Genomic DNA, 54,970 nt, shown 5'->3' with positions numbered 1-54,970 from the left:
CGAGTGCGGGACCGCTTCGTGCCCGCTCTTGGTCAAGATCGTGACCACGCGAGAGCCGATGAGCCCGGTCCCGCCGATGACGGCGATCTTCATTTCCTCGACCAGCCTTTCGCCCGGAGTTCTTCTTCGTCCACGAGGTCGACCATCGGCCTGCCCGGTTCGCAGAGCATGGTGACGGTGAACCGCACCGGGATGTCGTCGCGGTTGTTGCCGTCCTGGTAGTGGATGACCTCACCGCCCGGCTCCCAGAACGCCTCACCGGCGCGGACGACGCGCGGCGGCTCGCCCTCGAGCTCGAACACCATCTCGCCCTCCAGCACGTAGCCGAAGGCCGGACCGGGATGGCGGTGCGGCGGGGTGCCGGGGTCGCCCGGCGGGTACTCGATGACGATCGTCATCGCCTGCGCCCCCTCCGGGATGAAGGGCGGTTTCGCCTCCTGTAGCACGGTCAATGACATCGAAAGACCTCCTCGATCAACGGGTTCACCCGCTAGGACCGGACAGCCGCGCGATTTGTGACTCACGGGGCTGTCACACACCCCGGGGCTGCCTGGTCTTCACTGGCGCCGGGATCGCGACGATGTCCGGCGGACAGGAGGTATTGCCGTGACGAGCGTGGTGGCAGCCACCGCGGAGGCGGAAGCCGGACACCCGGCTCGACCGAACCGATACGGGTGCATGTTCCCCGGCCTCGCCCCACTGGTCACCGATTCGCGGCTGCTGGCGCGTGCGGGCGGGCACGGTGGGATCTGCGACGCGGCGCCAGTACCCGGGCCGGGCGGTGATGACGCGGCCGAGTCCGCCGGGTGGCCGTTCTTCGGTCAGTTGATCGCGCACGACATCACCGCCGACCGCTCCTCCCTCACCAGCGGCCTGCACCGGGGAGCGCTCCGCAACGCCCGCGCGCCGAAGCTCGACCTGGAGATGCTCTACTCCGACGGCCCCGTCGGTTCGCCGTTCCTTTACGAAATCGGGGATCCGGCGAAGTTCCTGCTCGGCCGCCCCGCTGGTTGCGACGTGCCGCGCAACCAGCAGGGCGTAGCCCTGATCGGCGACCCCCGCAACGACTCGCACCTGTTCGCGCTGAGCCTGCACGTCGCGATGCTGCGGGCACACAACCACATAGTGGATCTGCTGCGGGACGACGGTGCGACCGACGTGTTCGACCAGGCGCGGCATCTCCTCGCCTGGCACTACCAGTGGATCGTGGTCCACGACTTCTTGCCCAGGCTCGTCGGGCTACCCCTGGTGGAGGAGGTGCTCGCGACGGGCGGCCGGTGGTTCGCGCCACCGCCGGGACAGGCCGGCATCCCGGTGGAGTTCTCCCACGCGGCCTTCCGCTACGGCCACAGCCAGATCCGCCACACTTACCGGCTCTTCCGCGGCGGTCCCGAACTACCGCTCTTCCCCGACCTCGTCGGGTTCCGGCCGGTGCCCGCCGGCCGGCGCCTCGATCTCGCGCTCATCTTCGACCTGCCCGGCCACCCACCGGCGCAACGAGCGAAACGCATCGACGGCCGGCTTCCCGCGAGTCTCATCGAACTTCCCGAGCAGATCACCGGCACCGTCGACGCCCACCGTTCGCTCGCGGTCCACGACCTCCTCCGCGGCGAGAGCACCGGACTGCCCAGCGGCGAATCCGTCGCCCGCCACCTCGGCGTGACGCCGTTGACCGCGGACGAACATTCCTGGCCGCACGGCACTCCACTGTGGATCTACATCCTCAACGAAGCCCAGCGCCACGGCGGTGGCGACCGCCTCGGCCCGGTCGGCGGCCGCATCGTCGCGGAAGTCCTGATCGGACTGCTGCGCGCCGACCCGGCGAGCTACCTGAGCAGCGAACCGGACTGGCGGCCGACCCTGCCCGCCGCGGCACCGGCCTTCGGCCTGGCCGACCTGCTCACCCTTGGCCGCCACCACGACGGCTGAAGGCCCTGCGCGGTACGGAACCGCCCGGGCGCACCTCCTCCGCGCCGCCAAACCTGATGCATCAAAAGGCAAGGCCGGGTAGTTAAGGATTCCTCTGCCGCGCAAGCGGTCGACGGAACGGCCGTGAATGTCGCATTGAGGGACTCTATGTCCCTCAATGGGCCATTCACGGCCTTGGGCGAGCACCTGAAACCGGGCCAATCGGGCCAATCGGGCAGCTTGACAGCTCGCTGCCGCAGCATCATTTTCATGCTCGCGAAGATCGCGATGTCGGCGCCGATCGCCGGCGTGCCGGCGATCTCCTGCGACATGCTCCCGCTGGGCCGACCGCACGGTGCGCCTGGAGGACCTGACCGTGCCGGCGTGATGCCGGTGGTGTCAGCGCTTCCGGTTGCGGTAGGCGCGCTGTTGGCAACTTCGCGAGCAGTAGGCGCGCCGACGGCCGGAAGCGGGTTGCTCGATCGGCCCGCCGCACATCGCGCAGGTTTCGTCACGCTTTCCCTCACGCTGCGCGATGCGCAACTCGACGCCGTCGAGCAGGAGCGCCAGACTGAAACCGAACGGGTCCGGCTGCTCGAAACCGCCCGCCTCCCACAGCGCGGTGAGGGTCGGGTAGCGGCTCATCCGCGACCAGAGCCCGTCGCGCGCGCCCCAGAACTCCTCGTCGCTCACCCCGCTGTCCCGCTCGGCGCGCGCCGCCTCGACCAGCGCCAGAGCCTCGGCGTCGAGGAAGCGGCCGAGCAGGCCCGCCGCCGACACGACCTCCGCCGGCGGCAGGGGAGTGCTCGCCAGGATGCTCAGCAGGTGCTCGTAGTACGCCAGCGCGTTCGGCCCCGGGAGATGCCGCGTGCTGTGCTCCTCGGCCAGCCATGGGTGTCGTTTGCGCAGCTCCCAGCCGTGCCGGACGGCCGTCTCCAGGCGCTCGCGCCACGGAGCGCCGGGGTCGTCGGGTGCGGGCGTGTCCAGGACGGCGTCGCGCATGAGATCGACCAGGTGCTCCCGGCTGGGCACGTGCCGGTACAGCGACATCGTGGTGAAGCCCAGGTGCTCGGCGACCTTGCGCATGGACAAGCCCGCCAGGCCCTCCGCGTCGGCGACCTCCACCGCGGCGGCCACCACCCGGTCCGGGCTCAACCCCGGCCGCGCGTCCTCGTCGCGCCACAGCAGTTCGACCCGCTCGTTGTCCTGCGTCACCAGATACCTCCTGTTTATAGTATAAATAAGTTTATGGCATACACAACTGAAGTTCACGTAGCCCTCGACGGCGACGACGACGCCCCCGGCACTCCGGAACGGCCCTTCGTCACGATCGACCGGGCGCGGAGGGCGGCCCGCGAGGCGGCGGGCGACGTGGTCGTTCACGTGCGGGCAGGCACCTACCCCGGGCCGTGGGAGTTCATCGAGGAGGACTCCGCGCGGGAAGGTAGCCGGATCACCTACCAGGCGAACGGGTTCGGCACACCCGCGCAGGACGTGGTGGTGATCGGCGGTGGACGGGTGATCACCGGCTGGCGGGTGGGCGGTGACGGCGTCTGGGTCGTGGACGTCGGCACGCTCGACACCCGCCACCTCACCGTCGACGGTCGGCGCGTCGACCGGGCCGCCATCGACGGGATCCCGGGCGAAGTGAGTGAAAACGACGCGGGTTACGTCACGGATGCTCGCCTCGACTGGCGAGCGGGCGTCGAGTTCGTCCACCGGGGCGTCTACCCGTGGACCGAGGCCCGGCTCGCGGTCGAGTCGGTCGCGGACGGCACGATCACCATGAAGCAGCCCGCCTTCTCCTGGGCCCGGCAGCTCTACAACTCCTCCTGGGACGGCCAGACCTCCTCCGGCCCCGGCCTGCCGACCCGCGTGGAGAACGACCCGTCCTTCCTCACCGAACCGGGGACGTTCGCCCTGGACCGCTCCCGCCCCGGCGAGCACGTCCTGCACTACCTCCCGCGTACCGGCGAGGACCCCGCCACCACCCGGGTCGTCGCTCCGGAACGGGACACCCTGCTGGTGGCGACGGGGGCCGGTGGTATCTCCTTCCGCGGCCTGATCTTCGCCGACACCACCTGGCTGCGCCCGGCCGGCGACCGGGGCTTCCTGCACTACCACGGCAACGGCTTCCACGACGGCGGCCGGATCGACACCGTGGTCGTCGTGGAGGGCCAGTCCTGGCTGACCGTCACCGGCGAGCCGGAGACCATCCCGGCGTGCGCGTCCCTGGTCGACACCACCGGCATCCGGTTCGAGGGCTGCCGCTTCACCCGCCTGGGCTCGACCGCGCTCGGCGTCACCGGTGGCGCGGACACCGTGGTGCGCGGGTGCCGGTTCGACACCCTCGCCGCCGGCGCCATCACCCTGACCGGCACCCACCGGGCGGTGGTCGAGGACAACGAGGTCCACCGCGTCGGGCTCGACCACTCGGGCTCGCCCGGCATCGCCCTCCTCGCCACGGTGGACTGCACGGTCGCGCACAACCGCGTGGACGACGTCCCGCACTGCGGCATCGTGGGCGGCCCGGCGAAGGGCACGCGCATCCTGCGCAACCACGTCACCGGCGCGATGGGTGTGCTGGCCGACGGCGGCGGCATCTACGTGTCCGGACCGCAGGGCGAATCGCACGAGGACGGGGCGGTGGTGCGCGGCAACGTCGTCACCGACACCCGCACCCCGTACAACTTCGCCCTCTACACCGACTACGGCGCGGCGTGGGTGACGGTGGCGGACAACGTGGTGCGGCGCGCCGACAACACCGCCGTGCTACAGGTCCACCCGCCGCTGGACAACGTGGTCTACCGCGGCAACGTGTGGGACGCCGACCCGATCGGCAGCGAAGCCGTCCCGGATTCGGTCACCTACGAGGACAACGCGACCCTGACCGACGCGGCCGGCTTGGACGCCGCCGAGGCACGCGCGCAAGCCGGACCTCGCCGCCGCTGACCGCACCCGGCCCGCGGCCCCTCCACGGGTCGTGGGTCCCGGGAAGTCACGGGTCTCAGTCGGCCTGGTCCATACGCGCCGCGCACGTGGAGGTCAGGTGCACGTGGTCTCGGGGACGGCTTCGGCCTCATCTTCACGGGCGGGCCGGTCATCGGGCTCGCCTGTGGCGGCATCATCCTGGCGTTGCAGGCAGGGTCGGCGCGGGCCTTCCGCCCGAACGCCTCGGCAGCGGCCGGCTGCGGCAGCGGGTCATGACGACCCTCGAAGACCTGACTGCCTTGCGGAGCAAGACGACCGGCCGGCTGGAGGTGCGCGTCTCCTCCCGGATATCGTCCGCGGGCTTCAACTGCCTCGATGCGTCCGGGCCGCGCGGGATGGTCTGCGTCCAGCACTACGAGTACCACCCGCTCGGCGAAGCCGCGCCGGTGTTCGTCCTCGAACCGAAGGACACTCCCTGGTACCAGCACTTCGCGGCCGAGGCGGAACGCCTGTGGGAGGCCGGCACGCCCTGGCCGCTGTCACACGCCCAGCAGCTCGCCCGCGCCCGCCGCCCCGTCTTCGCCGAGAGCTTCGGCCCAGAACTCGAGCAAGCCATCGAAGGCGCCACCGACCTGTTCATCACGGGCATGGCCCGCAATGCCTTCGTCAACAACCACTACTCCAAGCTCGAAAAGCTCCTGAAGGCCGGCACGACGATCAGATTCCTGCTCATCGACCCCGAATCGACCGCGATCGACGCCGCCGCATCGCGCTACCCCGTTCACCGGTCACCCGCCAGCGTCCGGGAACGAGTGCGATACACCCTGAGGCTCTTGGCGGAGCTCAAGAGCGCGACGGGCGGCGACTTGACCGTCCGGCTGGTCTCGCATCCGCTCACGGTCGGCATCATCGCCACGGACAGCCGCCCCGGCCACACCGGCCCCTTGTCCGCCGTCTTCGCCGAGTACTACACCTATCAGGCACCCGGGGAACCGAAGTTCGTCCTCCAGCCCGGAACCTCACCGGGCTACCAGATCTTCGTCGACGAGGCCGAAGCACTGTGGAACGACGCCGTATCACCTCTCGGCAAGAGCGAGAACTGAACTTCACGGCCCGCCGGGCCCACTCCGTCCCAACGAGATCGTAAGGGCGCAGACACCGGGCCGGACGGTGCGCGCGGGGAATGTCCGCCGTCAGGCCGCGACAGCGCATCAGGGCGCAATCGTCGGGGACAGGGGTTCGAGGTTCATGCCGATTCCTTCCCGCTGAGGTCGACGGCGGCGCGGACAGCGGGGGCGATCTCGCTGCCCAGCCGGTGCACGGACTCGCGCACCCGGCCGGCCGGCAGGCCACCCCAGTCGGCGAGGAGCTGCACGCGGTCATAGCCGACGATCTCGTGCAGGCGCACGAGCTTGTCCGCCACGTGCTCGGACGTGCCGATCATCAGCGGCCGGTCCGGGCCGGTGCCGTCGGTGAAGTCCTGCTGCGACACGGTGAATCCGCCCCCGCCGGGTCGTTTGGGGCGCAGGAAGTCGTGGTAGTGGCGGTAGGTCGAGGCCGCCTCTTCCGGAGAGGCCGCGCCGAAGTAGTGCGCGGCGACGCCGAGCCGGAGCCGGTCGCCATGACCGGCCTGCCGCCCCGCGGCGCGGTAGAGGTCGGCGAGTTGCCGCAGGTGGCCCGGACTTCCGCCCAGGTAGCCGAGGATCAAGGGCAGCCCGAGCGCGCCGGCTCTGGCCACGCTCGACGGCGAGCCGCCCGCGCCGATCCAGATCGGAAGAGACTCGCTTCGGGGCACCACGGCTGCCCGGTCCAGCGGTGGCCGGTGGCGGCCGTGCCAGGACAGCACGGGTTCGTCGCGCAGCCGCAGCAGCAGTTCCAGCTTCTCGGCGAACACCTCGTCGTACCGGGCGATGTCCACCCCGAACAGCGCGAAGGGTTCCGGGTAGGCGCTGCGCCCGGCGGTGATCTCCGCGCGTCCGGCGCTGAGCAGGTCCAGCGTGGCGAAGTCCTGATACACCCGGACCGGGTCGTGCACGCTGAGGACCGTCACGCCGCTGGTCAGCCGGATCCGGGAGGTTCGCGCGGCGACGGCGGAGAGCACGGGCACGGGCGACGACACGGCGAAGTCCACGCTGTGGTGCTCGCCGACGCCGAAGATGTCGAGACCTTCCTCGTCAGCCTGCACCCCCAGTTCCACGATCTGCGCCAAGCGGGCGGCTTCCGTCACTTCCCGGCCGTCCACCGTCCGTGGCTGCCGGTCGGTCAGGGTCGCCACGCCGATCTCGACGCTCATCGGCGGCCGACCCGGGTGACGGTTTCGCGCAGCGGGACGGTGTGCCCGCCCATCGTGACGGTCCCCAGGAACACCAGCCAGTCGCCGTCCCAGTAGGCCGAGCGCTGGCGGCCCTCGGCGTGCCACGTGCCGACGAAGAAGGCGAGCTCGCTCATCTGTGCGGGTGTCCGCATGACATCTCCAAGCGTCTCGATCTGGAAGGGGTCTTCCGGTTCACCTACGGTAGGCTATCCGGAAGACCCCTTCCAGATCGAGAGGAGTGAGCCATGACACCCGGCCCCCGGCGGCCCCGCGCGGACGCGGCGCGCAACCGCCAACGCCTGCTGGACGCCGCGGTCGAGGTGTTCGGCGAGTCCGGTATCGACGTACCGATGAGCGAGGTGGCCCGGCGCGCCGGCGTCGGCATCGCGACCCTGGCGCGCAACTTCCCGGCGCGCGAGGACCTGATAGCGGCCACCTTCAGCGCGTCGATGACCGCGTACGCGGACACCGCGGCCGCCGCCGCGGCCGACCCGGAGCCGTGGCGGGCGTTCTGCGGCTTCATCGAATACGTCTGCCGCATCCCGCGGCGCGACCGCGGGTTCGGTCAGGTGCTGACGACGATGTTCCCCGGCGTCGAAGCCCTCGAATCGGAACGTCAGCGCGGGCTGCGCGAGTTCATCCGCCTGGTGCGCCGGGCCAAGGAGGCCGGCGGCCTGCGCCCGGACTTCTCCCCCCACGACCTGCCGTTGATCATGCTCGCGACGGGCGGGGTGACCCGCGCCGGCGCCCCAGCACTGGCCGTGGCGGCCGACCGGCTCATCGGCTACCTCCTGCAGGCGTGCGCCGCCGGCAACACCGGCCCCCTGCCCGGCCTGCCGCCGCCGCGGGAGCTCTACCGGGCACTGGAAATCAGCCGACCGGGCTGAGCACGGCCCCAACTCGGCCAGGATGGCGTCCCCGGCAGTGTCCAGCTTGAACAAGCCGACTGCGACGCCGGTGTCGATGCGCAGCTGGGCGTGCTGGGCATCTCCTTGCCGCGATCCCAGGTCAAGGATCGGCGCAGCTGTTCATGGTGATAGCCAAGACGATCGCGTCCCGGACGGCGTCGGCGCCGCGTCAGGTCTCCCTCCCAGTACCCGGGAACCGCACGGTCCGCGGTGTCCTGCTGGTTCGCCGGTCTACGACGACCAGCCGGACAGCTACCACCAAGCAGGTCGTGGTCAGCACGAGCAGGAGCACCAGGGCCGGGTTGACCCATGCCGGGACCAGGTCATAGGTGGCATTGCACTTGTTGCGCAGAGGGAAAACACGCGAAGGCTCTCGCCAATGGACGGAGCGGTAGGCCCCATCGTAAGTGACGCCGGCCGCGCGGCAGGACTCTTCCGGGTCCATCGACGGACCCGCGAAGGCGCCGATGAACCACGTGACGGCGGCGGCGGCGACGCAGAACCCGGCTGTTCCGACGAACCAGCCGGGGGTTCTCCATCGGCCGGTGAACAGCGGCCTGACCCACAGCCGCAGCACGAACAGGACAGGCACGGCGATCAGGACAGAGCACGCGATGACGCCCACTTCGATGAAATCCCCTTTCGTGCAGGAGTTGAGGCAGACTCGTCGAGCGACCACGTCGCCTGAACGCAGTCTGCTGTCCGCCGGCGCATGCGGTCAAAGACAGAAATTGGATCTGCGTTTGGTGCGACACCACCAGTAAGCCGACCGCCAGAGCGGTGCCCGCCAGGAAGCGCGACAGGACGGCGATTCCCGCGTCGGCGACTACGGCAGCGTGAAGCAGTATGCCAGGGCTGAGCCGTAGGTGTCGGCGGAGTGGTCGGCGTCGGCCGAGGGTCGCACAGTGGATACCGCCAGCCCAACCACCGTCACCCGTGACGCCAGTACCGCAGAGCGTGGGTTTCCCACTCTCGACATGGTCCCGTAGCGGACCCGCCAGAGTTGCCAGACGTCCGCACCAACAGCTTCGACACGTGCGGGGTCTCGGAAAGCGGGTAGACGGCGGAGTTGTTCTCCTCCGCCCGCCGGTACTCGCCGTCGACCCACTCGATGGTGCCGTCGGGGTGGATCGCGGTGATCATCGCGACGTCCGCCGAGGTCGGCAGCAGCCACCACGCCCCCGCGCCCACGACCACCGCCGCCCAGATCCAACGCTTCATTCCCTGCTCCTCGATCGGTGATCACCATCTTGACGCCGTGACCGGCACCGGGGTTGCGTGCGGATCGTGGACAACGTGGGAGCAGGCGGCTTCGGCGGCCTGCAGCAGCGTTATGTGGGTTTGGCAGTTGGGGCTCTCTGAGTCAGCGCTTTCGGGTGCAGCAAGTCTTCGCTGGGATGTCTGGTGCGGCGTGCGCTTCGCTGGGATTTGCCGAGATCGGCTTCCGTTCGAGGATCTGTCCGATCTTGGCGGCCGCGAGGTGTGGCTCGTCGGAGTGTTTCCCGGCCGCAGCGATGTCGAGTGGCAGACTGCAGGGTTTCGTCGGGCCGCGGACCAGCACGAGCGCTGGGATGATCAGCAGGGCTACAAGTACCATGACGATTCCTCGTCTGTGGCGAGTTACTTGCGGTTCTGTCTCGCGGTCGCGGTCGGCGGCGCTGGCGTCGAGGTAGGACCGCTCTTGGGCGTTGGGGTTTCCCCGTTCTCGGGCCCAGTCTCGGATGATGGTGAGCTGGGTGCCGCGGAGGAGCAGGCTGGGATCGCGACCGTGTCGGCGCCATGTCGCCACCGCGTTGGTGAGTTCGCGGTGGATACGTTGCCCTTCGCGGTCATCGCCCAGCCATGCGGTCAGGCGTGGCCATACTCCGATCAGTGCGTTGTGCGCGAGTTCGAGAACGCGTGCGTCCCGGACGAGCAAACGGGCTCGGACGAACTTTTCGACGACGTCGGTGACGGCCGGGGTGTCGTCGAGCTCGTCGAGGTTGACCGTGCGTGCGGTGCCGGCCATGCCCTCGCCGGGTTCGGTGAGCCGCTGGAACAGGTCGCGGGCGACGTCCTGCTCGTGGTCGTCGAGGGCGGCGAACACTTCCTCCGCCGCTCGTGCCTGGAGGCCGTCGAGTTCTCCGCTGGCCTGGAATGCGGCGAGGGTGAGGTTGTTGCCGCTGCGGTGCCGCCATGTTTCGAGAAGAGCCTGTGAGAGCCACGGCAAGGAGCCTGCCTGGCCATGGGTGCTCACGATGACGGCGGTGAGCAGTGGCGTTTCGATCGTGCATCGAGCTCGGATCGCCGGTCGGGTGACCGCCTGGCGCAGTTCGTCAATGGTCATCGGATCGACCGCGACCCGGGTGTGCTGAAGAATTTCGGCCAGTTCGGGGTACTCGGCACTGCGGGCCTCGAAGTCGGCTCGTATGCCGAGCACGACGCGGATGTTGCCGGCCGCCGCTGAGGCGGCGGTCACCAGCATGGCGATGAAGCGTGATCGTTCGTGGTCGTGCCGACACATGGTGAACAAGTCTTCGAACTGGTCGACGATCACGACAGCCTCGTCCGCCGCGGGGTGCGAGGTGATCAGGTTCTCGATCTGCTGGTGCAGGTCTTCGGGGGTGACCTCCGGTCCGCATTGCGCGGCGCCGGCGGAGTGATCGCCGAGCGTCGCGAGCTGTCGAGCGCATGCCTGCAGCGGGTGGGTGCCCGGGGTGAACGTGATGATGATTCCGGTCAACTTCGGGGTGAGGCCGGCGCGAAGGACCGAAGTCTTGCCGGAGCCTGATGGGCCGATCACGGCCGCGAATCGATGGGTCGCGATGCGGCTGAGCAGGGTGTCGACGAGCTGTTCGCGTCCGAAGAAGTGGTCGGCATCCTCGGTGTCATATGCGCGGAGCCCTATGTAGGGTGCGGCGCAACCGTCGGTGTCGTCGCCAGGAGCCGCAGCGTTCAGTTCGGCCACGACCGAGCGCCATCGATGTTCCCATTCGCTGGGATCCCCGCCGCAGGCCCGCACATACGCGAGTGTCACCGCGAGACTGGGCAGCCGTCGCCCGCTGGCGGCGTCGGACAACGTGGTGGCCGAGAAGTACGCGCGCTGTGCCAATTCACGGTACGACGGGCTGCCCGCCGCTGCCCGGAGTTTGCGCAGGTCGACGGCGAAGGTGCTCAGTGCGGACCCGTCCAGCTCAAGTGGCTTCTCAGCGCGCGGCAAGGCTGACCACGCCCTCGGTGCCTGCGGTGGGGTCCGCAGTGGCCGGCCAGGCGGAGCCGAGGCAGAGGCCGCCGACCAGCCCGGTGAGGAGCAGGGCCGCGGCGAGTTTGAGAGCGAGCGAGATCGGCAGGTGCATCCGCATCGTGACCCCTTTTCGTCGGTTCGACATTAAGTGTCTTCAAGTTAGGGCCGGAGCCGACTTGGTGTCAAGGTGACGAGAAGCTAGGCTGCCGATGTGGCACAAAACCTGAAGCAGCGCCCGCAGGTGGCGCTCGCCGTCGACCTCGCGATCCTCACCGTGCGTGACAGCAAGCTCCAAATCCTGCTTGTCGAGAGAGCCAACGAGCCGTATCGCGGGCAACTGGCGCTGCCCGGTGGGTTCATCGACACCGCGGACGAGGATCTCGACACCGCCGCGGCCAGGGAGCTGGCGGAGGAGACCGGCCTGGCCGCCGAGCGGCTGCACCTCGAGCAGCTACGCGCCTATGGCTCGCCAGGCCGTGATCCCCGGGGCCGGGTGGTGACCGTGTGTTATCTGGCGTTGATGCCCGATCTGCCGATTCCCGTCGCGGGCGGCGACGCACGCGCCGCACGCTGGGAACCGGTTGACGCCGTTCTCGCCGATGGCGACCGACTGGCCTTCGACCACCGGGTACTCATCGCTGACGCGGTCGAGCGTGCCCAGGGCAAGCTGGAGAACACGACCCTCGGCGTGGCCTTCTGCCCTCCGGAGTTCACCATCAGCGAGCTGCGCCGGGTCTACGAGATCGTCTGGAGGCAGGAACTCGACCCCCGCAACTTCCACCGCAAAGCCACCAGCGTGGACGGTTTCCTCGAACCCACCGGGCGCCGAACCACCCGAGGCGGACGGCCGGCCGCGCTGTATCGGCGCGGACCGGCGAGAGTCCTGCACCCACCGCTACTGCGCGGGCACAATCACAGTGACCCAGGACAAGATAAGGGGGACGGCCGGTGACGAGGATGTCCGAGCCCACGATCGTGGTGCTGACCGCGCTGGAAGTGGAATACGCGGCCGTTCGCACGCTGCTGAGCGAGCCCCGGCTCACCACGCACCCGGCGGGTACCCTGTTCGAGGTGGGACGGCTCCCCGGCGGTCGCGGATCGATCGTGCTCGCGCTCACCGGCCCGGGGAACCAGGCCGCCGCCATACTCACCGAACGCGCCGTGAGCACCTTCGCCCCCGACGCGTTGCTGTTCGTCGGAGTCGCCGGGGCACTCCACGACGACCTCCAACCTGGGGACGTCGTGGTCGCGACCAAGGTTTACAGCTACCACGGCGGCAAAGACCAGGACAGCGGCTTTCTGGCCCGCCCGCAAGCGTGGGAAGCACCGCACGCACTCGACCAGCTCGCCCGCCATGTCGCCAGGCGAGACTCGTGGACGGCACTGCTGCGATCGGCTCCCGAACGACGACCACACGTGCATTTCAAACCGATCGCCGCCGGCGAGGTCGTCCTCAACTCCCGCACCACCCCGCTCGCCACACAATTGCGCACGACCTACAACGACGCCGCCGCCATCGAGATGGAAAGCGCCGGGGTCGCCAAAGCAGGCCACCTCAACCACAGCCGCCCGGTCCTTGCCATCCGAGGCATCAGCGACAAAGCAGACGGTCACAAACACGCCGCCGACAACGCGGGCTGGCAACCCATCGCCGCGGCACACGCGGCAGCGTTCGCGCTCGCCCTGGCTCCTGAAATTCCCTTAGCCAACCGGCCATCGTCGACTCGAGGAGAGGTGGAAACGGTGATCGAAGCCCTGGACCTGGTCGTGACCGCGTTGACCGCGGGCGCCGTCGCAGGCGCGAAAGACACCGCGAGCGCAGCCGTCAAAGACGCCTACGCAAGCCTGAAAACCGCGACCTCCAAAGCAGTGCGCCGATCGCACGCCACCGCGGACGCCGGCACGGTGCTGGAGGCACCCGGCGACCATCGCGACGTACTCGCCTCCGCACTCACCGATGCCACCACCGGCACCGCACTCGTCGACGCCGCCCGCAAGGTGCTGGCATTGGTCGATCCGCACGGCACCGAGACCGGCAAGTACGTTCTCGACGTGCACGACAACAAAGGCGTGCAGGTCGGCGACGGCAACACGATGACCCTCAACTTCAACGACTAGCCCCGTACCCATGGCGCAGCTACCCGAACACCCTCGTCCGCCCCTACACGCCAATGTCCGCGACAACATCGGCGTGCAGATCGGCGACGGCAACATCCTCAACGTCGTTACACCCCACACGCCGGTCACCTGGCCGGTCCGCATCGGCGTTCCACCGCCGCTAGCCGACTGTTTCCAACCCCGCGACGCGGAAGACCAGATGCGGCGACTCCTCGCGGCAGGCGGCACCGCCGAGCACGCGTCAGCCGAGCATGCACTGGTGCTGTCCGGCCTCGGCGGCGTCGGCAAAACCCAGCTCGCCGCCCACTTCGCGCACGCCGCGTGGCGCGACGACGCGCTCGACCTCATCGTGTGGATCACCGCAGTGAACCGCGACGCGATTGTTTCCAGTTACGCAAGCATCGCGGTGGCCGTACTACGCGACACCAACCCCACGATCGGACAGCAACCGCCCGAGCAAGCCGCCGGCAGCCTGCTCGCGTGGCTCGGTGCCACACCCAGACGATGGCTTATCCTCCTCGACGACGTACAAGAACCCAGAGACCTCAACGGTCTCTGGCCACCGCACACCGACTCCGGCCAGCTGGTGGTGACCACCCGCCGCCGCGACACTTCCCTGATCCGAGGTGACCGGCAACTGCTTGATGTCGGAGTGTTCGACGAAGACGAGTCCGTGGCCTACCTGTCGGTCAAACTGCCTTCGCACGCCACAGCCGCCTCCAGAGAAGCGGGGCTCCGCCGGTTGGCGACGGAGCTAGGACATTTGCCGCTCGCCTTGGCGCAAGCGGCAGCGTTCATCGCCGACAAGCCGCTGCTGACCGTCGAAACCTACCTCGACCGCCTGGCTGACCGCCGCAAAACCCTCACCCAGGTACTCCCGACACCCGACACCCTGCCCGACGAGCATCAAGCAACTGTCGCCGCCACCTGGTCCCTGTCCGTCGAGCGCGCCGACACTCTCCACCCGCAAGGCATGGCCCGGCCACTGCTGGAGATCATCAGCCTGCTCGACCCGGCGGGTATCCCGGCGAGAGTGTTCACCTCCACCGACACGATCCGCGGCTATCTGGCCGGCATCGGAAATCTAGAGATCGACGCCGACACTATCGGCGACGCACTGAGCTGCTTGCACCGCCTCAACCTCATCTCTCTTGATCCATCACAATCCGCCCGTACCGTCCAAACCCACGCACTCGTCCAACGCGCGACCCGCGACACCATCAATCCTGAGAGAATCACCGAACTCGGACGAACCGCCGCAGACGCCCTCCAAGAGGCATGGCCGAGGTTCGACGTCAACGACGACGTCGCTCAAGCATTCCGGTCGTCGACCGCCGTTCTCTACGGCAACGTGCAAACCGCACTATGGCAACCGGGCTGTCATCCAGTGCTCCGCATGGCAGGAGAGTCGATGGGCAGCGCCGAACTACTGGACGCGACTGTCGCGTACTTCCAAAGTCTGCTCGACCACTCGCTAACTCACCTTGGTTCAGACCACCCGCACACGTTCCAACGCCGCAACGACCTGGCCTACTGGCGAAGCAGGAAGGGTAATATTACGGTAGCCGTTGCCGAGTTCAAACAATTGCTGATCGATCAGTCTCGCGCTCTGGGGCACGATCATCCGGATACTTTGGAAACACGTAGTATCCGGGCATCCCTGATCGGTCTTGCGGGCAACTTTGCTGGGGCCATCGCCGAGTACGAGAACCTGCTGGCTGACAGATCGCGGGTTCTTGGCCCCGAAGACCGCAGAACCCTGCTCGCACGCTCTTCTTTGGCAGAGTGGCGAGGCATTGCGGGCAATGTTGATGGGGCCATTGCCGAATATAAGCAACTGCTACACGATCAATTGAGGATATTGGGTCCGGACGATCCCGATATCACCAAAACCCGCCTTGCCTTGACATCGTGGCATGCTGCGACAGATGATGTTGAGGAAGCGGAATCTGAGCTAGTCCAAGTGCTGGCCGATCTCGAGCGGGCGTTGGGCCCAGGTCATCCCGATGTCCTAAAGGCGCGCAGTAGTCCGGCGCCATCGCTTGATGAGGCGGATGTCGACGCGGATTACGTCGCCGAATACGAGCAGCTGCTGGCCAGCCGGTCGCGAGTATTCGGCCCGGATCATCCCAAAACTCTGCGCACGCGCTGGAAGCTGGCTGATCTGCGTGGTGATTCGGGTGATATCCCGACGGCTGTTGTCGAATTGGAACAAGTAGTCGCTGATCAGTCGCGAGTGTTGAGCCCGGATCACCCCGATGTGTTAAAAACGCGCATCACCCTGGCGTTCTGGCGCGGCGAGACGGGTGCCGCCGCAGACGCCGTCGCCGAGTACGAGAAACTGGTCGACGACTGCTCGCGAGTATTCGGCCCGGATCATCCCGAAACCATGCTCATGCGCTACGCACTGGCGGGCTGGCGCGGTAAGGCGGGTGACGTCGCTGGTGCTGTTGCCGAGTACGAAGGGTTGGTGGCCGACCAGTCGCGGGTGTTGGGTTCGGATCATCTGGACACTTTTCGTACGCGTAGGAACTTGGCGTTTTGGCGTGGTGCTGCGGGTGATTTCGCTGGTGCTGTTGCCGAGTTCGAACGGTTACTGGCCGACCAGTTACAGATTCTCGGTTCAGATCATCTGGACACTTTTCGTACGCGTAGGAACTTGGTGTCCTGGCGTGGTAAGGCGGGCGATGCCGCTGGTGCCGTTGCCGAGTTCGAACGGTTACTGGCCGACCAGTTGCAGATTCTCGGTTCAGATCATGATGACACTTTTCTCGTGCGTGACGTTTTGGCGTTTTGGCGTGATAAGGCGGGTGATGCTGCGGGTGCTGTTGCCGAGTATGAAAGGTTGGTCGCCGACCAGTCGCGGGTGTTGGGTTCGGATCATCCCGACACACTGCGCGCGCGGAGAAACTTGGCGCATGAGCGTCGCCGGTCAGGTGACGTCGTGAGAGTTCTTGTCGAGTTCGAGCAGTTGGTGGCCGACGAGTCGCGGGTGTTGGGTTCGGATCATCTGGACACTTTTCGTACGCGTAGGAACTTGGCGTCCTGGCGTGGTAAGGCGGGTGATGCTGCGGGTGCTGTTGCCGAGTTCGAAGGGTTGGTGGCCGACCAGTCGCGAGTTCTCGGTCCCTATGATCGAGCCACCCTTTCCACTCGCGACGATCTGGCGTACTGGCGTGGCGCTGCGGGTGATGTCGCAGGCGCCGTTGCCGAGTACGAGCAATTGGTGGACGATCAATCGCGCGTATTCGGTCCTGATCATCTTGGTGTCTTGGAGGCACGCAGATACCTTGCGTACTGGCGTGGTAAGGCGGGTGATGCCGCGGGTGCTGTTGCTGAGTTTGAAGGGTTGGTGGCCGACCAGTCGCGGGTGTTGGGTTCGGATCATCTGGACACTTTTCGTACGCGTAGGAACTTGGCGTCCTGGCGTGGTAAGGCGGGTGATGTCGCAGGTGCCGTTGCCGAGTACGAGCAATTACTGGCCGACCAGTTGCAGATTCTCGGTTCAGATCATGATGACACTTTTCTCGCGCGTGACAATTTGGCATTTTGGCGTGGTAAGGCGGGTGACACTGCAGGTGCCGTTGCCGAGTACGAGCAATTGCTGGCCGACCAGTCCCGGACTCTCGGTCCCGATCATGCTGATGTTTTGAGCTTGCGTCAAAGCCTGGTGCACTGGCAACGTGACCTGTAAGGTATCGCCTTCGATGACATGTGGATCTTGCCTTACCTGCGACTGCCGTGCGACCACCGAGACCCCGTCGACGATCGTGGTCATCGCATTCTCTGGCTCTCACGCAAGCGGGATACGCATTCAGAGTCCAGCCGAAGCAGGGTGGGTGGCTGGGTGTATGCCCACATCAGCGGCTCGATCCCGATGGCGCCCTGCGAGTGAAGTTGGCCGGCGAACCAGACGGAGCCGGCCTGGAGCGGCAGAGTCGATGCCACGGAGATCGCGAGGCCACCGGCCCAAGCGTGAAGGGCCTGGCCGCGGCGGGACGCCAGTAGGAGGCCCGCCAGTCCGGCCGCCAGCGTGATCCAGTTCTTCACAGCGCCCCGTGTTGTCAATCGTCACACACGTCCACGGAGCCGAGCCGAGGGGCATGGCCACCACCGTCCACGGCATGCTCAGGCCGACCACCGCGGCTTGGGCGCGCAGCCAGGGTGCGGCTTGTGGCGTCGGAGCCTCGTGGTGGAACCCGGCGTACAGGCAGGCCACCGTGACCCACAGGGGCAGATCGACCGTGATCGGCGGCCACAGGGCGGTGGGTCCGATCACGGCGTTCGTCAGGCCGATCAGGGTGGGCGCGACCGCTGCGGCGGCGGTGATCTTGGCCCAGGTGCGGTGTCCGCGTACGAGCAGCACCAATGTCGTCGCCGAGCACAGCAGCATGGTTGTTTCGCCGACGGTTGCCGGTCTGGAAGGTCGTCGTGCGGATGGAGCAGCGCTGTCACGAGCACGTTGACCAACGTGGCTCCGGCCAGGGCGGGACTGTGCCAGCAGCCCCAGCATGGCAGCCAGGCGGACGGAGCGGCCGAGGATCAGCACACGGGGCGGGGTGGCGGTGGCGGCCAGCCAGGTCCGTCTCGCCAGCGCGGCGGTTGCCCAGGCTTCCGGCCGGCCAGCCGTGCTTGGACGGCGCGGCCCAGCCCGCGGACATCCGGCGGGCCACGGTCACCAGCTTCGACCACGACGGCGGCAAGTGGCTGCGGATCAGGCTGGCGGCGACCGAGCTCGCCTCCGTCTCCGCAATAGCCTCGCGGTTGTACGGAAAAGTCAAGATCGCGCAGCACTCGGGGAGTGAGAACAAGTCGCAGCGTGCGAAGTGTTCATGGCTCTCCCCGATGGCGAACAACGCCAGGCTCCGTCCCGCTCGGCTGTCAGGGACTTCCCGGAGGGGCGTGGAACTCGCACGACTCAGACGGCCAGAGCCAGGCTCAGCTTGTCCAGCGCACCGAGACGTTGGACAGTTCGCGCGCGCAGCAGCAAGTTCCGTGATGGCCCGTCGCCGATGCCCGTTGACTGCCGCCTTGCTCAGGCCGAGTACCGCGCCGAGCTGTTTGTCGGTGATCTCCAGGCGCTGTTCGCCGAAATAGCGGGCGACGAGGATTTCACCGCGTGATCGTTGCCGACTTGGAGCAGGTGCTCGCCGACATGGTGCGGGTATTCAACGATCCCGGCCATCCCGTGCTTGTCGGCACCGGTGAAGCCTTGGCTCAATGGCGGGCTCTGTCATCCCGCCAGCCGTGATTGCCAGGCAGAATCGCACTCCTGAAGGCAAGGCTCACATCTCGTCGAGCAGTCAGCAGAAACACTTCGAACAACGGCATGCGTCCGTCGGTGGGCCGGACAGGGTCGTGCTTCGACAACGCGTCGTCAACACGGAGATTCATGCCAACGGGAGATCCGTGGCCGATTCCGCGAAACCCCAACGACGAACAGGGCCGCACCGTCTGGTCGCCACTGCTGGCGGCCAGACGGTGGCGGTCGGGACTGAAACTGTGTCCGCACTGGCCCTGGTGATCCGCCAAGCCGATCGGATCATTGCCGGAGAGTGGTCACGGGCGCTTGAACTCTCCGCAGACGGTGAGCGTGACATCGCTGAGGCAGATGCGGATGGAGGCGGGAGTTCCGGGGACGCCGATCGCGGCGTTCCCGGAAATGGCGACGTGGCACGACGTCGAAGTGGCGTTGGGTCCCTCTGTCGCACCGTCGGCGGTGTAACCGGTCATGAACACCCGCACGCACGAACTGGTCTTCAAGGTGTAGTCGACACCGATGGTGCGCTGGTACCAGGCCAGGGTTCCTTTCATTTGGCTCGTGTCGGTGTGGAGTTCGAAGGGGGTGGTGGGATACGCCGCGACTGCGGATGGTGCCGCGGAGATGAGCGTGCCCGGGATAGCCGCGGCGAGGACCACTGCGGCTTTGACGCGCCGGCGTTTGGTCGGGCGGGTGTGGAGTTTGCGCATAATGGGTATTCACCTGTTTCTGTGCTGATGGAAGGGTCAGTACGGCAGGACGTACGCGTGGCTCATGTCGGAGGCGTGCGTGGTTGCCGATCCTTGCGAGTCGGTGAGCCCGAGGGCCGTGCCCTGGATGCCGGCGGTCTCACCACCCAGCCACTCGACCTTGACGTAGGCGTTGAACCGGGGGATGCAGCCCGGTGCCGTGCTCACGGTGAAGTCCGCTTTGTTGAGGGGCACGTACTTGTGGTGCACCCAGTACGCCACGTCTTGGGTGACCTGGGCGCTGCTGTCGGTCTTGCAGAGTGTGCCGTCCGACTTCCACTGGTTGACGAAGAGCGTGAACTTCACCTGCGTCGCTTTGGTCTTGTCGCATGGCGTGCTCGGCGAGCAGACCGCCAGTTCGGCATCGCCGACGACGTTGAGGCCCTGCACGGTCGCGGGGAGGGTGAAGTAGTCGAGCGCGGGCAGCCGCACCACCGGGGAGTCGGCGTTGATGCTGTGCGTCCCCGGGCTCACACTGGATTGCACCGGTTGCCCGTCGGTGGCGTTGGTGACCGCGGTGTCGGCGAACATGAGGTACCCGCTGACCAGCCGGTAGGTGGCGTCGTCGGTCGGGCTGAGCGAGTTGCCCCGTACGTTCGCGGTGCAGGTGACCGTGCCGGCGACGCCGGGGTGGACGAGGAAGCGGGTGTAGAGCGTCACGTCCTGCGACGGGGAGCCCGAGTTCCTGTCGTACACGTTCTGCCCGGTCACCATGTTCTTGCTCCAGCCGCCCGGACCCCGGCAGACGACCTCGTTGTCGAAGAGGCTGCGGATGGTGGCGTCGTTGACCCGCATCTTCGAGACCACGTACGCGGTCTGCGTGGCGGTCATGTTCAGCGAGATGGTGCCCACCGGGGTGACGCTGTGCACGACGCCCGTTTCCGGGAGCTTGGGCACCGAGATCGTTTGCGGGGTGAACGCGACGGATGTCGCCGCCTGTGCGGGCGTGGCGACGAGCAGACAGGCGATCAGTGCGAGCACCGCCGTCACGCCAAGGGAACGGATGTTCATGTCGGACCTCCTCATCGGAACTTTCCTGCTACGGACCCGGCCGATGCGCCGGCAGCGCACCGCCGTGTGGGTCCGGTCGTCGAGTTGCCCGGACCCACACGCCGGATTCGGCGTCGTTGAGCGGTGGGTCTAGTGCAGACCGTTGACGCAGGCGCTCACGCCGCGGTAGCAGGTCTGTCCTGCGAGGTAGGTCTGGTTTTCGTCGGTCATGTAGACCCAGATGTTGTCGGCCCCGCCGACCACGTTCGCGTCGAGGGGGAGGGATGCCGGCCCAGACCTGTTGCACCAGGTGCTGGAGCTCACGAAGTCCAGTGAGGTGCTGCCGGCGAACGCCCGCGCGTAGATCCGCCGGCAGTTGCTGGCTTTGAACGCTCCGTCGACGCCGACCGACCGGTTGTAAAAGGTGGCCGTGCCCTTGTAGTAGCTCGCCCCGTAGACAATCGAGAAGGTGCTGGTGGGGTAGTCGGCGACGGTGGCGGTGGCGGGTGCCGCCGCGAAGACCATCCCGGCGACCGACGCGACCGCGGCCACGGCGGCGCCGACCTTGATCGTGCGGCTCTTCGCCATCCTTTCCGTGCCGGGGGCGGTGCCGGCGTTCCTCGGCGCCGCCTGCGCTGGAGCGGCGAGCGGAGTCGGAGCGGTCACTGTCGTAGCGGCGCTACGCACGGCGCCTGTGCTTGTGAACCAACGCATGATTTCCCGCTTTCCGTTGAGATCCATGCCAGGTGGTCTGGCGGGTGGCTCGGCCGTCTGGCTCGAGGTGCAGCTCCTGGTTGTAGTGCCATCGGGTTGTCCGGCGCCGGGCGCTGGACGCCGGACAAACAACGTCCGGACAATGGGCAACCGACTCGGGGAGAGGTTGGGGAAGTCATGCCACATGCTGAGAGGCCGTGGGAACAGGATGGTGCCGTTCTCCCGGAATTTGCCTCTGACCTGCGACAACTGCGCGAGAGTGCAGGGAGTCCGTCGTACCGGGAGCTGGCGCGGCGTGCCCATTTCTCATCGACGACGCTGTCCGACGCCGCCGGTAGTCGGCGGTTGCCCAGCTTGGCGGTGACGCTGGCGTACGTGGCGGCCTGCGGTGGCGACCGAAACGAGTGGGGACCCCGTTGGCACGCTGTCGCCGCCGATCTCAACGACGATCGTCTTGAGCAAGACGACGATGTCGCCGTCGATGTGCCCTACGTCGGGTTGGCTGCCTACGGCACAGCGGACGCCGAGCGGTTCTTCGGCCGTGAACGGCGCTCGCTGGCCGGCTCGGTCGTCAGAGGGCCGCGCCCGCGGAGGCCTCGGCCGGAAGCCGCAGCCACCAGTTCGCGCGGGCACGGACGACGGGGGCGTGTGCCCTCAGGAGCCGTAGCCCGTCGCGGTCGCCGTTCATCCCCACCGCGTAGAGCGCGGCTCGCTGGGTGCTCCCGCCGGTCGGTTGTGCGGTGCGCACGTGGTGCTGGAGACGCCCGGGCCCGGTACCTCCTGGATCGCCGGCGGCCCCCCGGAACGGCGTAGCCGCTGCGCGAAGTCGGGGCAGTGGAGCCATTCCGCCGTTCACGACGGCAACCAGGACGTCTCCTGGGGCAGGTCGATGCCGGAGCGGCTCGCGTCGGTGATGGCGGTCCGGAAGGCGACGACCGCGGGCGCCAGCGGCCGGTGGGGAACGCTGACGACGGCGATGCTGCGTTCGGTGCGGGGGGCGCCGAGTGGACGGTGTTCGAGTTCGGCGAACGTCATGAGTGGCAGGACAAGTCCCGGTACGGCGGTCACGCCGAGCCCGGCGGCGACGAGGCCGGCGACCGCGCTGATGTTGCGGGCCTCGATGGCGTTGCGCGGGCGGGCGCCTGCCTCGGTGAAGGCCCGGTCGAGGTGCTGGCGGATGCTCGTGGTGCGGTCGAAGGCGATGAACGCCTCGGCCGTGAGGTCGGTCCAGGTGACCTCCGCGACCTCGGTGAAGCGGTGGCCTTTCGGGAACACACAGCAGAACCGGTCGGTGGCGACGGGGGTGACCAGCAGGTCGTCGATGGGGTCGGTGGTCGCGGACACGACGGTCACGGCCAGGTCGACCTCACCGGCGCGGACACGACCGAGCACCTCGGTGGCCAGGGCGTCCTCAATGGACAGGACGACGCCGGGGTGGTCGCGGTGGTAGGTGGACACGATGGTCGGCAGCAGGATCGCGGCCAGGGAAGGCAGGGTCGCCACGCGGACCCGGCCGCGCTGGCCGTCGAGGAAGCCGGCGAAGTGGCGCAGGTTCGCGTCGAACGACGCAACCGTGACGCGGGCGATCGCGACGAACTCGCGGCCTTCGGTGGTCAGTTCGAGCCGTCTGGTCGTGCGTTCGAAGATCGCCACCCCCAGGCGCCGCTCGACTTCGAGCACGGTCCTGGACAGTGACGACTGTGCCTGCAGCAGCACCTCCGCCGCCGAGGTGAAGCTGCCGGCGTCGTGCACGGCGAGCACGACGCGGAGCTGCTGCACTGTCAGGTCCATGCGCACGGCTCATCAATCTATCGAATATTGATGCTTGCCGCGATAGGTGACGGCTGGGGAAGGTGAGCACACTTCAAGGAGGTCAAGGATGCTCGCCGCGAGTGGCTTTGTCACGATCGCGCTGTTCCTGGTTGCGGTGCTGTCCCGCCGGGTCTCGGTGCTCATCGCGTTGACCGCGCTGCCGGTCCTCGTCGCGGTGCTCACCGGGCACGGCGGCGCCCTCGGCAAGCTGGTCGGAGGCGGCCTCCTCAAGGTCGCCCCGGTCGCGATCATGATCACGTTCGCGGTGCTGTACTTCAGCCTGATGATCGACGCCGGGCTGTTCGACCCGGCCGTCGCGCGGGTGCTGCGGTGGGCGAAGGGCGACCCGCTGAAGATCACCGTCGGCACCGCGGTCCTGACGCTTCTGGTCGCGCTCGACGGCGACGGCGCGTCGACGTTCCTGATCACCGCGTCGGCGCTGGTGCCGATCTACGAACGGCTCGGCATGCGGCGGCTCGTCCTCGCCGGCGTGGTCTGTCTCGGCGCCGGCGTGATGAACATGGTCCCGTGGGGCGGCCCGACCGCGCGGGCCATGGCGGCGCTGCACCTGACCGCGGGCGAGGTCTTCGTGCCGGCGATCCCGGCGATGGTCGCGGGTATCTTGTGGGTGCTGGTCGCGGCGTTCCTCATCGGACGGTCGGAACGCAAGCGGCTCGGTGTCATCGAACTGGACGAGGTCGTGCCCGCCCCGGAGCCGCGCGTCGGGTGGGCCCGCGTCCGGTTCTGGTTCAACGTGGTCCTGACCCTCGCGCTGATCGTGGTGCTGCTCGCCCAGTGGTTCCCGCTCGAGGTCGTGTTCGTGGTCGCGTTCGTCATCGCGGTGATCGTGAACCGGCCGAAGTGGGAGCAGCAGCAGGAGCTGTTCGCCAAGCACGGCACCAACGTCGTGCTGGTCACGACGATGATCTTCGCCGCGGGCGTGTTCACCGGGATCCTCGGCGGCACCGGCATGATCGGGGCGATGGCGAAGTGGCTCGTCGGCATCATCCCGCACGGCGCGGGCGGTGCGCTGCCGGTGATCGTGGCCGTCACGGGCATGCCGCTGTCGCTGGTGTTCACTCCGGATGCCTACTACTTCGGTGTGCTGCCAGTGCTGGCGGAGACCTCGGCCGCCTTCGGCGGCAGTGCGGCCGAGGTCGGGACGGCGGCCATCCTCGGGCAGATGACCACGGGGTTCCCGCTCAGCCCGTTGACCGCGTCCACGTTCATCCTGGTCGGCATGAGCGGCGTCGACCTGGGCGACCATCAGCGGTTCATCTTCAAATGGGCGTTCGGCACGACGCTGGTCATGACCGTCGTCGCGTTCGTGACCGGCGCCATCTCGTTCTAGCCGGGGAGAGATCGCTTGTCTACCACCAGGATCGGCAGCGGGGCCGGGTTCTCCGGCGACCGGATCGAGCCGGCGGAGGACCTCCTGCGCCGGGGAGACCTGGCCGACATCGTGCTGGAGTGCCTCGGCGAGCGGACGGTCGCGCTCGCGCAGCAACGCAGGCTGTCCGACCCGTCACTCGGCTACGAACGGCGGTTGCCGGCCCGGTTCGCCCGGCTGCTGCCGCCGGCCCTGGCCAACGGCGTGCGGATCGTGACGAACATGGGCGCGGCCAACCCGCTCGCGGCGGGCCAGGTCACCCGGGACCTGCTGGACGCGCAGGGGCTCGGTGGCCGGGTCGCGGTCGTCACCGGCGACGACGTGCTCGCCGACCTGGACCTGGACGCCCCGGCGTGGGAGACCGGGAAGCCGCTGCGCGAGCACGGCGAGATCGTGTCGGCGAACGCGTACCTGGGTGCCGACGCCCTGCTCCCCGCACTGTCCGCCGACGTGGTGATCACCGGCCGCGTGGCGGACCCCTCGCTGTTCGTCGCGCCGCTCGCCGGCCGCCTCGGCTGGGACGTCGACGACCTGCCGAGGATCGCCGCGGGCACGGTCGTCGGGCACCTCCTCGAATGCGCGGGACAGCTGACCGGAGGCTACTTCGCCGACCCCGGCTTCCAGGACGTGCCGGACCTGCACGCGTTGGGATTCCCCTTCGCGGACGTCGAGCCGGACGGCACCGCCCTGCTCGGGAAGCTCCCCGGCACCGGTGGCCTGCTGTCCCGCGCGACCGTGCGAGAACAGTTGCTCTACGAGATCACCGACCCGGCCGCCTACCTGACCCCGGACGTGACGCTGGACGTGCGCGGTGTGTCGGTCACCGAGACCGGCGCCGGCACGGTGCGCGTGGCGGGCGCGCGCGGAACCCCGCGACCCGGATCGCTCAAGGTGAGCGTCGGCTACCGGGCGGGGTCCAAAGTGGAGGCGGAGATCTCCTATGCCGGCCCGAACGCCGCCCGCCGCGCCGCGCTCGCCGCCGAGGTCGTCACCACCCGGCTGGCCGGGGTGCCACTGCGTGCCGAAGTACTCGGCGGCGAGACCGACTGCCGGTTGCGGGTGGCCGCGATCAGCCACGACCAGGACGTTCTCGAACGCGTCGGCGACGAGGTGGAGTCCCTGTACACCAACGGTCCCGCCGGCGGCGGGGGAGTTCGCGTGCACGTCAACGAGGTGATCGGAATCGTCTCGGCCCTCATCCCGCGCGACGCCGTCCGCCCGGCCGTGACGTTCCTGGAGGCACCCGATGCTGCTGCATGAGCTGGCTCACTGCCGCGCGGGCGACAAGGGCAACGTGGCGACCCTGTCGGTGTTCCCGCGCGACGACGGCGACTACCAGCTGTTGGTGCGGACCCTCACGGCGGACCGGGTCCGGGCCCACCTCGCCGAGTACGTCGCGGGTGAGGTCGTCCGCCACGAGCTGCCCGGCCTGTGCGCGCTGCACTTCGTCTGCCACCAGGTCGTCGACGGCGGCGTCACCACGTCGCTGGCGCTGGACACCCACGGCAAGTCTCTCAGCTCACGCCTGCTCTCGCTGGAGGTCTGACCGGGCCCCCCGGCGTGACTGGGCGAACAGCCAGTCGATGACGACGTCGTTCTCGTAGGTCTGGCCCCACGCGAAGTGCGGGCTGGGCGCCGTCGTCCCCGCTGTGTAGCTCGTGAACAGCACGTGACTGCCGGCGGCGCGGGCCTCGCGCAGCAGTGCGCGCGAGCGGGCCTCGAACTCGGCCTTGGGCAGGTTGTTGGCCCATTCGCCGCGGGTCACCTTGGTACCGGTGGCTTCCAGGGCGTTCATCAGCGTCCAGGTACCGGGTTTGCCGAACCGGCCCTCCCGGTAGGGCACCACCGGGTCGTCGATCGAATGGTCCGCCCACAGCGGAACGCGCGTGATCTTGTCCATGGCCGACACCTCGCCCCAGCCGGACGTGGGCAGGGCGGCGGCGAACTTGCCGGGGTACTTCGGCAGCAGGTTGTAGATCCCGCGGCCGCCGGAGGACAGGCCGACGAGGTAGATCCGGTCGGGGTCGACGGGTTCGCGGGCCGCGAAGGTGTCGATGAGCTCGACGGTCGCCGCGTTGACCCGGGCGTCGGTCCAGTCGGTGCCGTCCGGGCCGTCCATCGGGCGGGGGAGCGGGACCTGGGGCGCGAGGACGAACGCCGGGTTCGTGTGTTGCCGTTCCGGTTTCGCGAACGTGACCGCGATCCGGTTGCCGGTCAGCTGGGTCATGTCGTTGTCGGCGACCTCGCCACCGCCGTGCAGGGTGACGACGAGGGGGAGGCGGCTGTTTCCCGTTGCCGGTCGGTAGAGCCGGAATCTCAGCTCGAACCCGGTCGAGTCGACGAACGAGCCCGCGGTGAAGCCGTCGACGACCGGGTTGAGCACGCCGTCGTTGCGGACTGCGAACGGGGTCGCCGGGAGGACGACCGCACCGCCGCGGGTTTTCAGGTCCTCGACCTGCCGGATCGCGTACGCCCGGTCGAGCGGGAGCGGGTCGGTGCCCGAGGCGCGCGCGTTGGGATCCGCTGGATCCAGCTCGATGATCACGTACTTGCCCGGCCGGCTCCGCTCGGCCACCTCGGGCGCGGTGTTCGTGTAGGCCCGGGTGACCGTCCGGGGCACCCTCTGGCCGCCGACCGTGGCGATGACCTCGAACGCGGACGGCGCGATCGCGGCGCCCCGCAGGTCGACGGGATCGGCGTACCGGACGGCGACCGCGGTGACCCGCCAGTTGTCGCGCGGTGTCACCGTGGTGATGAGGTCGGCGCCCACGACCGGATCCTGCCCGGCTCTCCCCGGCGGGCTCGCCGCGGCCGGCGAACCCGTGCTCACGATCTGGGCCGTGACCGCACCGGCGGCCAGTGCGAGTGCGCCCCGCCTCGAAATCCCGGTCATGCTTACCTCATCTCCTCGTTGAGCGACGGTCCCACCGACGAGTCTGGTGGCGGGCGACGACCGCGGTCCAACACCGGCATCCGATCAATCGATGCGGTACACGCATGGACGGCGTCTATCCGCATACCGCATGAACCCTGTGACAACGGCATTGGACGAGATCGCGCGGCGCGACCAGGACTCCGCCTTGTTCAAGGGGAGCGTTCATTTATGTGCGTTCTTCTCTGCCAGACCCAATTCCGATCGGCGGCGATGTCGGCACGAATCCCGCCGTCGTCGCGATCTTCCGGCCCGATGGCGAACGTCGGAATTCACGCTGGAGCACTGTGCCGTCCGGCGGCCTGCCCGTGTCCGCCGCTGACGTTCGAAGCTCGCGCAGTCCCACGGCCCTCAGCCCGGTGGGTTCGGTGAAGACCGCGAGCCTCGAGGTGACCGCCAGCTCGTCGCCGGCAATTGCGTCGCCGTACCGGTACCGGTCGCTCGCCGTCCGCGTCAGCTGCCACAGGGACTTGCCGGTGCGCAGGTCCATCGCCACGACGGTTGCGCACGGCTGGCCGTCGGCCGCCCACCCGACCAGGCCGACGCCGTCCTCGACGTCCCGGCTCATCGTGCACAGTGCCTCGCGACCCGGGACCTCCGTCGTCCAGGCGGTCCCCGTGGTGGTGTAGCCGATCAGCCGGTCGGCACGGGCCCGCACCACGAGGTCACCGTCGACCCAGCTGCCCACACCCGTCACGCCGGAAGGCCGGTCGAGCGGGGCGGACCACCGCACCTCCAGGAACCGTCCGCGCAGTCCGTCGTAGACCAGCGCACCCGGCCAGACACCGGCCAGGACCCCGACGACGGCGGTGATCGCGCTCCAGCGGCGGCGCCGTGGCAGGGCACGCCGCTTCTCGAGGGCGCTGTCCATGAATGCCAGTCCGCCCAGCCCCGCGAAGGTGCACCCGAAGGCGAGTAACAGCACCGCGGTCAGCCCCTGCGGGCACGGCCGGCTGGACCGGCCGCAGTTGCCGCCCGCCTCACTGCCCAGCGCGGTCCACCCGAGCACGTGGAGCATGATCCCGATGCCCAGCACCGCCGCGGCAAGCACGAAACCCGCCATCAGGACAGGCGCGGGCTTCCTCGGGGGAGGCGGACTCGGCGTCTCGGAGGAGGGTTGTGCCGCGGACACGGGTCGCCGGCGGAGGTGCGGTCTGCGTCTGCGGCGTCGCCGGTTGGCCTTGTTCACGGTGACCCTCCGCTCCGGACCTCAACGAAGGCGGGACGATACCAAGATCGGCGACCTGGGCGGTGCACGGGACCGCGAACCGGCAAGTAGTCTCCGGACCAGGCGATCCGTCGACCGGCTGGAGGCGGTACCGATGCGCGGTTCGTGCTCCGGCTGGCCGTCGTCCAGCCGCTCGCAACCGCCCTGCTGAGCGGCGACCCACTAACTGGGACGTCGTGGGGATCTTCATCGGAGATGGAGGACGATGCAGGCGAGGGTGGTCTCGGAAGTACGCCGACACCGCCTGATCCCGGCCGCCTGGCCGGGATCAGGCGGCAGGAACGGCAACCAGGGATCGCTCGTGGTCGTCACTGGGCCTATCAGCGGGACGGCCAACATTGCCAGGCCCGCGGCGGCTCCTCGTCGTCGATCTTGGGCGGGGACCGTAACCGAGGTGTGCCGGGTCGCCGAGTTGACCTGGGTGAACCGGCTAGGCGCGGGTACTCGTGCCGGTGTGCGTGGCTTCGTCCTTAGGCAGAAGTGAACGGTGTCACCAGCTCGGAGGTCTGGAACATCCCCCGTTCGGCCATCCGCATCCGCAGATGCCGGGGTGGTCCCGCGTGAGGCCGTCGAACCGCAGCTGGCGGGGAGCGCCCACCAGCCGAGGGCGCCGGTCAGCACCGCGATCGTCAGCGGACCACGCCACGTTGGGCCGCGTCTGGCGTTGTCAACCCGGTGTGTGGCCAGCACGGCGCCGAGGTCGTCGAAAACTTCGGTCACCCAGTGGGCAAATCACCCCCGGATCCGGGCGCCCCTCGTGGTGGAAGGGACTTCGGTGGGTTTGCATCGGTGCCGTGGGCCCGGCACTGGTGACTGTCCGGTGTGGACCGTGCGAGCCCAGCGGCTCACGGCGTGACGTCGAAGCGGTCCAGCAGCATGTAGGTGCCGCTGCGCTTGACGGCCCGGATGGTGTGGTGGCCCGGCGACAGGCCGCAGGCGCTGAACACGCTCTGCTGGGCGTGCCGGGCCTGGCTCGTGGTGTCGACGGTGCGCTGGAAGACTTCGTCCAGGTAGATGTCCATCCGGCCCTCGTCGGAGTAAGTCTCGCTGAAGAGCGCGATGCCGGTCCCGGTGAAGGCGTAGCCGACCTGGCTGCCGTCCGCCATCGTGGCGTGCACGTCGTCGTGGAAGTCGCCCAGGCCGCGCTTGCCGGCGGCGTACCACGGTCCGCTGTAGACGATGCCGTTCGCCTCGTCGTTGAGGGTCGCCGTCTCGGCGGTCGGGCAGTGCGGGACGGGGGTGACCGGGGCAGCCGGCGGTGGCGGTGGTGGTGGGGCGACGCTCCGGCGGGTCGGCGAGTGTGTCGGCGTGGCTGGCGTGGCTGGCGTGACCGAGGTCGTGGGCGCGGCGGACTGAGCCGGGATGGCACTCGACGGCAGCGGGGTGGCCGGCTCGAGCGGCACCGACCACAACGCCGCCTCGTGCGGCGGCTGCGCCGGGCGGGACATCGTCGTCAGCATGGCGATGCCCGCCGCCACCACTGCCGCGCCCGCGACCACGACTGCCCAGCGGATCCGCGCGCCCGCGCGCCGTTGCGCGTCGGCCGCTTCCCAGGCCTGCCGTTCCAGCCGCGCGCGGCGTTCGTCCGGGTCGGCGTCCGCTTTCCGCGGCTGTCCGGGGATCACCGGCAGCTCGGCTGTCCCGTTCGGAGGGGCCCACCCCCGGCCTTCGGCAGCACCTCCTCGATGGTCAAGCCCGCTGCTGGCTCTTCGCCGGCCGGCACGCGCCATCGGTGAACCTCCGAACTCCCAGACGATCGAGCACTCCGGCTCGTGATGCCGAGATCCTAGTGCCTCGGCAAGGAACGTTGACGTGGTAACCGTGTCGCGTGGACATCCGGGCTGGTGATCGCGAGGCTGGCCGGTGGAGGTGAGCCATGGCACGTACGCCTGAGGTGTTCGCGCGGTCGTTGGAGCCGGAGGAGGCCCAGCGGCTGGTCAAGATCACGAGGTCGGCGAAGGACCGGGTGCGGCTGCGGCGGTCCGGGATCGTGCTGGCCTCGTCGCAGGGCCGGTCTGCGGGGGAGATCGCGGTGATGTTCGCGGCGACGGAGGGGTATGTGCGGGAGGTGATCCACGCGTTCAACGAGTCCGGGTTCGCGGCGTTGTCCCCAAAATGGAGGGGCGGCCGACCAGCTAAGTTCGGGCCGGCCGCCCGTAACCAGATCTGCCGCATCGCTGCCTGCAAACCCGCTGAGCTGGGGTTGCCGTTCACGACCTGGAGCCTGACCAAGCTGGTCGACTACCTCGCCGAACACGCCCGGATCCGGGCGAGTACCGAGACCGTCCGGCAGATCCTCCGGAAGGCGGGCGTGTCCTGGCAGGCGACGAAAACCTGGAAAGCCAGCAGAGACCCGGACTTCGTCGCCAAGAAGACCCGCATCCTCGACCTCTACGACCACCCGCCCACCGACGGGCGAGTGATCTGCGTCGACGAGTTCGGGCCCCTGAACCTGCAACCCCGCCCCGGCCGAGGCTGGTTCCCCCGCGGCCGCCCGGCCCGGGATCGCCGAACACGGTCTTGACGTCGTCGTAGCGGGTCGCCACCCACGCGTCCCCGCCGTGCGGCATCGTCACCCGGACGAGCGGCTTGTCCCGCCGCAGCCGTGCGTATTCGGGGTCGAGGTCGAGGCGTTCGGAGGTGAAGTCATTAGCGTGGAACGGGCAGCCCCGGCTGCCCCGTTCCGGCTCGGTCGTCGTCATCGGCGCGTCCCGTCACGGTCGAAGGGTGGGATCCCCGCCGAGCGTAGGTCGGCATTGACAATTCGGTTCCAGCCGCATGTCAGGCAAAACCAAAACTCCGACCGGCCGCAGGGGGTGGAGGTTCACCGATCCGGCCCGCGCCAAGGCCCTGGCCGTAGTCCGGCTCCAGTACTGCAACGGCAGTCAGGTGAATGGGTAGCCGCGGGCTCGAGCAGCGAGATCCGTAACAGACGTAGTAGGCGATCTCGGTCGGATCACTGATCGAGCGCCGCGCGAGCGGCCAGTGCCCGCGCCCGGCCCGCCAGCTGGTCCCGATCGGGATCCGGGCACAGTCGTACTCGCGGGGCCCGTGCGCTCCGGCCCCGACCGACAGCCGCCGCCACGCCCGGGCAGGTAAGTCCGCGATCAGCTCATCCGCCCTCGCCTCGGCACCGCCGGTGGTGGCCAGCAGGTCGTTGACCTTGGTGGCCGGCACATACGCGGCGTCATGCTCCTCCAACCACTCCCGCAGGTACACGTGGAAATTGGTTGGTTTGCCGGGGCGTGGCGTGGCAGCCTCGGCGCATGACCTGGGATGAGGCGTTCGCGGTCGGCTATGAGGAGTGGTCGGCGCACATGATCGAGGACGTCGCGTTCTACGTGGGCCTCGCGCGTGAGGCCGCCGGGCCGGTGGTCGAGTTGGCGGTGGGGAACGGCCGTGTCGCGATCCCGGTCGCGCTGGCGACTGGGCAGCCGGTAATCGGTCTTGACTCGTCTCCGGCGATGCTCGAACAGGCGCGTGCCCGCGCCGACACCGAGGGCGTGGAACTCGATCTGCGCGAGGCCGACATGCGCGACCTGCGCCTCGACGAGCCGGCGGAGTTGATCTATTGCCCGTTCCGTGCCTTGCTCCACTTGGCCACGTGGGCCGAACGCCGCCGCACATTCGAGCGCGTGGCCGCGTCGTTGCGGCCGGGCGGGCGGTTCGCCTGGAACGCGTTCGCTTTCGACCACCACATCGCCGCCCGCACCGACGGCGTGCGCCAGGACGAACGGCAACCGCACACGATCCGCTACTCGGTGGGCGACAACCGGATCGACATCATTCGCGACGATGGCGCCAGAAGCTCGCTGTGGTGGGCGACGAAGAACGAATGGCTCGGGCTGCTCGACGTCGCCGGCCTCGAACTGGAGGCGCTCTACGGAGGGTTCGCCGGCGAACCGTTCACCGAGAACAGCACGGAATATGTGTTCGTCGCCCGCCGCCCACTCATCCAGTGAGGGTTGCGGACACAGCGACAATGTCGGGCTCGATCCGATTCCCGACGCCGACCTCGACACCGCCGGAGCCGACGGGCAGCTGACCGAACGCGACTTCCTCCTGCTGCGCATCGAATGCCGCGAAGAACGCGACGACTGGCCGACGATCCCGCCGCGGGCCATCGGCCGGTCGCTGAACGCGGATGTCAGTGAGGCGAGACGAAGTCCGCCGCGAGGAGCGCCACCGTGGTCGTACTTTCGGGCGACTGGGCTGGCCGGTCTTTCCTACCTGCCCGATCCGCCGTCGCGGGTGCCGCGTGACGGGGCGCTGCTGGTGTGCTCGGGCGGCGGTGGTGCTCGAGGCCTGTTCCGGCGGGACCGTGGACCCACATCTTTCCGGCACGGCGTAGCCCCAGCGCCTGTCCGGCCTCGCCTTCCAGCAGCACCCGCTTCAACGCCGGTTCGGCGACGGCGAGGTCGGCGTAGCCCACCTGAGCGCCTCCGCGAGACGCAAGCAGTCGTCCGGGACGGCGGTCTCTCCACGTACGGGTGCATGCGGACGCCACCGAGGCCCCGGACCGGGCGCGGTGTCGTGGTTGACGGTCAGGAGCGCAGGCCGGTCTCGGCGTCCTGACTGGACAACGCCTGCTCGAACCCGCCGGACCGAGTGGTCGAAGATCATGGAACTCGTTTCGCGGATGTTATGGAGCTGGTGCCCAGCCGCGAAGTGCCGCCGGGATCGCCGCGTGGAAGGCGACCTCGCCGACGGCGGTGTCGAGCGCTCCGGCCAGTTCGAGCGTCACGACTCCGTGCAGGGTCGCCCAGAACGAGAGCGCGATCGACTTCGTCTCACCGGTGAGGATGGAGGCCGCCACGGCGCGGTCGATCGCGTCGAGCAGTAGCCGGATCGGGTCGCGTGGTCCGGCCGTGCCCGACGGGTCGAAGGTTTTCACCCCGCCGAACAACACCGTGTACAGGTGCGGGTGCGCTCGCCCCCACTTCCGGTACGCGGCGGCGAGCGCGTTGAGGTCCGCGAGCGGATCGTCGGTGACCGGCGCCGCGGACAGGGCGTCGAACAGCCCCGCGACCGCCCTGGTGCGCACCTCCTCGATCAGCGCGTCCTTGCTGCCGAACAGCGTGTACACCGCCGCCGTCGCCGTTCCCGCCGCGCCGGCGAGCGCGCGGACGGTGATCGACTCGAGCGGGCGGGTCGCGAACAGTTCGGTGGCCGCCTCCACCAATCGCTCTTTCACGGTGTCGTCGTTGGTTCTGGGCCTCGCCACGGCAGCGAGTCTAGCCGATGTGCTAACTTAGTTTTGAAACTTAGTTTGGAAACTCGAACAAGGGACTTTCCGCATGTCACGACTCATTCGCCGACTGGCGCGCGCCGCCGGGCGCGCAGGACTCGCACTGGCCGCCGTCGCCGGGCTGGCCGTCCTGTTCCTGGTGCTGGTCGTCCTGACCGATGGCGCGGTCTCCGGCCTCGCGGCGTGGCTGGCGACGCTCGCCATCGGGGGTGCGGCCGCGACCTGGCGGGCCCGTCGCCGTTCGGGAAGACGTCGGCTTGTGCCGTACCTGCCGGTGCTTGTCGCCGTGGTTCTGACCGGGACGGTCTGCGTCCCGAGCGTGCCGACCGACCGGCAGTACCCTGCGGCATTGCCGTTCGTGGCAACGCAGCGCTGGGAGTTGTCGACGGGGAGCCAGGTCGCGGTGTACCACTACCCACCCGCCCCCGGCAGCCCTCGGCGCGACGTGCCGCTAGCGTACCTCCACGGCGGGCCGGTTCGCGGCATCGCCGTGCTCGACCACCGCTTCCTGCAACTCCTGGCGCGACATGGTTACGACGTCTACGCCTACGAGCACGCCGGCGGTGGCCGCAGCGGCCTGCTTCCCCTTGAGCAGTACAGCATCGACAGGTCCGTCCAGGACTTCACGGCGTTCGTCGACCACCTGGACAAGGGGCCGGTCGATGTCCTCGGCTTCTCCGCGGGCGGCGACGTCCTCGCCCGTGCCCTGGCTGATGCGCCTGTCGCGGCTCGGGTGCACAAGGCGATCATCGCCGAGCCTGGCCCGATGGACGGTCCCACCGCGCTGCTCGCCGGGCACAAAGGACAGCCGAGCGCACGGGATTTCGCCCCGGCCATGCGCGGGCCGCGGTCCACCCACGTCCCCAGGTACGCCGTCGCGTTCGGTCTCATGCGTCTCGGGCTCCTCAGCCCCGACTCCACGCTGGTGAGGCAAGCCGAAGGCGACAACGCGTTCACCGCCGCCGATCTCGGCAGCGACACCGCCTCGGCCTATTGCGCCCGCGACGCCCACCGCATCCCGGAGGAGGACACCGCGGAGAACTTCTCATTCAGTCCTGCCGCGAGCATGCAGATCCAGCAGACGATCAAAGACTCCCCGTCGATCGCCACGGGGCTACGGCGCTCCGGCACGCCCACGATGCTGATGGTCGCCCAGTGCTCCTCCCAGGTCCGGCAATGGGCCACCACCATTCTGGCCGAAGATCCCGCCATCGAACGGACCCAGTTCATGCCCGAAGTCGGACACCACATGTGGAACGGCCTCGATGACAACAACGACAAAGCCTTCGCTGTAATCGACACCTTTCTGCAAGGAAAACCCGCACCCCTGCCGAACTACCCGAAGCGCAGCGACATCGCCAACTTTCTCCAGGAAGGACTGTAAAGGGCCTGTCCCGGCAAAGGCCTCTCGCCCTTCCGCTAACCCCGCCGGACCCCGCGCGCTCCTCACGGACCGACTTCGCGCCCGTCGCTCACGGGCGTGGAGTCAGCCCGTGGAAGATCAGGTCGAGCAGGGCGGCCGCCTGCCCGGCCGCATCCGGCTCCGTCTCGGTGACCAGCGCGATGGCGTTCACCAGCTTGAACAACTGCTCAACCGGTACGCCCGCCCGGACGTCGCCCACCTCCTGTGCCCGCGCCAGCAGCCCCCGCGCCGCCTCGAACACCGCCGCGCGGCACGACGAGCTGCGCATCGGGTGTGGCCTGCAAGTACGGCTCACCGACGTTCTTCTCGCGCAAGCGGTACACCAAGATCCGGACCCAGATCAGCGACGGCAGCTCGGGCTGGAAGCCGGTCAACGACTGGGCCCTCAGTCAGTCGTTCCCGGCGAGCGGCGACGGCAGTCCGCCTGCGCTGTGGCTGGACTCGATCACCCAGACTGGTCGTGTCGCGAGTCCTGCCACGGTCGGCAACGCGATCACGCTGAATCCGACGACGTTCCACGGGGTTCTGAAGGCCAACTGCGTCAACGCCAACAGCCAGTACACGGCGATCACGCGGAACCGCATCGACGCGATCACCAATCCGCAGGGCGGGATCACCACGATCACGTACGCGGATCCGGAATGCGTGCCCGGGGTGAAGATGCCCGCCAACCCGGAGTCCAACACGCTGTCGTGCTACCCGGTCTACTGGACCCCCGGGCGGTGCCATGGCGCCGGTCCTGGACTCGTTCAACAAGTTCCGGGTCACCGACGTGCTCGAAGACGCACCCTGTCCGAAGCGGATGAGGTGGCCCTCCTGCTCCCGGCGTGCTGTACAGGTCCGATCCCGCCGCCGGACGAGAGGATCGGGCAGCTGCTCGCCTCGGCGCTGGTCGCCGCCGGCCTGGTCGGCTACCCGGCCCGCTGGTGGCATTGGTCGTACGGGGACCGCTTCTGGGCCTGGACGACCCAGGCGCCCCACGCCCGCTATGGCCCATTGCCGGGCCATCCCCGCTGACGGAGCCGGCTCCGAGGAGGTCCACGAACACCGTGGGCCCGCCTGACCTCCTCCCGCTGGGAGCGGGGCGAGGCGTATGCCGAGCGGGACGGCCCCGTCCGCCTGGACAAGCACTACGGTCTCGCCGGGAAGCGCGAGGACTGACCCGGCTGGCGCTGCACCTGCTTGAAATCGTCGACTCGCTGCGGGACTTCTTGACGCTCGCGGCCCGCGAGAACCCGGTCGCGATCGGCATCGACGAGCTGGATCCGACGAAGCCGGGATCGTGCCCCGGTAGAACGCCGGAGACCTCCCGGCGCGCGAGATCTCCGCGGATCGCCGACTTGGCGGGCGCTTCGCCCACATCCGCGTGCTGGAGCCGACAGAGTCAGGCGGGCAACTGGCTGGGCAGGCCGAAGTCGGTGAGGTCGGCGGTCAAGAACGACACGATCTCACTCACCTGTCCATTGTGGATGGTGAGCACGTCGAGGCCGCCCGGCAGGTACGCGCCGGCGGCGTCGGCCCACAGGTAGGTGCCGAAGGCGAGCTGGCCGTTGGCCGACGTCGGCAGGAATCGCCAGCGTGACCGCAGCGGGCCGGCGACCAGGAACGCCCGGATGGCGTCGGCGCCGCGGTACCACTCGGGCAGTGGCGGCATCGAGAAGCGGGCGTCGTCGGCTAGCATGCCGACGATCGCGTCGACGTCTCCGTTCTGCCAGGCGTCGATCCACCCGGCGGCGATTTCGTTCACCGCGTCGGACCCGAGTTCGCGCAGCACGCTCTGCCGGCTGACGCGGGTGGTGTCGATGGTCTTGCGGGCCCGCTGCAGCGCGCTGTTCACCGAGGCGGTGGAGGTGTCCAGCAGCCCGGCGACTTCGGCGGCGGAGAAGCCGAGCACTTCGCGGAGGATGAGCGCGGCCCGCTGCAAAGCGGACAGGTGCTGCAGGGCGGCGACGAATGCGAGTTCGACGGCCTCCCGGGCGAGATAGCTCGCCTCGGGTGACGGGCCGGGGCAGGGTTCGAGCCAGCTGACTTCGGTGCCGGGGGTTCCCGGGTGCACGTCGAAGGGCAGCTCGCGGCGGCCGGGCCGCTCCAGGGCGGTCAGGCAGCGGTTGGTCGCGATTTTGTAGAGCCAGGCCCGGACGAACCCGCGTTCGTCCAGCCCGCCGACGCCGCGCCAAGCCCGGACGAGGGCTTCCTGGAGCACGTCCTCGGCATCGTGCCACGAGCCCAGCATCCGGTAGCAGTGCGCGAGCAGCTCGTCACGGTACGGGCTGACCAGTCGCTCGAACGCGGCCGCGTCCCCCGACCTGGCGGCGTCGAGGACCTCGGCTGGTGCGTTCATACCGGCCATCCTGGCCCGCCGCGATGAGTTTGTCGCCCGGCCCGGGTTCTACTTGGTGAAATCATCCTTCGAGGAGAACCCCATGACCGACGAACAACAGATCCGGGCCCTGATCAAGGCCTGGGCGAGCGCCGCGCACGAGGGCGACCTGGACGGTGTGCTGGCGGATCACGCACCTGAGATCGTGATGTTCGATGTGCCGCCGCCCTACCAGGGACTGCGCGGACTCGAGGCCTACCGGGACAGCTGGCCGGGGTTCTTCGCCTGGCAGGCCGGCGGTGCGGTGTTCGACCTCGAGTCACTGGACGTCGTGGCCGGGACCGATGTTGCCCTGGCCTACGGCCTGCTGCGCTGCGGCACGCCGGCCGACTTCGCCCGGGATCCCGAGCAGCGGCTCCGGCTCACTGTCGGCCTGCGCAAGACCGAGGGCCGCTGGACCGTAGTGCACGAGCACCACTCCTTCACCGACACGACCCCGGCGCCCTCGCAGGAGCCGCGATGAAGAACCGGCCGAACCCCGAGACGGCCGGCCCCACCGATGAGCGCCTACGTCGTCGATGCCCACGGCCAGCGTGACGTCATGCACCACAGCGTCATCCAGCAGGCCTGCGACCCGCTGCCCGCCGATGGCGAGGCACCGTGAAGCGTGCCCCGGCCGAACTGGCCGTGCTGCCGCACCAGGAAGCCCCGCTCACCGGAGGCGGGTCCCGTATCCGGCCGCGGGGCGCTAGCTTGGTCGGCATGACATCCCCATTTTGGGGGATGTATCCCCGATTCGCCACAAAGCGCCCGCTTACAATTGTCCTTCGGCGCCGCCGCTCCTGCTGCCGGCAACAACGGCCGCGATGCGGTCGCCGGTCGCCGTCACGATCTCCAGGTTTGTTGTGAAAATCCCTGTTTGCACAGGAGTGCTCGTAGTACCCGGCGGTCAATCTCCAGGTGGACGCATGGCCTGCTCATCAGCTGTTCGCCAGGCCGAGGACGATCCCCTGGCGCTGCGTCTGCAGCGGTCAAGTGCGCTGAACACACTCAAACTCGACGGTGGTCCCCAAATGGTCCCCAACGAAGCCTGGCCATGATCAACTACAGGGTCAAGAGCAGAACGCGAAGAGGCCGCCTGACCAGGGCTTTCACCCGGCCAGGCGGCCTCGTAGTGTCCGTCGGGCTGACAGGATTTGAACCTGCGACCCCTTGACCCCCAGGCACCTTGCATCCATAAAAAGCCTGGTCAGGCGCTTGACCGAGTGACACGCGAATGTCCGGTGACGTCCGTGAACGTCCGTGCGTGTTCGGGGCGGTTGTCGCCCAGTTCGTCACTCAGCCGCCCGGCCGAAGCCCCGCGAAGTCGAACCGCAAGAAGGGGGCTCCAGTGCAAGTCGGGACGGGTTTTGAACGGATCTTGAAGTAGGCCTTTGACCTGCGTAACAGCCCCCGCTATGTCCCCGTATTGGGGATGACAGGTGGGCGGCCGAGCCGCAGGCGAGTCGGGCAAGATCGCCGTATGGATCGGAAGGGATCGGCCACGACGTTGCGCTTACGGTGGCTCGTCTCGTGACCAGCGCTGCCGAAGTGTGGCGAGAAGACGAGCGCCGGACATGGTGGTCGGAGCTTGCTGGCGCGTCCGCAGGCGGGGAGAACGTGGCGGACTCCGGTACCCCTCTTGGCGCGATGGCCTGCTTACCTGAACGATCCGGTTGGCGGGAGAGATCGACTATGGTGTGTGCGTGTGTCGACTGCGGTCTTGGCTGGATTGAGCAGCCCCTCTACATCGCCTCAGGGCCGGCGGCGAGGGCTAGCGCGTGCAGGACGTTGAGAGCTGCGCAGGGAGCACCCTGGGCTGGCCCGGTACACGCTGGGGGGCGCACTTGTCGAAATCGCGTGGCTACTGGCTTGCCGTTGCCGACGACGCGGCCGGCGGCGACCAGTGGAAGCCGGTGTGCAGACATCTCGGAAAGCTAACTGACCTAGCTCACGAGCTTGGAGTCATTGATCAAGAGCATCCCTTCTGTTGAGCTTTTGAAGCTTTATAACTACCGACATCGCCGACCGGCGTCGACTAACTATAGAGTTGATTGCGGCCTTAAGTATTGGAGCGGAAATCGAAGCGATGAGCTTTGCGATAGACGCTTGTGGCGGGGCGGTCCAGATCGCAGCCGCAATTCCGACTTCTAGTCCGCTGGGAATCGCAGACTCGACGAAACCTCGAAGCGTCTTCGATTTTTTGATGTCAGATTCGATTCTTTCAACGCGTAGTCGGATCCTGTCACTAACAATACCCTCGACATCTCTGATGTCGTCGAGGCTGATAGGGAAACTGCCATCCACGAACTCCCGGACTTGATTCCGCCAATCGTTGAATGCAGATTCAGAGTCGCGGATACTGCAGATCGTTTGAAACGATTCGTCATCAAAAGTTGGCACGGTCGCCCGCTGTAAGGCTCCGACGGCAATGGCGTCTCTTAATTGCCTGTTCAACTTTCCGGCATCTAAGATGTGCTGATGTAGCAGTGCGAAGTCGGAATCGGCAACTGGGAGGAACCGTGCATCTGTGGCCCCTGCCACGGCAAGGCAGCTGTTGAAGTAGATCATTGGCGACTCCGCAACGGACAGTGCGTGATCTTGCGGCAAGACGCCACGGGGATCGGTCACGCTCATTCCTCGGAACATATCGCTATGAGCCGGCGGGGTGTCGAATTCCGAAGACAGAACCTCCAGTAGTTCTGGATTCATTATGTCTCTGCGAACTTGCGCCTGAATCGACTCTCTCATCTTCTTCCAGATTCGAAGATGGGGAACGGTGAGGATCCATCCTCGTTGGATTGCAGGCGCAAGAATGGATAGCATTCGTAGTATGGAACGGATCTTCTCGCGGTTCGCTTCTTCGCTCGCCTCGCGAAATCCTACACCATAGGCATGCTCGGCCAGTGTGGGCGTAAGTATCAAACCTGACCTGGTTCTAAAAGGTCTGGGCAGAATAAAGTTCCTGTAGCTGAATATCCATGAGTCTAGCGGACAGTTTATGACAATCTGGTCGACATAAAGCGTCGCCGCATGAGCAAACGGCATAAGTTGACTATCTGACAGTTTTATTAGGTGGCCATCAGCTTCAGCTGGCATGGGTCCATTTAGGACAGATGAGGTCCCACCGCTGTAGGAGCGGATCAAATCCGGATTTAGCTCCGGCAGCGTGTAATCATGGTAGAAGTCCTCGACGGCTACCGCGAGCGCATCAAGGTCGTTACGCGTGAGACGATCAACACTGTCCGCTGTCCAAACGGAACCAAAAAACGCATCCAACACGTCAACGATTGACTTGAATTTTCCTGCCATCAACCGATGATACCCCACGGCAGTCTTGCCCCATCGCTACCCGCCGAGCCGCTTGGCAGCGTGGGTTGGTTGTTTGTCAACGAGAGCTCCGGTCATTCATCTTCTTCTGATTGTAATCCTGCCGCGCCCCCGTTCCATTTCCGGCTCTGCGGCTCGGTCTGACGGCTGCCCGAAGCGGTGTTCCCTCGCCGACCACCGAGCAGCTTCAACTCTCTCCTAGGACTGGCTCGCCGTGCTCAAGGTAGCGAGTCGTGCCCTTCACGTGGGCCTGGTACGCGTGGTTCAGCCGGCGGGCGAGACGTGGGATCAGGTACTCGTTCAGCTTGTCGACCGAGACCCACTCCCAGTGATCGAGTTCGACGCCGTCTAGGACGATGGCGTCCTCGTCAGTGCCGAGATCCCCACATCCGAAGACGTACAGGATCTTGTCGCCCTCCGAGTCGTTGGGCGCCCAGTCGTGCACCAGCAGCCGCTGGGCTGACCGAGCTAGTCCAATCTCCTCCCGCAGCTCCCGCGAGCAGGCCGCCGCTGGAGACTCGCCCTGGTCGACGTAGCCGCCGGGGATGTCCCAGCGGTTCCCGTACGTCTTCCTGACCAGCAGAACGCGGTTTCCGTCTACGAACAACGCCCCGGCAGCAATCCGGGGCGTTGCGAACTTGTCCGTTGAGTCGTCCGTCACGTGGGTCAGCTTACGACGTGCATCCGCTTGGCGAGCTGGTGCAGCTCGAAGCCCGGCTTCCCGTGGGTGTTGCGGACCCACGTGATGACCAGCTGCCTACTCAAGTAGTGGTGCCTGACCTGGCCGGGTGCCATCCGCTCAGCGTTCAGCACTGTAGCGACCGCGGCATCGTGGCGTCCGGAGACGTGGAACGCGCGGGCGACGTCCAGCATGTGCCGCACTCGCCGCTCGACTGGCAACGCCGCTGTGTCCAGCTCCGGGCCGATATCGAGCGCGACCTGTACGTCTCCCAGTTCCATTGCGGTGTTCACACGATGAATTGCCACGTTCGTCGGCCCAAATGCCGTCCAGAGGTGATTTCCGTCGACACCAAGGCGTTGAGCGGCCTCGTCAGCCTCAGTCAAGTAACCGCGTGTGGTCGCCCTGTCCTCAGCGCGTGCAGCCGCCATTGAGCCGGCCAGAAGCAGTGTCCCATACGACGAAATCACGTCGCCGTCTCCGTCGTTCAGGTGTGGCTGCAAATACGCGGCGGCCGCTTCCGTGAGTGACATTGCTGGTTCGTGGCGACCGGTCGACAAAAGTGCGAAAGCCACAGACCGGAATAGAGATCCGGTAATTGCATAGTTCTCCGACTGCTGTGCAGCCGCCAGGCCGCGCTCGGCCGCCATCCACGCAAGGTCAGCCTCGCCGATCTTCGTGAGCACTGACGCCGCAGCCTGGTAGCTCAAGGCCAGCAACTCGTGAGCACGCAGGCGGTCGTCCCCGTCGTACTGGCGCGCGGCGAGCAGTGCGTCGGCGAGCAGAAGCGGCGCCCGGCCAGCGGCGTACCCGAAGCGCGACCCCTGGTAGGCGTCGAACACCGAGCGCAGCTCGCGGGCGAGTTCGTCGAGTGCCGGCGGCTCCGCCTCCGATGTCGGGGCGCTCAGGATGGGCGTGAGCTGGCGGTAGTCCATGAGTGCAGCCCGGAGCGCTGGCACCGTCGCCGTGCCGCTGTCCGGGGTCCAGTCCAGCAAGGTTGGCTCACCGATGAGGTCGCCGAGCGCGACGTCCAGGGCGTCCGCGAGGCTGCGGATCACGGACAGACGGTCCAGTTCGATCCGGTTGTTCTCGGCTTTGCCCAGCCAGTCGCTCGTGCGGCCGACCAGGCCAGCAAGCGCCTCTTGTGACATGCCGCGACGGCGTCGGTACCACGCGACGCGCTCACCGATGGTCAGGTTTTCGCTGATTCCTCGCATGTCCCCACCCTCTCGCGCAGCTGCGCTAGCAACCCGGAAAGTTCTTCCGGGTTGGCCCCGGAAGGTTTTTCCGGGTTCGTGCACCCAACCGGGCCGAAGCTACTTCCATGAGACGCCAGCGACACCAGCACACCCGAACCGACCATGCGGCACCGTCACCAATTCTCGCCACCAGCCGCCCGTGCGACAACTCGCCCGAACGCCCGTCAGGGCGCAAGCCCCAGCTTGCGCTCCACAGCGAGGAGCCGCCTCTCAAGGTCCGCGAGATCCAAGCTGTTCGGCGCACTACCGGGGGAGGTCTCCGCCGCCGGAACCGCAGCGCCAGACGCACGCACGAAGGTGCCTTGTCCCTGGCGTGTGACGATCAGCTGTTCGTCCTGCAAGAGCGTGTAGGCGCGCTTCACCGTCCCCACCGACACGCCGAAATCCTCAGCGATCGCCTGGTGTGGCGGAAGCTTGTCGCCCTGCCGGTAGGTCTCCGCCCGGAGCGCCTCCCGAAGTCGGCTGGCCACTTGCAGATAAGGCGCTCGGGAGTCAGCCGGATCAAGTTTGTCCATGTCAGACAGGGTACGCGACTTAGTCAACTACTCCGTCTAGGTGATAACAGCCGAGAAGACTTGGCTATGTTGTCTATGTTGCCTAACGTCTCTGGTGTCGCACAGAGCGCGCACCACGCAAGTTGCCCCGGCAGTGCGGGAACACCGGCCGGGGCCTACATCGAAACCTTGGGAGCAACGATGCGGGTTGAGGATAACGCCGTCTTCCGTGTGAAGGCGGTGGCGGAGCTGCTGGACGTCTCGCGGTCGACGGTCTACCGGGCGATCGAGTCCGGTGAGCTGGACGTGCTGAAGATCGGCACCGGCAAGGGCGCGATCCGGATCCCGGGCTACTGCGTGAACACCTGGATCAGCACCTGCTCGGAACGCGGCTACACGGACTTCGTAGCGGGCGGCCAGTCGCCGGAAGCGGCTGACGACGAGCCGGCGGAGGTGGCCTGATCATGAAGCTGGACACCCCGATGGGCACGACCCGCCCGAAGAACCGCCGCTGGATCGAGGCGGCTGCCGATGGCCTGGACTTTGACGCGCTGGCGCCCGACCTGACCGAGCTGCTGGCTGGCTACCCAGGCGATCAGGAGTTCCCGATGGGGACCGGTCTGGTGCACGACGAGTTGGCGGACGTCGCCGATCTGTTGCCTGAGTTCGACGCTGTTTTTGAGGCCGTGATGGCCAACCAGGCCGCGCGTGCTGTGTTGCGGACTCTGCCGGGACGCCGTGCGATCGGGTTCGTGGTCGAGGGGGAGGCCGCGTGATGTCCGGGCTGAGTGAGTTGATCGAGTTGCAGTCGTTCCGCCCTGCGGTGGACGCACCGGTCGCGCTGGTCGCGGCGTGGCATGAGCGCCGTGCGGTGGTCTTGGAGCACTTGGCGGCTGAGTGCCGAGCGGTGGGCCACGAGAGCCCGGTGGCGGCGGGCGCGGCGGTGACCGCGCATCGCTACGCCGCCCAGTTGGCCGCGCGCGTGGTTCCTTCCGCCGCCTGACCCGGCATTTCTGAGCGCACCTTCGCGCCCTATTTCTCGAATTTCCACATTCATTCCCGGGGACTGCCATGCCTTCTCCCGGTCCGCTGGCGAACGGAAGGACTGACCATGACTCGCACGGTGAGCACCGAGATCGCGGGCCGGTTCCACGACCTGGCCGACATCCTGACCCGCAACGCCACGGTCCTGTCCACCGCCGGGCTGCCGGAGGTCGTGACCGCGGTTCGGGCGACGGTCTACGGCGACGTCGCGGAGCAGCTGCGACTGCTGGCCGACGTCGAGTTCGACCAGGCCGAAGGCAACCCACTGGTGGTCGTCGTGGCCGATGACGAGATCGCGGCAGCGGTGGCGCGCCGGTTCGGGCTGCTGGCCGGTCAGCTGGCCGCCAACGCCCGAATCCTGACCACTCGCACGGTCGACGCGGTGCTGCTGAGCCGGGCCGCGGTCTACCGCGACGTCGCCGCGCAGGTGCGGATGCTGGCAGACGAGGCGGCGAAGCAGGCCGCAGTGCGCCCGCGGCGCACGACCCGGCCGCCGCTGTCCAACACGTCGCCGGTGAGCCCGATTGCGGCGAAGGCCGCGACCCGCGCGACGCGGGTACGGGCGGCGTTCCTGGAGTCGTTGGTGGACGCCATCGCCACGCGTCGCCGTCAGGGCTGGTCGGTTGCGCGTTTGACGCGGTGGCTGGAGGGGAGCCTGCGGGACCCGCAGACCGGCGCGACGCATCCCTGTGCCGAGCGCGGATTCGTCTCCTACGTCACCGCCCTGCTCGGCTCCCCGCGAACCGCCGTCGCGGCCTGACCCAACCTGCTCGGTTCCTGCTCACCAACTCCCGAAGGGATCTTCGGACATGCGACTCAACGCCGAAGCGCGCGAGCAACTGCGCGAGGCCGGGATCAGCCAAGCCCAGTGGGCGCGGGAGAACTACTTCACCGACGGCCGGTGGGGCGGTGATGCGTGCGGCTGCCCCGATGACCGCTGCATCGGGTTCCACCACGACGAAGACGACGAATGCGGCTGCCTGCCCGCGCTGCTGTCCTCCCGCGCCACACTCCGAAAGGATCTCTGATGTCTCGGCTCGGATCGCTGGCGGCCAAGGTGGCGGCTCGCCTGGATGACCGCCACCCGGTGTTCTACGCCGCCGATGTGGTCCTGTTCGCCCCGGCCGACGGGGTGTGGCATGTGCTGCTGATCGAACGCGGCTGGCCCCCGCACCGCGGCCGGCTGGCCTTCCCCGGCGGGCACGTCGACCCGGACGAGACGTCGGCGGAGGCGGCGCGGCGGGAAGCGGCGGAGGAAATCGGCCTGGACCTGACCGACGTCGCGCTGGACCGGATCGGCATCTACGACGCTCCGGGCCGGGACGCCCGCGGCCGGTACGTGTCGGTGGCCTACGGCGCGGTGCTCGACGAGATGCCCGCCGTGGTGGCCGGGGATGACGCCCGGCTGGCCGCGTGGCTGCCGCTGCGGGTGGCGGCCCGGATCGCCGCCGGGGCCGGGCTCGCCTTCGACCACGCGGTGATGCTGCGCGACGCGATGGCCCGCTTCGGCTGGGACCTCGGGCCCGGTCTGGGCGGTGGGCGTTGATGTGGGTGTGCAACCAGGCGGACGGCGTCCTGCTCGGGGCCAGCCGGAAGGTTGCGGTGGAGCTGACCTACGACGACGCCGACCCGTGGGCGATCACCGCCTACGTCGCGGGGCAGCGGTGGATCTTCGCCCGCGACCTGCTGGCCACCGGCTGCAACGAGCCGGCCGGAGAAGGCGACGTGCAGATCCGCCCCGACACCGGCGGCATCCCCGACCACCTCGTGCTCGCCCTGTCCTCCCCGGACGGGGCGGCGGAGATCGCCATCCCGCGCGGCACGGTGGAGTCGCTGTTGGACACCGCCGAAGCGCTGGTGCCCACCGGTGACGAGCACATCGACTGGGCGGTCGAGTGGGGCCACCTCGCGGACGGTCCTGCCGCCTGACCGTGCCGGAAGCGCCGGGTGGAACGGCTAATCCGTTACCTGGCAGCGGCGACACCCACCCCGCGAGTTCGAGCCCCGAAAGGATTTGTGGTCCCCTCATGCCCGACAACGACCACGGTGGATCGAGCCTGTTCGGCCCGGTCACCGACGCTGACCGCCGACGTTGGCAGATCCAGTCCCACGCCGCGCTGGCCACCGTGCTGCACACGGCGAACAAGGCCGGGCTGGCGCCGCTGCACTGGAGCCTCAGCGCCATCGGCCAGTTGCACGCCACGGTGCCCACCCTTGACCTGGCGCAGGCCGAGGTCCGCGAGATCTACACCGCGTGGGCTGACTTCCTCGACCTGGCCACCCGGCACAGCTACCGCACCGGTCACGGCACCGTGCACCTGACCGCGGTCGGGGACATCCCCGGCCGCGACGGCCGCCGCCAGGTCGGCATCTCCGCCGACCTGTTTCCCGACGACGACACCAACCCGGCCACCGAGCAGCCGTGAGCGTGTTCGAGATCTCCAAGGAGCACGGAAGGCTGCTCTGTTCCTGTTCTCGCCCCCTGCTGTTTCCCCTGTCCTGAAAGGACTTTTGCCGTGACCTACATCAAGCTGGAATCCCACTACACCATCCACCACGCCCGTGGCGTACACGTCGGCGCGGTGAACCTGACCACCGTGCTGGCGGGCGACCTGACCGTGGACATGCCGATCCCGTTCCTGGCGCTGACCGACACCCTGGCGGTGTGCCCGTCCATCAAGCCCGACGGGGACACCGCGATGCGGATCGACTTCATCAACTGGTCCCCGCTGCGCTACGGCGCCGCCGGGGCTGCTCGGTTCCCGTTCTCGCTGAACTCGCAGGCCCTGGCGGCGCGGGTGGCCCGCGCGTTCGATGCCGACCCCGCCATCGACTGGAGCGACACGTCCGAGCGGATCGAGGCGTGGCTGACCGGGTGGCTGGCGGCCAACACCGCCCCCGTGAGCAGCTGAGCGGGGGCGAGGTCGTGAGCGTGTTCGAGATCGCGAAGGAGCACGGGTCGTGGCGGCTGGCCGGGTTCGCGCTGGCGGTGCTGCTGTTCTGCGCGCTGTCGCTGCTGCGGTGGCCGCTGCTGCTGGTCGCGCGGCTGCTGCTGGCTGTGCAGTCCGGGTTGGACGCCCGGATCACCGCAAGTTTTGCCGGATCGGTTCCGGCGTCTCCGGAGACCGGGTGAAGGGAGAAATACGATGGCAGGCAAGACGTTGCGTCGCCGCGAGCGCGGCGAGGTGACTGAGACCGGCGGCGGCCCGGTCGTCGACCGGGCGATCGCCCGGGTCGGGTGGTGGCTGCCGGAAACGGTGGTCGCCGCCGCGCTGGCCGGGCTGGTCTTGTGGGCCGGGATCGGCTGGCTGGTCTGGCCGATCGCCGCGGGGCTGCTGGTGCGGATCGGGTGGGAGTGGCCAGTCACCCGCCGGTCCGCCCGGCTCATCACCGTCTTGGCCACGGCGATCGCCAGCTGGCGCCGCCGCCAGCACCGGCACGAGCGCAAGGATTCGGCCGACGTGACGGCGCGGGCCGGGCGCGAGCGGGACGAGGTCGCCTCGTGACCGCCCACGCCCGCCGCATCACGGTCCACCCGAGACGCAGGAGAGGAGGTGAATACCCATGACGCTGTTGGGCAAGGTCGGTGGCGCGGCTGCTCTGTTCGTGGTGGCCGCGGTTGCCGTCGGCTACACCCGCGAGGGTGGTCTGGACTTGGGTGAGGGGGTCGGCCTGGCCGCCGACGCCGGGGCGGGCGTGGCCGACATTCCCGGCCCGTACCTGAGCCAGTACAAGGCGGCGGCCGGCACCTGCCCGGGGTTGGACTGGGCGCTGCTGGCCGGGATCGGGAAGGTCGAGACCGACCACGGCCGACTCAAGGCACCCGGGGTCCGCTCGGGGGCGAACTTCGCCGGCGCGGCGGGCCCGATGCAGTTCCTGCCCGCCACCTTCGCCGGGGTCCGCAACCGCCACCCCGGCATCGGGGGCGACATCTACGACCCGGCCGACGCGATTCCCGCGGCGGCGCACTACCTGTGCGACTCCGGCCTGTCGGCTGGGGACTCCCGGCGGGCGATCTTCGCCTACAACCACGCCGGCTGGTACGTCGACAAGGTCCAGGCCCAGGCCGCCGCCTACCGCCGCGCCTGAGTCGCACCATCACCTGTCGCGGCCGGGCTCTCTGGCCGCACTCCACCGCACCACCGCTTCACCCGCACCACCGTTCGACGGCCGCGGGTGGCCTTGTGCTGCCCGGCGCCCCAAGTACCACCGGCTCCACGTTCTGTTTCGCACCAACAACCCTGGAGAAAATCATGGCCAAGTTCATCGCGTTCGTGATCGCCGCCATCGCCGCCTGGCTCGCCTTCGGCGCGGCCAGCCTGCACGAGAAGAACCCCGCCCACTACGGCCTGACCCTGCCGCTCGCGCTCGGGGCGGTCGCGGTGCTCTCCCTGCTGTTCGTCTTCGCCGGCGGCAAGGCCAAGGCCAAGTCCAGCCGCCGCTGACCCGGCGCCCCCGGCCCGCTGCACCTCGTTCGCCGCAACCACGCTCGACAACCCCCTGGGAGAGAAGACCATGCGGATCACCGCGTACATCCTGTTCGCCGCCTCGGCCTGGCTGACCTACGGCGCCAACAGCCTGCACTACAAGGACCCGGCCCACTACGGCATGGGCCTGGTGTGGGTCCTGTTCACCATCGCCGCCGTGTCCGGCGTCTTCGCCGTGCTCGCCACGGGCAAGGACAAGGCCACCACCCGCTGACCCCGCACCACCACACCCCAGTCCCCGGGTTCCGGGCGGCGCCCACCGACGGCCCGCCCGGAACCCGGCACCACCGCCCACTCGCGACCTCGGAGGACTCGTGGACCGCCTCCAGCTGCAGCAGGCCCTGTTCCGGTTCCTCTACGCCCCGCCCACCTGAACCATCCTGAAAGGACTGATGCCGCCTTGCGGATCATCATCGGTTTGATCGTGTTTGTCGCGTTGTGCGTGTTGTACCTGGTCGGCTACCGCGTCACCCCGCCGCCGACCCCGCCGGCCCCGGTGTCGAGCACCGATACCTGCCCGCGGCCGAACGTCGTCGGCCCGACTACGACCGTAGGCAGCCCGCCGGTCGGTGGCGGTGCCGGGCTGGTGGCCCGGCCGGCGCGGGGCGAGCCGTGCCCGGCGGTGACGGCGACCATGACCGTCACCGCGGTGCCCGCGGACCAGTGAAGGTCCGGCCCGGACCTGCTCGGTTCGCGGCATCCGCGTTGCGACTGACCACTGTGGACACCCCCGCGCCCCGCTTCGGGTTCGGGGGTGTCCCGTTCCTGACCCTCCGACTGGGAAGGCCACCACCATGTTCGGTTTCGGCAAGAAGAAGACCAAGCCCGCCAGGAACTCCACCTCGCGCAAGGCCACGCCCAAGTGCGCAACCAGCCGGAAGACCACGGGCGCGAAGAAACCCGCGGCGCCGCGGAAGACGCGGGCGCTGTGCGTGGTGTGCCGGGAGTGCACCCAGACCAACCCGACCCTGCGGATCTGCGGTCGTCGTCGGTGCGCCGCCGACCTGCGGGCCCGCTCCCAGGGCAAGCCGCCCGCCGCGAAGCCTGCCGCGCCGCGGCGGGCACCGGCGCCGCAACGCTCGGCAGCATCGCGCGCCCGGCCCGCACCCGCCACCACAACCACGACCGGCAGCAGCAACTCCGCCGGCTGGCTGCGGGGCGCCCTGGCCGACGCTGCGCGCTCCCAGATCGGGGACTGGAACCACCACCACCGCCAGTGGCGCGACGAGATCGCCCGCAACGCTGCCGCACTCAACCGGGCCGCCGCGCTGCTGTCCGGGCCCGACCGGGCGGCGCTGAACGACATCGCCGCCACCGCCGCGGCCATCACCAACGACCAGATCAGCCGCGTCGCCGAAGCAGACACGCGGGCCAAGCGGCCCAGTAGCACCGCCGCCCGTCTCTTGGCCCTCGGTGATCGCCTCACCGCGCTCACCGCGAAGTACGAGCGGGCCGGGGTCATCCGCGTGACCCGCTCCTAACTCACGGCCGCCTCAAACCTGCTCGGTTGGCGGCCCGCGCCGACGCCCTTGCGCGGCTTCGCTGCCGCGCCCCCGATGACTGACCACTGTGGACACCCCGCGCCCGCACGTCGGGACGCGGGGGTGTCTCTCGTACCGGAAGAGGTTGACATGAGCTGGCAGGAGGAACGCCGCGCGAACCTGGCGGCGAAGGCCGAACAGGCGCGGCTGGATCAGGCCGCGGCCACCGGCGACGAGATCGCGCGGATGAAGGCGGCGGGCGAGGTGGCCCGCGCCGACCGCGAGCTGGCCGCCGAACTCGCGCGCCAGGAGAAGGAGGCCGCCGCCGCCAAGCGTGAGCGGCGCCGCGAGGATCGCGCCCAGCGCTGGGCGACGATCGGCGCGTTCGTTCGGGGCCACGTGGCGCACGTGCTGATCTACAGCATCGCGGTGGTGTCGTTCGTGATGGCGGCCTCCGCGATGGCCGGCTACGGCGCCGACGTCTACGCCTCCGGCGTGGGCAGGCTGCTGCCGCTGATCACCGAACTGGGCATGTGGGCCTTCGCCGTCTCGGTCCAGATCGTCCGCCGCAAGGACCGGACGCGGTCGGTGTGGGGCCTCAAGGTCGGGGTGTGGGTGTTCGGGACGCTGGCGTTCGGCACCAACGCCGTGCACGGCCTGGCCCGCGGCTGGGACGCCATGGTGATCATGGGTGTGGTGTCGGTGGCCGGCGTCATCGCCCACCAGCTGGCGATCGCCGACCCGCCCCGCTCCCGCACCCAGCGGGCGGCCGACAAGCTCGCCGCCGCTCAGGTGGCCAAGACGAACGCGGCCGCGCGGGCGGCGCTGAAGATGGCCACCGCCCAGATCGACGCGGACGGCAACGCCCGCCTCACCTTCGCCCCCGGCACGTACCAGGTGAAGCGGCGCCGCCTGATCGCGGTGACGCCGGACCCGGACGTTCCCGGGCCCCCGGACGCCCTGGACGCGGCGATCGCGAACCTGCTCGATTCGAGCGGCCCGGCCACCGGTCCGGACCGTCACGGCGAGCCCGGCACCCGGCCCGGGGGTGGGGTCGCCACCGCCGACAAGCCCGCCGGCCCCGGCGACGACACCACCCCGGCGAGCCCGGACCGGTCCGCGCAGAGCCCGGCGCCGCGCACCAGCGGCCGGGCCGGTCGGTCCCGCCCGGCGGGGCGGGCGACCGGGGACGCGCACATGGCGATGCTGCGCAAGCGGCTGGCCGAAAAGGTCGCCGCGGGCGAGCTGGACCCGGCCACGGCCACCCCGTACCGGATCGCGAAGACGCTGCACTGCGGCAAGCCCGCCGCCAAGCGGTTGCGCGCCGAACTCGACAACCCCGCCCAGCCCTGACCCGCCCGACCCGGCATCTCGCCGGTCTGGTCCGGCCCGGCCGCACACCCGCATCCGGGGTGTCCGGGCCGGGTCCGGTCCGCACCGGAACCGCCGCACGAACCCCGGCCGCGGAATCGAAGGAAAGGACCACCGCAACCATGACGCAGGACAACACGACACCCCCCGGGACCGGGGACAACACCACCAACCGACCGGAGGACACCGGCCCGGACCCCACCGCCGAAACCGGTCCTCGGACCGGTCCGGAGACCGGTTCCGGCGGCGGTCCCGACGGGTCCGGCACGGTCGTCCCGTTCCGCCGACCCGAGCCCGGAACCGACCGGCAGACGATTGAGGGAGAGGTGATCGAACCCGGCACCGACATGACCGTCGGAACGGTCCGTCAGACCTGGGGGACCCGGGTCGTGCGGAGCACGGGCCGGGTGCTGGCCGGGCCGTCGGATGAGACCCGGGCCTGGCTGGCGGAGGCCACCGTGGAGTTCTCGCACACCGCCGGGCACCGGATCGGGACCGGCACGCGGACCGGGCTGCAGACGGCCGGCCGCGGGTGGCGCTTCACCCGCCGGCACGCCTCAATCATCGGCAAGGGCATCGAGGCCGCCCGGCAGCGCAAGCGCGCGGACCGGGAGTACACCGACCTCAAGGCCGCCCGCGCGGAGGCCCGCGCGTCCGGTGACCACTCCGCGGTGGAAGCCCTGACCCGTCAGTACAACGAGGGCCGGCACGTCACCGTCGACACGATGCGCAAGTGGGCCGAACTGGTCTGGGGCATCGCCTGGCGCACCGCCGCCGCGCTCGGGGCGCTGTTCCTCGTCTCGGTGGTGGTCGGCCTGGTCAACGGGCTGGGCCGCTGGCTGGGCGAGTTCAACGCCACCGACGTCCTCGCCGTGTGGCGCGCGGTGCTGGCGTTCGTGTGGGCCGCCGGGGTGTTCGTGGTGACCTGGTGGTGGGCCATCCCCGCCGCCGCGGCGCTGGTGAAGCTGTCGCGCTGGTGGCGCGACGGCAACCGGCTCGGAGACCAGGTTCTGCCCGTTCACCTGCGGAAAGAGGCCACCCGCAACCTGCGCGTGGAGCTGTCGGAGTCCGCGGTGGTGGCAGCGCTGGCCAACATCAACAACGGCAAGCTGAATGCGTCCATTAAGGACGGGTGGCCCAACCGCGACACCGACAACGCGTGGGTGCAGCCGCCGATGATCGACGGAAAGGGCTGGTCAACGAAGATCCGGCTGCCCCAGGGCGCGCCGGTGAAGGCGATCGACAAGGCCAAGGAGATGCTGTCTCACAACCTCGGGTGCCGGCCGATGGAGCTGTTCATCCGCGCCGACGAAGACGACCCGACGGTGCTGGACCTGTTCCGGCTCAACCCCGGCGCTCTGCGGGACCCGGTTGACCCGTATCCGCTGCTCAGTGAGGGTGCCACCGACTACTGGAGTGGGTTCCCGGTCGGGGTGAACCTGCGCGGCGAACCGATCGTCGCGGACATGCCCGAACGCAACTTCGTGATGGCCGGCGCCCCGGGTTCGGGCAAGTCCACCCTGATGATCACCCTCGCGACCGGGGCGATCCTGGACCCGCTGGTGGACGTGGACGTGTTCGTCTTCGCCGAGAACAACGACTACGAGGCCCTGAAACCGTGCCTGAAGACCTACTCGCCGGGCGCGGGGGAGGACAACGTCGAAGCAGCGCTGGACCACCTGGAAGCCCTCTACGACGACCTCACCGAACGGGGCCGGTTGCTGCAAAAGCACAACGTGTCCAGCGTGTTGGAGGCCGGGCGGGAGATCGTGGCGAAGGAGCCGGGGTTGCGGCCGCGGATCGTGGTGCTGGAGGAGTGCCAGCGGCTGTTCCGCCAGGACAAGGCCGAAGAGCGCAAGCGGATCGTGAACCTGGTGATCAACCTGTTCATGGCGAGCCGCAAATACGCCGTCCACCTGGCGTTTCTCACCCCCAGCCCGTCGGACCAGAGCCTGCCGCGGGACCTGGTGGCGATGTCGACCAACCGCGCCTGCGGGGCGGTCAACGGCAACAAGGCCCGCAACAACGCCGTGCTGGGCGAGAAGGCGCACGAGGAAGGGATTTCGGCGCTCGACCTGCGACCCAAGACGAAATCCGCGCTGAACGACTGCGGGACGCTGATGACGGTCGGGTTCATGGACGAGCCCGGCGCGCTGCGCAGCTACTTCCTGACCGAGCCCCAGAAGGCCGCCATCGTCGCCCGCGCCCTGGAGGCCCGCGGCGGCGCTAGCGGGACGGCGGAGATCGTGGTGGCCCGCGACCCGCTGGCCGACGTGCTCGCCGTGCTCACCGAGATGACCCCGCGCGAAGGCGAGCAGCACCCCCGCGCGGCGGCCGTCGCCGCGGCGCTGGCGGCCCGCTGGAACCACTACAGCGGGTGGCAGATCAAGCAGGTCACCGACCTGCTCGCCACCTACGGCTACAAGGTCCCAACTACGGACCGTCAATACCCGGTCGACCCGTCGCGGGTGGCAGACGTGCTCTCCGCCCGGGACGCCGTCAGCGCGGAATGAGCCGCCCCGGGACCGCCCGCACCCACCGAAACCAGGGGTGCGGGCGGCCCCGGCGGGGCCGACTCATCCACCTCATTCCGCTCATTCCGACGCATTCACGCTGATCAAGCCGCCGACCAGGCAACTCATCCGCAAAATGAGCCAGCTCATTCGCTTTCGCAAAACTCATTCGCCGACTCATTGGCACCTCATCCACCGCCCGGCCGCCACCCCGACGGCGCGACCCCTCGCGCACCTCGCCGAAATACTACGGAGAGTAGCCGTCGAGTCGAGCGCGTGACGCCTTCGCCCGGCATGTCCGCCGGACCCTCACTGGTCACTGATTGTGAAAAGGATGGCCCCGATCATGACGACTTCGCACCCCTTGCGCCTGCCCGTGCCCGGCCACCACGCGCCGCTGTCGCCGCGGACGCGGTGGGGCTGCCGCTCCTGCGGGGCCCGCAACCGGATGCGCCAGCGGGTCTGCCACCGCTGCTGCCAGACCCGCCCCCGCCATGCCCGACGGCGCGTTACACCTGCACCCCGACGCGGAGATCTACCGCGAGCACCGCGGACCCGGCTGGGGACTGCGCTGCTGCTCGATCGACTGTGGCGACGCCTCCTGGCTCGTGGACTGGGCCGCCGACGAATGGCACGCCCTGGGCACCCGCACCGACGTCGCCGACCTGGCCGAGCGGGAGCGCTACGCCAACGACCCGGCCGTACTCGTGGCGGTCACGGCGACGTCCAACCGCGCCAAGGGCGACCAGGACCCCGCCCGCTGGCTGCCTGCGCTCGACCGGTGCGGCTACGTCGCCCGCTGGAC

59 protein-coding genes and 3 pseudogenes (1 of these 62 cut by a window edge) are annotated in these 54,970 nt (G+C 68.7%); 37 read left to right on the top strand and 25 right to left on the bottom strand.

What is annotated here, in order from left to right:
- Positions 1-93, bottom strand: the 5' portion of a protein-coding gene (locus AB0M82_RS37325) for an SDR family oxidoreductase (protein WP_364732506.1). 642 nt of this gene lie to the left of the window's left edge; the window shows 93 of its 735 coding nt (coding positions 1-93); the start codon lies at positions 91-93; its stop codon lies beyond the left edge, outside the window.
- Positions 90-458, bottom strand: coding sequence for a cupin domain-containing protein (locus AB0M82_RS37320; protein ID WP_364732503.1), 369 nt, complete (start codon positions 456-458; stop codon positions 90-92). The genes AB0M82_RS37325 and AB0M82_RS37320 overlap by 4 nt, the downstream gene beginning before the upstream one ends.
- Before the next feature lie 148 nt (positions 459-606).
- On the opposite strand from AB0M82_RS37320, the gene AB0M82_RS37315 reads away from it, so the two are divergent.
- Positions 607-1,929, top strand: coding sequence for a peroxidase family protein (locus AB0M82_RS37315; RefSeq protein ID WP_364732500.1), 1,323 nt, complete (start codon positions 607-609; stop codon positions 1,927-1,929).
- 378 nt (positions 1,930-2,307) lie between these two features.
- Here AB0M82_RS37315 and AB0M82_RS37310 read toward each other — a convergent pair whose 3' ends face one another.
- Positions 2,308-3,123, bottom strand: coding sequence for a TetR/AcrR family transcriptional regulator C-terminal domain-containing protein (locus AB0M82_RS37310; protein WP_364732497.1), 816 nt, complete (start codon positions 3,121-3,123; stop codon positions 2,308-2,310).
- Between the two features lie 33 nt (positions 3,124-3,156).
- Between AB0M82_RS37310 and AB0M82_RS37305 the strand changes: the two genes are divergently transcribed.
- A complete protein-coding gene (locus tag AB0M82_RS37305; RefSeq protein WP_364732495.1) occupies positions 3,157-4,860 on the top strand; it encodes a right-handed parallel beta-helix repeat-containing protein in 1,704 nt (567 codons plus the stop codon).
- Positions 4,861-5,111: 251 nt separating this feature from the next.
- The gene (locus tag AB0M82_RS37300; RefSeq protein ID WP_364732492.1) at positions 5,112-5,942 is read left to right on the top strand and encodes a hypothetical protein; all 831 of its coding nucleotides are present in this window, start codon (positions 5,112-5,114) and stop codon (positions 5,940-5,942) included.
- A 143-nt stretch (positions 5,943-6,085) separates the two neighbouring features.
- Here AB0M82_RS37300 and AB0M82_RS37295 read toward each other — a convergent pair whose 3' ends face one another.
- On the bottom strand, positions 6,086-7,132 hold the full coding sequence (locus tag AB0M82_RS37295) for an LLM class flavin-dependent oxidoreductase (protein ID WP_364732489.1): 1,047 nt from the start codon (positions 7,130-7,132) through the stop codon (positions 6,086-6,088).
- Positions 7,129-7,305: a hypothetical protein gene (locus tag AB0M82_RS37290; protein ID WP_364732486.1), complete on the bottom strand. Its 177-nt coding sequence runs from the start codon at positions 7,303-7,305 to the stop codon at positions 7,129-7,131. Before AB0M82_RS37290 ends, AB0M82_RS37295 begins: the two co-directional genes overlap by 4 nt.
- 93 nt (positions 7,306-7,398) lie before the next feature.
- Here AB0M82_RS37290 and AB0M82_RS37285 point away from each other — a divergent pair, with 93 nt between their 5' ends.
- Entirely contained in the window at positions 7,399-8,040 is a 642-nt protein-coding gene (locus tag AB0M82_RS37285) for a TetR/AcrR family transcriptional regulator (RefSeq protein ID WP_364732483.1), read from the top strand.
- 190 nt (positions 8,041-8,230) lie between these two features.
- On the opposite strand, the gene AB0M82_RS37280 is transcribed toward AB0M82_RS37285, so the two are convergent.
- The 4 genes from AB0M82_RS37280 to AB0M82_RS37265 all read right to left on the bottom strand — a co-directional run bounded on the left by AB0M82_RS37280 (position 8,231) and on the right by AB0M82_RS37265 (position 11,402).
- Positions 8,231-8,653 carry a hypothetical protein gene (locus AB0M82_RS37280; protein ID WP_364732480.1) on the bottom strand — a complete coding sequence of 141 codons (423 nt, stop codon included), beginning with the start codon at positions 8,651-8,653 and terminating at the stop codon, positions 8,231-8,233.
- 338 nt (positions 8,654-8,991) lie between these two features.
- Positions 8,992-9,282: a hypothetical protein gene (locus tag AB0M82_RS37275; protein WP_364732477.1), complete on the bottom strand. Its 291-nt coding sequence runs from the start codon at positions 9,280-9,282 to the stop codon at positions 8,992-8,994.
- Between the two features lie 142 nt (positions 9,283-9,424).
- Positions 9,425-11,260 (bottom strand): helix-turn-helix domain-containing protein, encoded by a 1,836-nt coding sequence (locus tag AB0M82_RS37270; RefSeq protein ID WP_364732474.1) that lies wholly within the window; start codon positions 11,258-11,260, stop codon positions 9,425-9,427.
- On the bottom strand, positions 11,247-11,402 hold the full coding sequence (locus AB0M82_RS37265) for a hypothetical protein (protein ID WP_364732471.1): 156 nt from the start codon (positions 11,400-11,402) through the stop codon (positions 11,247-11,249). The genes AB0M82_RS37270 and AB0M82_RS37265 overlap by 14 nt, the downstream gene beginning before the upstream one ends.
- 93 nt (positions 11,403-11,495) lie before the next feature.
- Between AB0M82_RS37265 and AB0M82_RS37260 the strand changes: the two genes are divergently transcribed.
- The 5 genes from AB0M82_RS37260 to AB0M82_RS37240 all read left to right on the top strand — a co-directional run bounded on the left by AB0M82_RS37260 (position 11,496) and on the right by AB0M82_RS37240 (position 18,653).
- Positions 11,496-12,236, top strand: coding sequence for an NUDIX domain-containing protein (locus AB0M82_RS37260; protein WP_364732468.1), 741 nt, complete (start codon positions 11,496-11,498; stop codon positions 12,234-12,236).
- 5 nt (positions 12,237-12,241) lie between these two features.
- Complete coding sequence (locus AB0M82_RS37255; RefSeq protein WP_364732465.1) at positions 12,242-13,402, top strand: 5'-methylthioadenosine/S-adenosylhomocysteine nucleosidase; 1,161 nt, start codon at positions 12,242-12,244, stop codon at positions 13,400-13,402.
- A gap of 10 nt (positions 13,403-13,412) precedes the next feature.
- Positions 13,413-17,096, top strand: a complete 3,684-nt coding sequence (gene fxsT / locus AB0M82_RS37250; protein WP_364732462.1) for an FxSxx-COOH system tetratricopeptide repeat protein — start codon at positions 13,413-13,415, stop codon at positions 17,094-17,096.
- Between the two features lie 1,249 nt (positions 17,097-18,345).
- Entirely contained in the window at positions 18,346-18,525 is a 180-nt protein-coding gene (locus AB0M82_RS37245) for a hypothetical protein (RefSeq protein ID WP_364732459.1), read from the top strand.
- Positions 18,522-18,653 carry a hypothetical protein gene (locus AB0M82_RS37240; protein ID WP_364732457.1) on the top strand — a complete coding sequence of 44 codons (132 nt, stop codon included), beginning with the start codon at positions 18,522-18,524 and terminating at the stop codon, positions 18,651-18,653. Before AB0M82_RS37245 ends, AB0M82_RS37240 begins: the two co-directional genes overlap by 4 nt.
- 308 nt (positions 18,654-18,961) lie before the next feature.
- On the opposite strand, the gene AB0M82_RS37235 is transcribed toward AB0M82_RS37240, so the two are convergent.
- From AB0M82_RS37235 to AB0M82_RS37225, 3 genes are all read right to left on the bottom strand, one after another.
- Positions 18,962-19,372 (bottom strand): hypothetical protein, encoded by a 411-nt coding sequence (locus AB0M82_RS37235; protein ID WP_364732455.1) that lies wholly within the window; start codon positions 19,370-19,372, stop codon positions 18,962-18,964.
- 36 nt (positions 19,373-19,408) lie between these two features.
- Entirely contained in the window at positions 19,409-20,422 is a 1,014-nt protein-coding gene (locus tag AB0M82_RS37230; protein ID WP_364732453.1) for a hypothetical protein, read from the bottom strand.
- A 129-nt stretch (positions 20,423-20,551) separates the two neighbouring features.
- Entirely contained in the window at positions 20,552-21,142 is a 591-nt protein-coding gene (locus tag AB0M82_RS37225) for a hypothetical protein (RefSeq protein WP_364732450.1), read from the bottom strand.
- A 150-nt stretch (positions 21,143-21,292) separates the two neighbouring features.
- On the opposite strand from AB0M82_RS37225, the pseudogene AB0M82_RS37220 reads away from it, so the two are divergent.
- Positions 21,293-21,463: pseudogene (locus AB0M82_RS37220) on the top strand (hypothetical protein); the annotation flags it as partial.
- A gap of 223 nt (positions 21,464-21,686) precedes the next feature.
- Here AB0M82_RS37220 and AB0M82_RS37215 read toward each other — a convergent pair.
- Entirely contained in the window at positions 21,687-21,863 is a 177-nt protein-coding gene (locus AB0M82_RS37215) for a hypothetical protein (protein ID WP_364732543.1), read from the bottom strand.
- Positions 21,864-21,967: 104 nt separating this feature from the next.
- Entirely contained in the window at positions 21,968-22,906 is a 939-nt protein-coding gene (locus AB0M82_RS37210) for a LysR family transcriptional regulator (RefSeq protein ID WP_364732447.1), read from the bottom strand.
- 88 nt (positions 22,907-22,994) lie between these two features.
- Here AB0M82_RS37210 and AB0M82_RS37205 point away from each other — a divergent pair, with 88 nt between their 5' ends.
- Genes AB0M82_RS37205 through AB0M82_RS37195 form a run of 3 tightly spaced genes read left to right on the top strand, consistent with a single transcriptional unit; the run spans position 22,995 to position 25,863 of the window.
- Positions 22,995-24,278, top strand: coding sequence for a citrate:proton symporter (locus AB0M82_RS37205; RefSeq protein ID WP_364732445.1), 1,284 nt, complete (start codon positions 22,995-22,997; stop codon positions 24,276-24,278).
- Between the two features lie 15 nt (positions 24,279-24,293).
- Positions 24,294-25,577, top strand: a complete 1,284-nt coding sequence (locus tag AB0M82_RS37200) for an acyclic terpene utilization AtuA family protein (RefSeq protein WP_364732442.1) — start codon at positions 24,294-24,296, stop codon at positions 25,575-25,577.
- Positions 25,564-25,863 carry a hypothetical protein gene (locus AB0M82_RS37195; RefSeq protein ID WP_364732439.1) on the top strand — a complete coding sequence of 100 codons (300 nt, stop codon included), beginning with the start codon at positions 25,564-25,566 and terminating at the stop codon, positions 25,861-25,863. Before AB0M82_RS37200 ends, AB0M82_RS37195 begins: the two co-directional genes overlap by 14 nt.
- Here the strand turns inward: AB0M82_RS37195 and AB0M82_RS37190 are convergent.
- The 3 genes from AB0M82_RS37190 to AB0M82_RS37180 all read right to left on the bottom strand — a co-directional run bounded on the left by AB0M82_RS37190 (position 25,837) and on the right by AB0M82_RS37180 (position 30,102).
- Positions 25,837-27,210 (bottom strand): phospholipase, encoded by a 1,374-nt coding sequence (locus AB0M82_RS37190; protein WP_364732436.1) that lies wholly within the window; start codon positions 27,208-27,210, stop codon positions 25,837-25,839. The two genes, AB0M82_RS37195 and AB0M82_RS37190, sit on opposite strands and share 27 nt — an antisense overlap.
- A gap of 208 nt (positions 27,211-27,418) precedes the next feature.
- Complete coding sequence (locus tag AB0M82_RS37185) at positions 27,419-28,312, bottom strand: hypothetical protein (RefSeq protein ID WP_364732434.1); 894 nt, start codon at positions 28,310-28,312, stop codon at positions 27,419-27,421.
- A gap of 1,010 nt (positions 28,313-29,322) precedes the next feature.
- Complete coding sequence (locus AB0M82_RS37180) at positions 29,323-30,102, bottom strand: hypothetical protein (protein WP_364732431.1); 780 nt, start codon at positions 30,100-30,102, stop codon at positions 29,323-29,325.
- A gap of 251 nt (positions 30,103-30,353) precedes the next feature.
- Between AB0M82_RS37180 and AB0M82_RS37175 the strand changes: the two genes are divergently transcribed.
- A complete protein-coding gene (locus AB0M82_RS37175) occupies positions 30,354-31,001 on the top strand; it encodes an IS630 family transposase (protein ID WP_364732429.1) in 648 nt (215 codons plus the stop codon).
- 392 nt (positions 31,002-31,393) lie between these two features.
- Here AB0M82_RS37175 and AB0M82_RS37170 read toward each other — a convergent pair.
- Positions 31,394-31,693 (bottom strand): annotated as a pseudogene (locus AB0M82_RS37170) (IS701 family transposase); the annotation flags it as partial.
- A gap of 50 nt (positions 31,694-31,743) precedes the next feature.
- Here AB0M82_RS37170 and AB0M82_RS37165 point away from each other — a divergent pair.
- The gene (locus AB0M82_RS37165; protein WP_364732426.1) at positions 31,744-32,439 is read left to right on the top strand and encodes a class I SAM-dependent methyltransferase; all 696 of its coding nucleotides are present in this window, start codon (positions 31,744-31,746) and stop codon (positions 32,437-32,439) included.
- A gap of 680 nt (positions 32,440-33,119) precedes the next feature.
- Here the strand turns inward: AB0M82_RS37165 and AB0M82_RS37160 are convergent.
- Positions 33,120-33,701, bottom strand: coding sequence for a TetR/AcrR family transcriptional regulator (locus AB0M82_RS37160; protein ID WP_364732423.1), 582 nt, complete (start codon positions 33,699-33,701; stop codon positions 33,120-33,122).
- Positions 33,702-33,864: 163 nt separating this feature from the next.
- Between AB0M82_RS37160 and AB0M82_RS37155 the strand changes: the two genes are divergently transcribed.
- Positions 33,865-35,109, top strand: coding sequence for an alpha/beta hydrolase (locus AB0M82_RS37155; RefSeq protein WP_364732420.1), 1,245 nt, complete (start codon positions 33,865-33,867; stop codon positions 35,107-35,109).
- Between the two features lie 88 nt (positions 35,110-35,197).
- On the opposite strand, the gene AB0M82_RS37150 is transcribed toward AB0M82_RS37155, so the two are convergent.
- Positions 35,198-35,416, bottom strand: coding sequence for a hypothetical protein (locus tag AB0M82_RS37150; protein ID WP_364732417.1), 219 nt, complete (start codon positions 35,414-35,416; stop codon positions 35,198-35,200).
- 5 nt (positions 35,417-35,421) lie between these two features.
- Here AB0M82_RS37150 and AB0M82_RS37145 point away from each other — a divergent pair, with 5 nt between their 5' ends.
- Complete coding sequence (locus AB0M82_RS37145) at positions 35,422-36,165, top strand: hypothetical protein (RefSeq protein WP_364732414.1); 744 nt, start codon at positions 35,422-35,424, stop codon at positions 36,163-36,165.
- Positions 36,166-36,532: 367 nt separating this feature from the next.
- Here the strand turns inward: AB0M82_RS37145 and AB0M82_RS37140 are convergent, their stop codons facing one another.
- Positions 36,533-37,489 (bottom strand): sigma-70 family RNA polymerase sigma factor, encoded by a 957-nt coding sequence (locus AB0M82_RS37140; protein ID WP_364732412.1) that lies wholly within the window; start codon positions 37,487-37,489, stop codon positions 36,533-36,535.
- Positions 37,490-37,571: 82 nt separating this feature from the next.
- Between AB0M82_RS37140 and AB0M82_RS37135 the strand changes: the two genes are divergently transcribed.
- The gene (locus AB0M82_RS37135) at positions 37,572-37,991 is read left to right on the top strand and encodes a nuclear transport factor 2 family protein (RefSeq protein WP_364732410.1); all 420 of its coding nucleotides are present in this window, start codon (positions 37,572-37,574) and stop codon (positions 37,989-37,991) included.
- 1,481 nt (positions 37,992-39,472) lie between these two features.
- Here the strand turns inward: AB0M82_RS37135 and AB0M82_RS37130 are convergent.
- From AB0M82_RS37130 to AB0M82_RS37115, 4 genes are all read right to left on the bottom strand, one after another.
- Complete coding sequence (locus tag AB0M82_RS37130; protein WP_364732407.1) at positions 39,473-40,819, bottom strand: hypothetical protein; 1,347 nt, start codon at positions 40,817-40,819, stop codon at positions 39,473-39,475.
- 205 nt (positions 40,820-41,024) lie between these two features.
- The gene (locus AB0M82_RS37125) at positions 41,025-41,498 is read right to left on the bottom strand and encodes an NUDIX hydrolase (protein WP_364732405.1); all 474 of its coding nucleotides are present in this window, start codon (positions 41,496-41,498) and stop codon (positions 41,025-41,027) included.
- Positions 41,499-41,503: 5 nt separating this feature from the next.
- Entirely contained in the window at positions 41,504-42,733 is a 1,230-nt protein-coding gene (locus tag AB0M82_RS37120; protein WP_364732402.1) for a helix-turn-helix domain-containing protein, read from the bottom strand.
- 206 nt (positions 42,734-42,939) lie between these two features.
- Complete coding sequence (locus AB0M82_RS37115; protein ID WP_364732399.1) at positions 42,940-43,290, bottom strand: winged helix-turn-helix domain-containing protein; 351 nt, start codon at positions 43,288-43,290, stop codon at positions 42,940-42,942.
- A gap of 180 nt (positions 43,291-43,470) precedes the next feature.
- Here AB0M82_RS37115 and AB0M82_RS37110 point away from each other — a divergent pair, with 180 nt between their 5' ends.
- The 19 genes and pseudogenes from AB0M82_RS37110 to AB0M82_RS37020 form a co-directional block, all read left to right on the top strand.
- On the top strand, positions 43,471-43,731 hold the full coding sequence (locus AB0M82_RS37110) for a helix-turn-helix domain-containing protein (RefSeq protein ID WP_364732396.1): 261 nt from the start codon (positions 43,471-43,473) through the stop codon (positions 43,729-43,731).
- A 2-nt stretch (positions 43,732-43,733) separates the two neighbouring features.
- Entirely contained in the window at positions 43,734-44,045 is a 312-nt protein-coding gene (locus AB0M82_RS37105) for a hypothetical protein (RefSeq protein ID WP_364732394.1), read from the top strand.
- Positions 44,042-44,272 carry a hypothetical protein gene (locus AB0M82_RS37100; protein ID WP_364732391.1) on the top strand — a complete coding sequence of 77 codons (231 nt, stop codon included), beginning with the start codon at positions 44,042-44,044 and terminating at the stop codon, positions 44,270-44,272. The genes AB0M82_RS37105 and AB0M82_RS37100 overlap by 4 nt, the downstream gene beginning before the upstream one ends.
- 108 nt (positions 44,273-44,380) lie before the next feature.
- Positions 44,381-45,073 (top strand): hypothetical protein, encoded by a 693-nt coding sequence (locus AB0M82_RS37095; RefSeq protein ID WP_364732389.1) that lies wholly within the window; start codon positions 44,381-44,383, stop codon positions 45,071-45,073.
- A gap of 49 nt (positions 45,074-45,122) precedes the next feature.
- The gene (locus AB0M82_RS37090) at positions 45,123-45,341 is read left to right on the top strand and encodes a hypothetical protein (RefSeq protein ID WP_364732387.1); all 219 of its coding nucleotides are present in this window, start codon (positions 45,123-45,125) and stop codon (positions 45,339-45,341) included.
- Positions 45,341-45,859 (top strand): NUDIX domain-containing protein, encoded by a 519-nt coding sequence (locus AB0M82_RS37085; protein WP_364732384.1) that lies wholly within the window; start codon positions 45,341-45,343, stop codon positions 45,857-45,859. The genes AB0M82_RS37090 and AB0M82_RS37085 overlap by 1 nt, the downstream gene beginning before the upstream one ends.
- On the top strand, positions 45,859-46,242 hold the full coding sequence (locus AB0M82_RS37080; protein WP_364732381.1) for an SsgA family sporulation/cell division regulator: 384 nt from the start codon (positions 45,859-45,861) through the stop codon (positions 46,240-46,242). The genes AB0M82_RS37085 and AB0M82_RS37080 overlap by 1 nt, the downstream gene beginning before the upstream one ends.
- 98 nt (positions 46,243-46,340) lie before the next feature.
- Positions 46,341-46,739: a hypothetical protein gene (locus tag AB0M82_RS37075; protein WP_364732378.1), complete on the top strand. Its 399-nt coding sequence runs from the start codon at positions 46,341-46,343 to the stop codon at positions 46,737-46,739.
- A gap of 90 nt (positions 46,740-46,829) precedes the next feature.
- Positions 46,830-47,225 (top strand): hypothetical protein, encoded by a 396-nt coding sequence (locus tag AB0M82_RS37070; RefSeq protein ID WP_364732375.1) that lies wholly within the window; start codon positions 46,830-46,832, stop codon positions 47,223-47,225.
- A gap of 14 nt (positions 47,226-47,239) precedes the next feature.
- Entirely contained in the window at positions 47,240-47,446 is a 207-nt protein-coding gene (locus AB0M82_RS37065) for a hypothetical protein (protein ID WP_364732372.1), read from the top strand.
- 13 nt (positions 47,447-47,459) lie between these two features.
- Positions 47,460-47,819 (top strand): hypothetical protein, encoded by a 360-nt coding sequence (locus AB0M82_RS37060; RefSeq protein ID WP_364732369.1) that lies wholly within the window; start codon positions 47,460-47,462, stop codon positions 47,817-47,819.
- A 58-nt stretch (positions 47,820-47,877) separates the two neighbouring features.
- Positions 47,878-48,402 (top strand): transglycosylase SLT domain-containing protein, encoded by a 525-nt coding sequence (locus AB0M82_RS37055; protein WP_364732366.1) that lies wholly within the window; start codon positions 47,878-47,880, stop codon positions 48,400-48,402.
- Positions 48,403-48,566: 164 nt separating this feature from the next.
- Positions 48,567-48,758 (top strand): hypothetical protein, encoded by a 192-nt coding sequence (locus AB0M82_RS37050; RefSeq protein ID WP_364732363.1) that lies wholly within the window; start codon positions 48,567-48,569, stop codon positions 48,756-48,758.
- A 70-nt stretch (positions 48,759-48,828) separates the two neighbouring features.
- Positions 48,829-49,014: a hypothetical protein gene (locus AB0M82_RS37045; RefSeq protein WP_364732362.1), complete on the top strand. Its 186-nt coding sequence runs from the start codon at positions 48,829-48,831 to the stop codon at positions 49,012-49,014.
- A gap of 204 nt (positions 49,015-49,218) precedes the next feature.
- The gene (locus AB0M82_RS37040) at positions 49,219-49,467 is read left to right on the top strand and encodes a hypothetical protein (RefSeq protein WP_364732360.1); all 249 of its coding nucleotides are present in this window, start codon (positions 49,219-49,221) and stop codon (positions 49,465-49,467) included.
- A 127-nt stretch (positions 49,468-49,594) separates the two neighbouring features.
- Positions 49,595-50,281 carry a hypothetical protein gene (locus tag AB0M82_RS37035; protein ID WP_364732357.1) on the top strand — a complete coding sequence of 229 codons (687 nt, stop codon included), beginning with the start codon at positions 49,595-49,597 and terminating at the stop codon, positions 50,279-50,281.
- A 150-nt stretch (positions 50,282-50,431) separates the two neighbouring features.
- The gene (locus AB0M82_RS37030; RefSeq protein ID WP_364732355.1) at positions 50,432-51,634 is read left to right on the top strand and encodes a hypothetical protein; all 1,203 of its coding nucleotides are present in this window, start codon (positions 50,432-50,434) and stop codon (positions 51,632-51,634) included.
- Between the two features lie 140 nt (positions 51,635-51,774).
- Positions 51,775-54,165, top strand: coding sequence for an FtsK/SpoIIIE domain-containing protein (locus AB0M82_RS37025; protein ID WP_364732352.1), 2,391 nt, complete (start codon positions 51,775-51,777; stop codon positions 54,163-54,165).
- 494 nt (positions 54,166-54,659) lie between these two features.
- Positions 54,660-54,970: pseudogene (locus AB0M82_RS37020) on the top strand (hypothetical protein); the annotation flags it as partial.

Origin of the sequence: Amycolatopsis sp. NPDC051128 (assembly GCF_040682715.1) — a bacterium.
Taxonomy (GTDB): Bacteria; Actinomycetota; Actinomycetes; order Mycobacteriales; family Pseudonocardiaceae; genus Amycolatopsis.
Note: the sequence above shows the minus strand (reverse complement) of the source record. Positions and strands in the feature narration are given on the sequence as shown.

Bases quoted from the DNA above. Each gene is read 5' to 3' on its own strand.
- AB0M82_RS37035 (WP_364732357.1), top strand. From the start codon at position 49,595: ATGTTCGGTTTCGGCAAGAAGAAGACCAAGCCCGCCAGGAACTCCACC.
- AB0M82_RS37055 (WP_364732366.1), top strand. From the start codon at position 47,878: ATGACGCTGTTGGGCAAGGTCGGTGGCGCGGCTGCTCTGTTCGTGGTG.
- AB0M82_RS37300 (WP_364732492.1), top strand. From the start codon at position 5,112: ATGACGACCCTCGAAGACCTGACTGCCTTGCGGAGCAAGACGACCGGC.
- AB0M82_RS37105 (WP_364732394.1), top strand. From the start codon at position 43,734: ATGAAGCTGGACACCCCGATGGGCACGACCCGCCCGAAGAACCGCCGC.
- AB0M82_RS37120 (WP_364732402.1), bottom strand. From the start codon at position 42,733: ATGCGAGGAATCAGCGAAAACCTGACCATCGGTGAGCGCGTCGCGTGG.
- AB0M82_RS37090 (WP_364732387.1), top strand. From the start codon at position 45,123: ATGCGACTCAACGCCGAAGCGCGCGAGCAACTGCGCGAGGCCGGGATC.
- AB0M82_RS37210 (WP_364732447.1), bottom strand. From the start codon at position 22,906: ATGGACCTGACAGTGCAGCAGCTCCGCGTCGTGCTCGCCGTGCACGAC.
- AB0M82_RS37235 (WP_364732455.1), bottom strand. From the start codon at position 19,372: ATGCGCAAACTCCACACCCGCCCGACCAAACGCCGGCGCGTCAAAGCC.
- AB0M82_RS37295 (WP_364732489.1), bottom strand. From the start codon at position 7,132: ATGAGCGTCGAGATCGGCGTGGCGACCCTGACCGACCGGCAGCCACGG.
- AB0M82_RS37075 (WP_364732378.1), top strand. From the start codon at position 46,341: ATGCCCGACAACGACCACGGTGGATCGAGCCTGTTCGGCCCGGTCACC.
- AB0M82_RS37305 (WP_364732495.1), top strand. From the start codon at position 3,157: ATGGCATACACAACTGAAGTTCACGTAGCCCTCGACGGCGACGACGAC.
- AB0M82_RS37165 (WP_364732426.1), top strand. From the start codon at position 31,744: ATGACCTGGGATGAGGCGTTCGCGGTCGGCTATGAGGAGTGGTCGGCG.
- AB0M82_RS37290 (WP_364732486.1), bottom strand. From the start codon at position 7,305: ATGCGGACACCCGCACAGATGAGCGAGCTCGCCTTCTTCGTCGGCACG.
- AB0M82_RS37185 (WP_364732434.1), bottom strand. From the start codon at position 28,312: ATGGCGGGTTTCGTGCTTGCCGCGGCGGTGCTGGGCATCGGGATCATG.
- AB0M82_RS37085 (WP_364732384.1), top strand. From the start codon at position 45,341: ATGTCTCGGCTCGGATCGCTGGCGGCCAAGGTGGCGGCTCGCCTGGAT.
- AB0M82_RS37230 (WP_364732453.1), bottom strand. From the start codon at position 20,422: ATGAACATCCGTTCCCTTGGCGTGACGGCGGTGCTCGCACTGATCGCC.
- AB0M82_RS37190 (WP_364732436.1), bottom strand. From the start codon at position 27,210: ATGACCGGGATTTCGAGGCGGGGCGCACTCGCACTGGCCGCCGGTGCG.
- AB0M82_RS37095 (WP_364732389.1), top strand. From the start codon at position 44,381: ATGACTCGCACGGTGAGCACCGAGATCGCGGGCCGGTTCCACGACCTG.
- AB0M82_RS37205 (WP_364732445.1), top strand. From the start codon at position 22,995: ATGCTCGCCGCGAGTGGCTTTGTCACGATCGCGCTGTTCCTGGTTGCG.
- AB0M82_RS37115 (WP_364732399.1), bottom strand. From the start codon at position 43,290: ATGGACAAACTTGATCCGGCTGACTCCCGAGCGCCTTATCTGCAAGTG.
- AB0M82_RS37060 (WP_364732369.1), top strand. From the start codon at position 47,460: ATGGCAGGCAAGACGTTGCGTCGCCGCGAGCGCGGCGAGGTGACTGAG.
- AB0M82_RS37135 (WP_364732410.1), top strand. From the start codon at position 37,572: ATGACCGACGAACAACAGATCCGGGCCCTGATCAAGGCCTGGGCGAGC.
- AB0M82_RS37320 (WP_364732503.1), bottom strand. From the start codon at position 458: ATGTCATTGACCGTGCTACAGGAGGCGAAACCGCCCTTCATCCCGGAG.
- AB0M82_RS37150 (WP_364732417.1), bottom strand. From the start codon at position 35,416: ATGCGCAGCTCGTCGTGCCGCGCGGCGGTGTTCGAGGCGGCGCGGGGG.
- AB0M82_RS37110 (WP_364732396.1), top strand. From the start codon at position 43,471: ATGCGGGTTGAGGATAACGCCGTCTTCCGTGTGAAGGCGGTGGCGGAG.
- AB0M82_RS37080 (WP_364732381.1), top strand. From the start codon at position 45,859: ATGTGGGTGTGCAACCAGGCGGACGGCGTCCTGCTCGGGGCCAGCCGG.
- AB0M82_RS37050 (WP_364732363.1), top strand. From the start codon at position 48,567: ATGGCCAAGTTCATCGCGTTCGTGATCGCCGCCATCGCCGCCTGGCTC.
- AB0M82_RS37285 (WP_364732483.1), top strand. From the start codon at position 7,399: ATGACACCCGGCCCCCGGCGGCCCCGCGCGGACGCGGCGCGCAACCGC.
- AB0M82_RS37265 (WP_364732471.1), bottom strand. From the start codon at position 11,402: ATGCGGATGCACCTGCCGATCTCGCTCGCTCTCAAACTCGCCGCGGCC.
- fxsT (WP_364732462.1), top strand. From the start codon at position 13,413: ATGGCGCAGCTACCCGAACACCCTCGTCCGCCCCTACACGCCAATGTC.
- AB0M82_RS37045 (WP_364732362.1), top strand. From the start codon at position 48,829: ATGCGGATCACCGCGTACATCCTGTTCGCCGCCTCGGCCTGGCTGACC.
- AB0M82_RS37255 (WP_364732465.1), top strand. From the start codon at position 12,242: ATGTCCGAGCCCACGATCGTGGTGCTGACCGCGCTGGAAGTGGAATAC.
- AB0M82_RS37275 (WP_364732477.1), bottom strand. From the start codon at position 9,282: ATGAAGCGTTGGATCTGGGCGGCGGTGGTCGTGGGCGCGGGGGCGTGG.
- AB0M82_RS37175 (WP_364732429.1), top strand. From the start codon at position 30,354: ATGGCACGTACGCCTGAGGTGTTCGCGCGGTCGTTGGAGCCGGAGGAG.
- AB0M82_RS37140 (WP_364732412.1), bottom strand. From the start codon at position 37,489: ATGAACGCACCAGCCGAGGTCCTCGACGCCGCCAGGTCGGGGGACGCG.
- AB0M82_RS37195 (WP_364732439.1), top strand. From the start codon at position 25,564: ATGCTGCTGCATGAGCTGGCTCACTGCCGCGCGGGCGACAAGGGCAAC.
- AB0M82_RS37025 (WP_364732352.1), top strand. From the start codon at position 51,775: ATGACGCAGGACAACACGACACCCCCCGGGACCGGGGACAACACCACC.
- AB0M82_RS37030 (WP_364732355.1), top strand. From the start codon at position 50,432: ATGAGCTGGCAGGAGGAACGCCGCGCGAACCTGGCGGCGAAGGCCGAA.
- AB0M82_RS37130 (WP_364732407.1), bottom strand. From the start codon at position 40,819: ATGGCAGGAAAATTCAAGTCAATCGTTGACGTGTTGGATGCGTTTTTT.
- AB0M82_RS37225 (WP_364732450.1), bottom strand. From the start codon at position 21,142: ATGGATCTCAACGGAAAGCGGGAAATCATGCGTTGGTTCACAAGCACA.